General features: G+C 36.4%; 54 protein-coding genes (1 of these 54 running past the window's edge). 20 read left to right on the top strand and 34 right to left on the bottom strand.

The window, feature by feature from the left end:
- The 28 genes from SOM16_RS21105 to SOM16_RS20975 form a co-directional block, all read right to left on the bottom strand.
- Positions 1-283: the start of an exosortase Y-associated Wzy-like protein gene (locus SOM16_RS21105; RefSeq protein WP_320465978.1), read on the bottom strand. The gene continues 1,130 nt to the left of window position 1, outside the view; only the first 283 of its 1,413 coding nucleotides appear in the window; its start codon is at positions 281-283; the stop codon falls past the left edge of the window.
- Entirely contained in the window at positions 270-1,475 is a 1,206-nt protein-coding gene (locus SOM16_RS21100) for a glycosyltransferase family 4 protein (RefSeq protein WP_320465977.1), read from the bottom strand. Before SOM16_RS21100 ends, SOM16_RS21105 begins: the two co-directional genes overlap by 14 nt.
- A gap of 31 nt (positions 1,476-1,506) precedes the next feature.
- Complete coding sequence (locus SOM16_RS21095; protein ID WP_320465976.1) at positions 1,507-2,385, bottom strand: FkbM family methyltransferase; 879 nt, start codon at positions 2,383-2,385, stop codon at positions 1,507-1,509.
- The gene (locus tag SOM16_RS21090) at positions 2,360-3,607 is read right to left on the bottom strand and encodes a glycosyltransferase (RefSeq protein WP_320465975.1); all 1,248 of its coding nucleotides are present in this window, start codon (positions 3,605-3,607) and stop codon (positions 2,360-2,362) included. Before SOM16_RS21090 ends, SOM16_RS21095 begins: the two co-directional genes overlap by 26 nt.
- A 50-nt stretch (positions 3,608-3,657) precedes the next feature.
- Positions 3,658-4,485 (bottom strand): hypothetical protein, encoded by an 828-nt coding sequence (locus tag SOM16_RS21085; RefSeq protein WP_320465974.1) that lies wholly within the window; start codon positions 4,483-4,485, stop codon positions 3,658-3,660.
- A 378-nt stretch (positions 4,486-4,863) separates the two neighbouring features.
- Positions 4,864-6,114, bottom strand: coding sequence for a glycosyltransferase (locus SOM16_RS21080; RefSeq protein WP_320465973.1), 1,251 nt, complete (start codon positions 6,112-6,114; stop codon positions 4,864-4,866).
- Positions 6,095-7,147 carry a glycosyltransferase family 4 protein gene (locus tag SOM16_RS21075; protein WP_320465972.1) on the bottom strand — a complete coding sequence of 351 codons (1,053 nt, stop codon included), beginning with the start codon at positions 7,145-7,147 and terminating at the stop codon, positions 6,095-6,097. Before SOM16_RS21075 ends, SOM16_RS21080 begins: the two co-directional genes overlap by 20 nt.
- Positions 7,125-8,117, bottom strand: a complete 993-nt coding sequence (locus SOM16_RS23285) for an acyltransferase family protein (protein WP_414692284.1) — start codon at positions 8,115-8,117, stop codon at positions 7,125-7,127. The genes SOM16_RS21075 and SOM16_RS23285 overlap by 23 nt, the downstream gene beginning before the upstream one ends.
- An 88-nt stretch (positions 8,118-8,205) precedes the next feature.
- The gene (locus SOM16_RS21070) at positions 8,206-9,132 is read right to left on the bottom strand and encodes a glycosyltransferase family 2 protein (RefSeq protein WP_320465971.1); all 927 of its coding nucleotides are present in this window, start codon (positions 9,130-9,132) and stop codon (positions 8,206-8,208) included.
- A gap of 11 nt (positions 9,133-9,143) precedes the next feature.
- A complete protein-coding gene (locus SOM16_RS21065) occupies positions 9,144-9,965 on the bottom strand; it encodes a hypothetical protein (protein WP_320465970.1) in 822 nt (273 codons plus the stop codon).
- 103 nt (positions 9,966-10,068) lie between these two features.
- Positions 10,069-10,989, bottom strand: a complete 921-nt coding sequence (locus SOM16_RS21060) for a hypothetical protein (protein WP_320465969.1) — start codon at positions 10,987-10,989, stop codon at positions 10,069-10,071.
- A 22-nt stretch (positions 10,990-11,011) separates the two neighbouring features.
- Positions 11,012-11,944: a glycosyltransferase gene (locus SOM16_RS21055; RefSeq protein WP_320465968.1), complete on the bottom strand. Its 933-nt coding sequence runs from the start codon at positions 11,942-11,944 to the stop codon at positions 11,012-11,014.
- Positions 11,941-12,468: an acyltransferase gene (locus tag SOM16_RS21050; RefSeq protein ID WP_320465967.1), complete on the bottom strand. Its 528-nt coding sequence runs from the start codon at positions 12,466-12,468 to the stop codon at positions 11,941-11,943. Before SOM16_RS21050 ends, SOM16_RS21055 begins: the two co-directional genes overlap by 4 nt.
- The gene (locus tag SOM16_RS21045; RefSeq protein ID WP_320465966.1) at positions 12,468-13,274 is read right to left on the bottom strand and encodes a hypothetical protein; all 807 of its coding nucleotides are present in this window, start codon (positions 13,272-13,274) and stop codon (positions 12,468-12,470) included. Before SOM16_RS21045 ends, SOM16_RS21050 begins: the two co-directional genes overlap by 1 nt.
- Positions 13,261-14,220, bottom strand: a complete 960-nt coding sequence (locus SOM16_RS21040) for a glycosyltransferase family 2 protein (RefSeq protein ID WP_320465965.1) — start codon at positions 14,218-14,220, stop codon at positions 13,261-13,263. The genes SOM16_RS21045 and SOM16_RS21040 overlap by 14 nt, the downstream gene beginning before the upstream one ends.
- Positions 14,217-15,356, bottom strand: a complete 1,140-nt coding sequence (locus SOM16_RS21035; RefSeq protein ID WP_320465964.1) for a glycosyltransferase family 61 protein — start codon at positions 15,354-15,356, stop codon at positions 14,217-14,219. The genes SOM16_RS21040 and SOM16_RS21035 overlap by 4 nt, the downstream gene beginning before the upstream one ends.
- Before the next feature lie 12 nt (positions 15,357-15,368).
- Positions 15,369-16,211, bottom strand: a complete 843-nt coding sequence (locus SOM16_RS21030) for an alpha-1,2-fucosyltransferase (protein WP_320465963.1) — start codon at positions 16,209-16,211, stop codon at positions 15,369-15,371.
- Positions 16,208-17,035 carry a DUF5672 family protein gene (locus SOM16_RS21025; protein ID WP_320465962.1) on the bottom strand — a complete coding sequence of 276 codons (828 nt, stop codon included), beginning with the start codon at positions 17,033-17,035 and terminating at the stop codon, positions 16,208-16,210. The genes SOM16_RS21030 and SOM16_RS21025 overlap by 4 nt, the downstream gene beginning before the upstream one ends.
- Positions 17,028-17,819: a glycosyltransferase family 2 protein gene (locus SOM16_RS21020; protein ID WP_320465961.1), complete on the bottom strand. Its 792-nt coding sequence runs from the start codon at positions 17,817-17,819 to the stop codon at positions 17,028-17,030. Before SOM16_RS21020 ends, SOM16_RS21025 begins: the two co-directional genes overlap by 8 nt.
- Positions 17,816-18,535 (bottom strand): class I SAM-dependent methyltransferase, encoded by a 720-nt coding sequence (locus tag SOM16_RS21015; RefSeq protein ID WP_320465960.1) that lies wholly within the window; start codon positions 18,533-18,535, stop codon positions 17,816-17,818. Before SOM16_RS21015 ends, SOM16_RS21020 begins: the two co-directional genes overlap by 4 nt.
- Positions 18,536-18,538: 3 nt before the next feature.
- Positions 18,539-19,798: a polysaccharide ABC transporter ATP-binding protein gene (locus SOM16_RS21010; RefSeq protein WP_320465959.1), complete on the bottom strand. Its 1,260-nt coding sequence runs from the start codon at positions 19,796-19,798 to the stop codon at positions 18,539-18,541.
- Between the two features lie 41 nt (positions 19,799-19,839).
- The gene (locus tag SOM16_RS21005; RefSeq protein WP_320465958.1) at positions 19,840-20,208 is read right to left on the bottom strand and encodes a four helix bundle protein; all 369 of its coding nucleotides are present in this window, start codon (positions 20,206-20,208) and stop codon (positions 19,840-19,842) included.
- Between the two features lie 120 nt (positions 20,209-20,328).
- Positions 20,329-21,186, bottom strand: coding sequence for an ABC transporter permease (locus SOM16_RS21000; protein ID WP_320465957.1), 858 nt, complete (start codon positions 21,184-21,186; stop codon positions 20,329-20,331).
- 91 nt (positions 21,187-21,277) lie between these two features.
- Positions 21,278-22,384 (bottom strand): glycosyltransferase family 4 protein, encoded by a 1,107-nt coding sequence (locus SOM16_RS20995; RefSeq protein WP_320465956.1) that lies wholly within the window; start codon positions 22,382-22,384, stop codon positions 21,278-21,280.
- 46 nt (positions 22,385-22,430) lie between these two features.
- Complete coding sequence (gene asnB / locus SOM16_RS20990) at positions 22,431-24,221, bottom strand: asparagine synthase (glutamine-hydrolyzing) (RefSeq protein ID WP_320465955.1); 1,791 nt, start codon at positions 24,219-24,221, stop codon at positions 22,431-22,433.
- 328 nt (positions 24,222-24,549) lie between these two features.
- A complete protein-coding gene (locus tag SOM16_RS20985) occupies positions 24,550-25,053 on the bottom strand; it encodes a UpxY family transcription antiterminator (protein ID WP_320465954.1) in 504 nt (167 codons plus the stop codon).
- A 399-nt stretch (positions 25,054-25,452) separates the two neighbouring features.
- A complete protein-coding gene (locus SOM16_RS20980) occupies positions 25,453-27,855 on the bottom strand; it encodes a GumC family protein (RefSeq protein ID WP_320465953.1) in 2,403 nt (800 codons plus the stop codon).
- 314 nt (positions 27,856-28,169) lie between these two features.
- Positions 28,170-28,988 (bottom strand): polysaccharide biosynthesis/export family protein, encoded by an 819-nt coding sequence (locus tag SOM16_RS20975; RefSeq protein ID WP_320465952.1) that lies wholly within the window; start codon positions 28,986-28,988, stop codon positions 28,170-28,172.
- 810 nt (positions 28,989-29,798) lie between these two features.
- Between SOM16_RS20975 and SOM16_RS20970 the strand changes: the two genes are divergently transcribed.
- The 3 genes from SOM16_RS20970 (at position 29,799) to SOM16_RS20960 (ending at position 31,847) form a co-directional block, all read left to right on the top strand.
- Positions 29,799-30,239, top strand: coding sequence for a hypothetical protein (locus SOM16_RS20970; RefSeq protein WP_320465951.1), 441 nt, complete (start codon positions 29,799-29,801; stop codon positions 30,237-30,239).
- A 544-nt stretch (positions 30,240-30,783) separates the two neighbouring features.
- Positions 30,784-31,311 carry a hypothetical protein gene (locus tag SOM16_RS20965; protein WP_320465950.1) on the top strand — a complete coding sequence of 176 codons (528 nt, stop codon included), beginning with the start codon at positions 30,784-30,786 and terminating at the stop codon, positions 31,309-31,311.
- 119 nt (positions 31,312-31,430) lie between these two features.
- Complete coding sequence (locus tag SOM16_RS20960) at positions 31,431-31,847, top strand: hypothetical protein (RefSeq protein ID WP_320465949.1); 417 nt, start codon at positions 31,431-31,433, stop codon at positions 31,845-31,847.
- A gap of 24 nt (positions 31,848-31,871) precedes the next feature.
- On the opposite strand, the gene SOM16_RS20955 is transcribed toward SOM16_RS20960, so the two are convergent.
- On the bottom strand, positions 31,872-32,702 hold the full coding sequence (locus SOM16_RS20955) for a HEPN domain-containing protein (RefSeq protein WP_320465948.1): 831 nt from the start codon (positions 32,700-32,702) through the stop codon (positions 31,872-31,874).
- Between the two features lie 345 nt (positions 32,703-33,047).
- Here SOM16_RS20955 and SOM16_RS20950 point away from each other — a divergent pair, with 345 nt between their 5' ends.
- The 7 genes from SOM16_RS20950 (at position 33,048) to gap (ending at position 38,300) form a co-directional block, all read left to right on the top strand.
- Positions 33,048-33,695, top strand: a complete 648-nt coding sequence (locus SOM16_RS20950; RefSeq protein WP_320465947.1) for a LexA family transcriptional regulator — start codon at positions 33,048-33,050, stop codon at positions 33,693-33,695.
- 160 nt (positions 33,696-33,855) lie between these two features.
- Positions 33,856-34,098: a hypothetical protein gene (locus SOM16_RS20945; protein ID WP_320465946.1), complete on the top strand. Its 243-nt coding sequence runs from the start codon at positions 33,856-33,858 to the stop codon at positions 34,096-34,098.
- 62 nt (positions 34,099-34,160) lie between these two features.
- Positions 34,161-34,610, top strand: coding sequence for a hypothetical protein (locus SOM16_RS20940; RefSeq protein WP_320465945.1), 450 nt, complete (start codon positions 34,161-34,163; stop codon positions 34,608-34,610).
- 201 nt (positions 34,611-34,811) lie between these two features.
- Positions 34,812-35,186, top strand: a complete 375-nt coding sequence (locus SOM16_RS20935) for a hypothetical protein (RefSeq protein WP_320465944.1) — start codon at positions 34,812-34,814, stop codon at positions 35,184-35,186.
- The gene (locus SOM16_RS20930) at positions 35,155-35,898 is read left to right on the top strand and encodes a glycosyltransferase family 2 protein (RefSeq protein WP_320465943.1); all 744 of its coding nucleotides are present in this window, start codon (positions 35,155-35,157) and stop codon (positions 35,896-35,898) included. Before SOM16_RS20935 ends, SOM16_RS20930 begins: the two co-directional genes overlap by 32 nt.
- A gap of 289 nt (positions 35,899-36,187) precedes the next feature.
- A complete protein-coding gene (locus tag SOM16_RS20925) occupies positions 36,188-37,210 on the top strand; it encodes an MraY family glycosyltransferase (RefSeq protein ID WP_320465942.1) in 1,023 nt (340 codons plus the stop codon).
- A gap of 82 nt (positions 37,211-37,292) precedes the next feature.
- Positions 37,293-38,300, top strand: a complete 1,008-nt coding sequence (gap, locus tag SOM16_RS20920) for a type I glyceraldehyde-3-phosphate dehydrogenase (protein ID WP_320465941.1) — start codon at positions 37,293-37,295, stop codon at positions 38,298-38,300.
- 39 nt (positions 38,301-38,339) lie between these two features.
- On the opposite strand, the gene SOM16_RS20915 is transcribed toward gap, so the two are convergent.
- Positions 38,340-39,074 (bottom strand): NUDIX hydrolase, encoded by a 735-nt coding sequence (locus SOM16_RS20915; RefSeq protein ID WP_320465940.1) that lies wholly within the window; start codon positions 39,072-39,074, stop codon positions 38,340-38,342.
- A 187-nt stretch (positions 39,075-39,261) separates the two neighbouring features.
- On the opposite strand from SOM16_RS20915, the gene SOM16_RS20910 reads away from it, so the two are divergent.
- The 4 genes from SOM16_RS20910 (at position 39,262) to SOM16_RS20895 (ending at position 47,265) form a co-directional block, all read left to right on the top strand.
- Positions 39,262-41,499, top strand: a complete 2,238-nt coding sequence (locus SOM16_RS20910) for a hypothetical protein (RefSeq protein ID WP_320465939.1) — start codon at positions 39,262-39,264, stop codon at positions 41,497-41,499.
- Between the two features lie 4 nt (positions 41,500-41,503).
- Positions 41,504-43,807, top strand: coding sequence for a glycoside hydrolase family 3 protein (locus tag SOM16_RS20905; RefSeq protein WP_320465938.1), 2,304 nt, complete (start codon positions 41,504-41,506; stop codon positions 43,805-43,807).
- Between the two features lie 95 nt (positions 43,808-43,902).
- A complete protein-coding gene (locus tag SOM16_RS20900) occupies positions 43,903-44,790 on the top strand; it encodes an alpha/beta hydrolase (protein WP_320465937.1) in 888 nt (295 codons plus the stop codon).
- A 21-nt stretch (positions 44,791-44,811) separates the two neighbouring features.
- On the top strand, positions 44,812-47,265 hold the full coding sequence (locus SOM16_RS20895) for a glycoside hydrolase family 3 N-terminal domain-containing protein (RefSeq protein WP_320465936.1): 2,454 nt from the start codon (positions 44,812-44,814) through the stop codon (positions 47,263-47,265).
- Positions 47,266-47,404: 139 nt separating this feature from the next.
- Here the strand turns inward: SOM16_RS20895 and SOM16_RS20890 are convergent, their stop codons facing one another.
- Both SOM16_RS20890 and SOM16_RS20885 read right to left on the bottom strand, forming a co-directional pair.
- Positions 47,405-48,652, bottom strand: coding sequence for a type II toxin-antitoxin system HipA family toxin (locus SOM16_RS20890; RefSeq protein WP_320465935.1), 1,248 nt, complete (start codon positions 48,650-48,652; stop codon positions 47,405-47,407).
- Between the two features lies 1 nt (position 48,653).
- Positions 48,654-48,947: a helix-turn-helix domain-containing protein gene (locus SOM16_RS20885; protein WP_320465934.1), complete on the bottom strand. Its 294-nt coding sequence runs from the start codon at positions 48,945-48,947 to the stop codon at positions 48,654-48,656.
- A gap of 296 nt (positions 48,948-49,243) precedes the next feature.
- On the opposite strand from SOM16_RS20885, the gene SOM16_RS20880 reads away from it, so the two are divergent.
- Positions 49,244-49,675 carry a GNAT family N-acetyltransferase gene (locus SOM16_RS20880; RefSeq protein ID WP_320465933.1) on the top strand — a complete coding sequence of 144 codons (432 nt, stop codon included), beginning with the start codon at positions 49,244-49,246 and terminating at the stop codon, positions 49,673-49,675.
- Positions 49,676-49,684: 9 nt separating this feature from the next.
- A complete protein-coding gene (locus tag SOM16_RS20875) occupies positions 49,685-50,878 on the top strand; it encodes a phosphoglycerate kinase (RefSeq protein WP_320465932.1) in 1,194 nt (397 codons plus the stop codon).
- A gap of 129 nt (positions 50,879-51,007) precedes the next feature.
- Here the strand turns inward: SOM16_RS20875 and SOM16_RS20870 are convergent, their stop codons facing one another.
- Both SOM16_RS20870 and SOM16_RS20865 read right to left on the bottom strand, forming a co-directional pair.
- Positions 51,008-51,814: a PKD domain-containing protein gene (locus SOM16_RS20870; protein ID WP_320465931.1), complete on the bottom strand. Its 807-nt coding sequence runs from the start codon at positions 51,812-51,814 to the stop codon at positions 51,008-51,010.
- 440 nt (positions 51,815-52,254) lie between these two features.
- A complete protein-coding gene (locus SOM16_RS20865; RefSeq protein WP_320465930.1) occupies positions 52,255-52,821 on the bottom strand; it encodes a hypothetical protein in 567 nt (188 codons plus the stop codon).
- A 403-nt stretch (positions 52,822-53,224) separates the two neighbouring features.
- On the opposite strand from SOM16_RS20865, the gene mraZ reads away from it, so the two are divergent.
- From mraZ to SOM16_RS20845, 4 genes are read left to right on the top strand one after another with little or no spacing between them, the layout of a single operon-like run.
- Complete coding sequence (mraZ, locus tag SOM16_RS20860) at positions 53,225-53,692, top strand: division/cell wall cluster transcriptional repressor MraZ (RefSeq protein WP_320465929.1); 468 nt, start codon at positions 53,225-53,227, stop codon at positions 53,690-53,692.
- Positions 53,682-54,587: a 16S rRNA (cytosine(1402)-N(4))-methyltransferase RsmH gene (gene rsmH, locus SOM16_RS20855; protein ID WP_320465928.1), complete on the top strand. Its 906-nt coding sequence runs from the start codon at positions 53,682-53,684 to the stop codon at positions 54,585-54,587. Before mraZ ends, rsmH begins: the two co-directional genes overlap by 11 nt.
- The gene (locus SOM16_RS20850; RefSeq protein ID WP_029282973.1) at positions 54,584-55,006 is read left to right on the top strand and encodes an FtsL-like putative cell division protein; all 423 of its coding nucleotides are present in this window, start codon (positions 54,584-54,586) and stop codon (positions 55,004-55,006) included. Before rsmH ends, SOM16_RS20850 begins: the two co-directional genes overlap by 4 nt.
- The gene (locus SOM16_RS20845) at positions 54,996-57,092 is read left to right on the top strand and encodes a penicillin-binding protein (RefSeq protein ID WP_320465927.1); all 2,097 of its coding nucleotides are present in this window, start codon (positions 54,996-54,998) and stop codon (positions 57,090-57,092) included. The genes SOM16_RS20850 and SOM16_RS20845 overlap by 11 nt, the downstream gene beginning before the upstream one ends.
- The last annotated feature ends 579 nt before the right edge of the window (positions 57,093-57,671 follow it).

Below are 57,671 nucleotides of genomic sequence, written 5' to 3'. Positions count from 1 at the left end.
TGAGGTATTCATAGCCGAGCGCATTGATATAGTAAAATATGGAGGTACAGGCCATATAACCTGCAAATATGATCTGTAGAAAAAATACCGGACGTAAAAGTTGCTCCAGTAGGGGCAAATCGTCCGGTAGCTTTTTAATGATGCCTTTAAAACAGATAAAGAAAATAAAGAATGAACCAAGCCATGCGATTAAATAGGAACTATGAGGTAAAGACCTAAACACGACACTGATTAGGTAAGGTAAATATAAAAGCAGGTAATAGATATGTTTAGTGCCCTTCATTCAATTCTTTTGCAATGGTTTCCACTTGTTGTTTAAAAGACCAGTTTTCGATTATTTTTTTACTTTCCATTCCCATCTGTAACAATTTTTGGGGATTCGCCAATAAAACCCGAAGCTTAATTGATAGGTCTTCCAAATTTCCTGATTTAAAAATCTCTCCATTTTTCCCTTCCTGAATCAAACTCTCTGCGCAACCTACCTTATCGGATACCAGGATTGCTTTGCTTGAGGCCATTGCCTCATTCACGGCCAATCCCCAGGTTTCTCCCGGCCCTTGCGAAGGTAAACAGAATAAATCGCAAGCTTGATAAATCACGGGCATCTGGGTTTGGTTTTGAAAATCGAGGAAATGAATGTTATTGTGCTGTACACTGGTGTGCATTTTGAGCGTTTCTTCGAGTTCGCCGTTTCCTACAAATAAAAGATGTGTAGTGGTTGTTGTTCGTTGTTCGTTTTTCGTTGTTAGTTTATGGTTGTCAGTTTTTCGATCTGGTGCTGTAAAGGCCTGGAGTAATAACGTAGGGTCCTTTTTTTCTTCGAATTTTCCGGCAAACAGGATTAAAGTATCGTTCGCTGAGATGCCTAGTTTTTGGCGCAAGTGTAGTGCTTCAATTGATCGATCTGTCGAAAATCTTTCATTATCTACAGCATGTGGCGCAAATACCAATTGTTTTTCCTTTACTCCGAATGCTTTGAAATAAGCTTTGTTAGCTTTGCCGACATAAAAAGCGATGTCGATATGTTGATATACCCAGATTAAAAACAGCTTTCTAAAAATCTTCTGCAGTGACCCTGTTTGATCCATTAAGGTTGAATCTCCTCTAAACCAAACCGGAATTTTTCCTTTGAAATGGCGCATTACTGCCAGGTGACTTTTGTAAGCCCAGCCGTAAACTAAAATGGCATCTGGGTTAAAGGCTTTGATTTTTTCAATTAATTCCGGGTTTACGATTCCTTTGTAGTGATGTGATCCCGGATCTTTAGCGCTATTTTCTACAAATTCGAATTCATAGCCATCTAATAGTGGAATATCCCAGGAGATGTTTTTTTGAAAATCAGGATCATATTTCGCATTCGCTCCTTTTTCTCCCCAGGTGTAAAACACTTTTAATTGACAAGGCTTTGCGAGTTGCTGATAAACAGGTACGTAATACTGGATGGGGTGGGTGACGATGATGGCGAGCGACTTCAATGAATTAAATGGAGTGGATTTGATATAATTTTTAAATTACCTGATTTAAAATATTAAATGGTTCACTTAATTGAATTCTTTTTTTAATAAATTCGATATCCCTTACATAAATGGTATTATCCTTACCATAGGTATTAAGTTCCTTTAAAATCCTATTAAAAGGATTATAATCATAAGGTTTAAAATGATGCTTCAAGAGTTTAGCATGAATATCATCATCTTTAAAACCATATCTATTTCCGCTTCCGTTTAACTCAATAATAATTGCTTTTAAAGAAGTATCTGATAAATAACTTTGTGATCCATTTAATACTTCAGTTTCAAAGCCCTCTACATCCACTTTCATTAAAATAGGTTTGTGTTCTGCAAAAAAATCATCAAGTAATATCATTTCAACTTCTGTAGTTTGTTCACCAGAATGTCTGACTACATGATTTGTAGTATCTTGATTATTTGTGAAATTTAAAATACCGTATCTACTGCTTACAGCTTTGTTTACTAAAGTCACATCAGATTGAAGACTATTTAGTTGTATGTTTTTTGTGAGAATATCAAAAGTCTCTGGGATTGGCTCAAATGCTATTGTTTTTGCTTTACGATATGATGCCAACAATGTATAGGAGCCTACATTTGCCCCGACATCAAAGAATACGTCACCCTGTTTTAGCAAATGCAATAAAAATCCCATATCGTTAAATTCGTGCAGGCCGGTATAGATATTTCCTGTTATTCCTGTTAATCTTTTTTTTGCTAAAAAGTTAATAGGACCAATAAAATTAACTGATTGCAAATTTTTATTTAGGATAGAATTTAATTGCCATTTAAAAAATCTGTAGTAAGCCAGTATAAGGTTTTTTTTGGTTAACGGATGATTATTAATAAAATTAATTGTTCGGTAGATTGCCTGCATCCAATACGTTATTAAATAATTCACATTGTTTCTTTGTCAGATTTTTAGCACTGTATTGTTCAAATACAGACCAGTTTATGGTTGTTTTTTTCTTTCCTAAAAGCATTAAATATAATTCATGGATAATTTCATCAATTGCTAAATGTTCATTTTTTAGTGAAAATACCTCTCCAGCTTTACATTCTTTAATGATTTTAGCAGCACTGCTTTCTGGATGGAAAAATGCTAATAGTGGCTTTTCTGCCAAAATATACGGATATACTTTTGAAGCCGTATATTGGGCATCGTTTGAGCCAATCACTATTAAACCATCTGCATTTAAGAGCGTAAAAAGACCCTGAAAATAGGGGATGCGATCGGTTTGCTCTTCCACATATGCCGAAATACCCATGGCATTGGCTATGGGCATGATCGTTTGAATGCCCTTTCCCGCCGGGGCATAGCTGGTTCCGATAAAATGGAACCTGATTTTACTGAAAAGTTCATATTGATTAGCCAGCCCTTTTTTAAAGCCCTTAAATAATAAATTTAATGCCTCCTTCATATCGTTACCACCTCTGCCTACATAAACTAAATGCGTTAGACCATCTGTTTTACGAAATGGCAACTCAAACTGATACTTGTTTTTTTGAACTAGCTCGAAGTCTTTTTGGTAAGCACCAAAGGTAATCACTTGCTGGGGCAATGATTTTAATCGTGGATAACGTTTATTCAATGTATCCAGATAAGCCTGTGAAACACTAATTAAACCATCAACATGGTTCATGGCGATAGGTTCCAGATGTTTATCTAAACGAGATGAAAACCAATATTTTGCAGGCCTTTCTGCTTTTGGCTTATCATCATAATAGGTAGAATACCAAGGGTCTTGCATATCCACAACGTATGGAATACTAAATTTTTTCTTCCAATATGCGCCGAGAATTAATACAGGGAATTGTGTAGTGCTAAAATAGATGAGGTCGAATTTTTCTTTCTTTAGCAATTGATTAACTTTTTTTTTATAGAACCATAAAGCACGTAAAGCAATACTGCCCAAACCCACCTTACTCGTCCATTTTTTTTGTAATGCCTTTACGTGATGAATTTTGATGTTTGTAGGAATCTCTTCATTCAGAAGTATATCAGTAGGCAGGTCTGTATATTTGGGATCTATCATTACTGCAGTAGGCTCCCATCCAAATGCTGAAAAATAGGGGAGGCTCATTCTAATCCGCTGCATATCTGCCGCGTTTATAGGAGGAAAATAAGGAGAGATGATCAAAACCTTTTTCAACTGATCAGTGATTTGATAATGGCTAAAAATTTTTTCTGTTCTATTTCCCAGTTATATTTTGATTGTGCCAATTGGTAAGCATTCTTCCTGTAATTATTTAGCAATTCCCTGTCGTTAAATAGTTTGGTAATTATGCCAGCCAAAGCAGTGACATCTCCTATTGAATAAAGTTCACCAATAAGGGTGTTTGAATTCATAAATTCTTTTTGTGCTTGGGTATCAGAAGCGATAATGGCCAGTCCAGAAATTAAATAGGTAAAAATTTTATTTGATAATGCAATTTTATTATTAGTACAAAAACCAGGCTCAAGAGCTAAACCAATATCAAAAGTGTTTGCTAGTTCAAATATTTGATTAGCAGATATTGGTTTATAGTAGATAATACTAAAGTTGGCTAATCCGTTAAAATAGATAGCATTTTGAACTGATAAATTACCCAATAAATGCAATTCAATTAGTGGATTACTGATTAGATTGATGGCTTCAATAACCTCTTCCAAACCACGGTTCTTACCAATAGTTTGAGAAAACCAGAATAGCTTTAAGCATTTGTTTTTAATTAAATTTAACTTCGGCTGATATTTTAACTCAAATACATTATTAATTATAATAGGATTTAAATCTGGATATAAACTTTTATATGCTTTGCAAATTAAAGGGCTTGCTGCAGTAATATAATCTGTCTGTTCTAAATATTTATCTTCAATAAATGTTTTTAATCTAACATCAGGGTGATTAGGGTCGTTACTGACTTCGTTCCTATGAAAATCTTCAGCATCAAAACCGCACCTAGCTTTATTTTTTTTTGATGCGTTAATAGCCACGGGTAGGGTACCTAAATTATGAGCAATATATAGATCTGCATGACTTTTTATCGCAGTTTTAAGCTGCCAATGATAATTCCTATTAATGAGCAGGTTCGAAATGCGAAGTATAGGACTGATCAATTTGGCTAGTCTCTGAACAATAGCTGATTTTAGCCTTAATGTTTTATGAGTTGGTGTCCACAACAGGTGGTCATAGGTCCATTCCGGATGTGCTTTCAAAATCTTTGTATCTTCATAAACCAGATAATCCATATACTGTGTAAAAATAATATGGATGCTCCATCCTGCATGGTGCAATGCAATGGCTTCTTTAACTAACCTTGGGTTAGAGGAGATATGGCCGGGTGTAATTAGACAGATTTTTTTGATGATCATCTAACCTTTAGTCCGATTGTATTCATATAAAGATTCTACTTTTCGACGAAGTTCTTTTCGATAGTCAGACCATTGCCAAAGATGAGCGCTATTTAGCGCAGCTTTACTTAGTTCATCTAAATTACAGCTATTATTTATAATTTGTTGCATTTGATCAACCAATGCATCTACATTACCTGCCTGGATAATCCAGCCATTTTCTTGGTGTTCAATCAAATCCGGACCAGCACTATTTTCTGTGGTGATTACAGGCGTTCCCTGGGACATTGATTCTGTAATCACCATTCCAAACCCATCAGCTAATGTTGGTAATACAAAAACATCAGCCTCTCGGTATAACATTAAAAGTTCTTCATGTGGAATAGTATCTTTAATCACTACTTTCCCCGGCAAATTATCTCTTAAATGCTGCGGAAGTTCCATTTTTCCAATTAACCACAATTCTGCTTCGGAGGGAATAAAACTGCATCTTTTCCAAGCCTCATACAGTAAATGAGCCCCTTTTCTGAGGGATTGATTTCCTGCATATAAAAATTTTATGGGTTCGCTTATATCCCTTGTTTTATGGTGATCAATTGGTTTTGGAAATGCCAAAGGGATTACTGTTATTTTTTCATCTTTAATTCCGGCCAGTATTAATGTTTTTTTTGTGAATGAAGAATTACATAAAATTGTATCAGCAAGATTAAGTTCCTCATCTCTTCTTCTATTTCTTTTTGAAGCTTTGTCATTAATCAATAAATTAGTGTCTTTGTTTTGAAGTTCAGGGTATTTTAAAAACTGCTGCTGCGCCACACTGGTAAAAAAAGTATGGTGCTGACTCAACTGTTCGTAAATAACGTATATGTCATGTTCTTTAGCCTTTTTTAAAGAGGCTAATGAACAATGTTCATAGGTATGAATGACATCTATTTTTGCGTTAATTTTTCTGGCTACCCATCGGTCAAATGACAGTTCAGCGTAATACCAGATGGCATCTGTTATTCTCGCATTTAATTTTCTGGCAGCGATGCTTCTGATGATCTCCAAAAGGGGTTTACTTTCAAAATATTTTATGGGAATAAGATCAAAAGCTCTTTTTTTTATTTCTTTTTTTAGCGGTGGAAAAGCAGAAAGCCAAACAGAAAAGATATAATCTGGATGAGAAAAAAAGGTGGTATAAAATTTATTTAAATGCTTCCCTTCATAATAAGCTAGCACATTTTGTTTAACATGTGGTGCTACCGTGGGGTTAGCGATGGAAATCTTCATTATGAATAATTTTGTTATAAAGATTTAGATATTGTTGAATAATAACTTCAGAAGAGAATCTTTTTTCTGCATCTTGACGAACCATTTTCCTGTCAATTGATCCTATTGTATGAACAGCCTGAATCATTTCCTCCTGTGTATCACATCTGAATCCATTTATGCCGTTGATAATAACTTCTGGCACTGAACCCTTATTAAAACCAATTACGGGTGTTCCACAAGCCATGGCTTCTGCCATTACAATACCAAAGGGTTCATTCCATTCAATTGGCATTAAGAATGCTAAGGCATTGCCTAAAAGTGTGTTTTTCTGTTCATCATTTACCGGGCCTATGTAGGTGATGCTATCAGATAAATGGGGTTTAATTTCCTCTTCAAAATAATAAGTATATTCTGGAGGAATATTTCCTGCAATGACTAATCTCTTTTTAGCGGCCTGTGCCACCTGGATTGCAATATGCGTTCCTTTGATAGGTTCTATTCTCCCTAAAAAAACAAGTGGGGCATTTTTCTGTATGTTGAGATTAAAATCATAAATCCTCAAATCTACACCATTAAAAATAGGATAGGCAGGAGCAAGGGGTACAATTTGATTGCTGATATAAGCACTACATCCTGTAAAAGTCAATGAATTTACTTTAGCTAATCTTCTTGCCTTCCTAACTTGGCTAATAGTTGGTTCCCTTTGATAACTCATCAGTTTAGGGATGCCTAAAGGCAATTGTGGTAGAATATAAATTAGCCTGCCAAAGCTGTGGATTGCATCATAGCGATGGCTGAACAACTCTTTATTAATTAAAAATGAGTTTCTTAAAACGTCTGATCGCTTTGTACTGGTTTTACCTTTATACGCAAAAAGCTTAGCAGCTGTTACAGAATCTGGATGCGCAAATAAACTTACCTTATGGCCTAAATTTACATAGCCTTCTACAAGCATGGCTACAATGCGTTCAATTCCGCCATAAAATAAGGGAGGAACTGGTAATTCCGGATCGGCTATGATGGCTATTTTAAGCGGCTTGGTTTGGGGCATATTTAATTTTTTTTGAAAACTTGATCGCTGGCTTTTCAAAAATAAGGTAGAAAAAATGTGCAAATAATATTGAAACTGTAAACGCAATTAAAAACAAAAAGTATCGACTTAATTCCGTGTGAAAGAATCTTAAACCCAAATTGATTATTTTGCCTCCAATTGTAACATGTGTTAAATAAAGCGAAAAAGAAATCTTTGATAAGTACCCGATTATTTTATTTTCTGATCTCCAGAAATTAAGAATGAGAAGAGTAAATATACTAACAAGTAAATACTGAGTATTAAAAGAGTAATAAATCTGAATTAATAGGATGGTAGTGAAGACTATATAATGATTACTATTAATCAATTGTGAATTTTGGTAATAGTAAAATAAGATACCTAATCCAAATAGCGAAGCATAAGGTATGATTGTAATGTAGCCAGCTGATAGGTAGGTATTTAAATATGGAACTGCTAATGATAACAGTATAAATATTATAACATGCTTCGTTTTTTTTATCAATGGAAAAAAGAGTGCTATCAATATATAAAATTGAAATTCTATCCCTAAAGTCCAATATACGGGATTCAAATAGGTACCTAAGTTGAAGTTATTCAAATAGGCTAGATGTAAGAAGACGTTGATCCAGCTAATTTTGTTATCTAGGCCGGTTAATTGATGAGACAAATAGTTTAAGGTAAACACCAAGACTATCGAAGCTATGTATGGTGGTTCTATTCTAAGTAACCTTCTTTTTAGAAAAGGGCTAATATCCTCAATATTGAAATTTTTAGGTAACACATAGCAGATGATAAAACCAGATAAGATAAAGAACATTTCTACTCCTAAATATCCGTATGAAAAAGTTTTCTTAAAAAAGTTATTGCTGTCGAATAAACGATTGTTTCCGCAAAATAGGTGAAAAATGCATACTGCGGTGGAAGCTATCGCCCTAATAAGATGAACACTTTTTATCTCTTGCTGCAATCGATCGTCTTAATTAGTGCCATATTTGAAATATTAAAGTTTGTTTTAGCATACAATCATTGTATTGAGATTTAATTAGCCCTATATTTTAGATACTCTTTTTTAAATAATATTTAATAAGGTTAGTCTGCTTCCAGCCTATTAAAACGTTCATAACTTTTGTTATTCCTCCAGCATTCATTTTTACGTCGGGTTTTCCTAGCTTTTTTATTTCGGAAGCACATAGCCTAAAAAGTGGCAGATTAACTGGATAAAGCTGGAACATTAAATATTGAAATTGATTCGCAGCAAGTTTTCTGGTGATGTAACTATCTTCAAATCTTATCAGGGCTTCCATGCCGAGCTTAGTGGAAATATATGCAGAATTTAATGCATCGTCTGTTTTTTTGCCAGAAAGTGAATTTGAAAGTCCTGATCTGTAATATAGAATTGCATTTTCACAAAACAGTATCTTATTTGATGCTAGTAATATCCTTATGAAAAATTCAAAGTCATTTATCAAATTAAGTTTCTCATTCCATAGTCCTGCAATGGATATGATTTTCCTAGGAATTAGCCATAACGCACATTGCATCATATTATGTCCAGAACGTAACGATTCTTTTAACCAATCAATCGGTGCCATATTTCTCCAAACACTTTCCTGATCTAGTTTGAATGTCTCAATATCATCATTGTAGAAACGCCCCCAAGATGCCGAAGCAATTACATCATCTTTCCCTATCAGTAGTTGTAATTGGGACTTCAAAAAATCCTCAGAAAGTAGATCATCTGCATCAAAAAATTTTATATAGTCTCCTTTTGAATATTTGTAAGCTAGGTTAGCTGCTGCACATTGCCCTCTGTTTGCTGTATGAATTATTCTAATTCTTGAATCAATGTAATCAGCTAATATAGATTTGGTATTATCCGTCGATCCATCATTGACGATTATTAATTCAAATTTTTGGTAGGATTGTCGTAATACAGAATCAATAGACTCTTTAATATACTTCCCTGCGTTATATGCGGGCATGCAAATCGAAATTAAAGGTTCTCTAGTACTCGTTTCCATTCCTGAGAAAAGTAAGGCTTTTTAGCTTTGAATATGTAATGACTAACAGTCTTTAATCCGCTGTTTATGTCTTTTCCATAAAAGATATTGTATTCATCTTTAGATAGGGGTTTAGCATATTGATTAAATAGTATATGGCTCATTAACGTTTGTTCAACCTCCGCTGGAATTGCTGTTTTATAGTTTTGAAGGATGACCTTAAGCTTTTCTTCTAAATCTATATAATTTACTTGATCGCCATTATATGCTATGATGCCTCCATTTACCTTTTCTATTGTATCTATATCGAACTTTTCTTTCAACACAACCACTGAATCTACAAAATATGAGTCATCCAACTGCTCAAACATAAAAATCGCTTGTTTTCTTTCAAAAGCTTCTATTAATGCCGATGGATACTTGAAGAATAACATATCACTATCCAAATGAAGATTCCATCCCGGGTTAATATGGATATCTATTAATCTTCTAAAGAATGGATGCCAGGCTCTAACTTGATTCAAATAGGGGAAATCTTTAATTGGGATAATCCTTTGAAGTTTAGTCTCAATTTTTTCATTAGAGACTATTTCTATTTCTTTGCAATAGTTTTTAAAAAGGCTTTCTATCTCATCGTTAATTGTCCCGTCGGAATAAATATTTACACTGAAATTGTTTCCGTAATGTTGTATGAAAGATTCAATGCAAAAGATAGTTTGATGCCAATAATTTTTACCTGTTAAAAAGTTTAACTGAATGTTATCTTTAGAATAATTCGAGAGATAATTTCTAAGTTTAAGAGCCTCTCTTTTCATGTTAGCTTCTCCAGTTGACAATTGATACCAGCCCTTTACTCCGAAATGCGTTAAGTTATACCTAAATTTTAAGGTGGGCTTATAATAAAATTTGTAAATTAAACTACCTAATCCCATTTAAAATAACATTGAATGCATTTTTGAAATAACTCGCTTTTGATAAGTCAACATAATGGTGTAAAATCCCTGCACCGTTCAAAACATCTTCGTTTTCAGGGTTGACTATATAGCTGCGTTCGTTTAAGGCTTTTCTCTTAGATGTTGCAAGCAACATCGTTGTCAAAGCTTGTTCAAGAAAATAGGAGCTCCCTTCTTTAGCTTCTAGTTCCATGCACCATCTTTCTAGTTCAGTCCAAATTATTCGAGAAGAATCCATACCAATTATACCAACATTTACTGAATCTGGGATATCTCTTCCTGTTAGAGATTCCATTATTTCTTTTGAATATCCGTAAGACTCTATGCAATCAATCATGTGTAAACTGCCGTTAGGTCTTTGTAACCAGCTAATAACTTCTTTCGGATTCGACCAAAATAACATATCGGAGTCTAACACCAATTTATATGTGTTGTCTGTAAGGGTATGAATGTCAGTGAGTTTCTTGATGTGAGGATAAACTTCTCGTTTTCTATGAAGATAAGGGAATTCAGCAACTGGTAATTTCAATGATAAATTTGCGTCTATTTGTTGTTTAGTTACAATGACAACGCCCGGCATTTGTTTATTTGCCTGAGTTTTTAATTGTTCGTCGAAGCTGCCATCATCAACTAATATAAATTGAAATGAGGTCTTGGAAACTTTGGTCAGCGAAAAAGCGCAGAATAAAGTTTGATAGAGATAATCACTGCCAGTTAAAAAATAAATTTTATATCCATTCTCGTAAGAAATAATAGGAGGAAGATTTCTGCTGGCTCTTATCATTTCTTTTTTACCCCGCAACATCTGCCTATAGCTAATTATCCCTCCAAAACGTTGAATGGTTTTCCATTTGGAGACTGGAAATCGATATAACTGATTGATCAAACTCTGTATCAATGTAAACTATTTAAATTTCTTGTTTTGAATTTAACATCCCCAATGCCTCATAAAGCCCACAAGCCCCCTCAAAACGAATGTAATCTGATTCGCTTCTCCATGGCTTATAAACTAACCAAGCTTTAATTTTTCTTAATGGGATAGACCATTTTGGAATTTTAATCCATGGATTGATGTTATGTTTTTCGAGCAATAATATCCACGATTTTGTTGAGTCTCTATTTAATTTACTCAAATAATATTTGTCTGTTCGCGCTAATGGAATGATGTGAGTTAACGATAACGCTGGAGCGTAGGCAATCTCCCAACCAGCTTTTAGTATATCAATAACTATATCGTTATCACCTCCGGAACTAAGGGAGGTTCCTTGTCTATCTGTAATATTGTTTTTCTCTAAGCCTATTTTTTTTATGTAATTTGCCAACGCTGCCTTTCTTACGCCCATTCCCGCGCCTATAGGCGCAAATTCAGGATAAATATTTTCCCATTTTCCAATTATTATTTCTTCCCCTAGATTTCTCAGTGCTAAACTGGAATGAAATTGATTTAGCCAAGCTGGTGGTTCAAAATCAAATTGAGGAATAGATTTACCACCTACAGCGCCCAGATTTTTATTATTCTTAAAACAGAGATAGGTATTTAATAAATAATCTGGAAAGAGTACATTATCATCATCAACCATAATTATCAAATCGGCTTGGCTCTCCTGAAAACCTTTAATGCGAGCATATGTTAATCCTGGTTTTGGCTCCTTAACTATTCTTGAATTATTATGCCAGGAGATATCAATTAATTCGATAAATGATGTCTGTGAGTTATTGTCAACTAATATCAGTTCCCACTCTATTAGCGGGAAGTTTTGATTTTTTAACCCCATTAGGGTTTGTTTTAGTCGACCAATGTTGGGATTAAATGTTGGAATAAAAACAGAAATTTTTATCATGGGCGATATCTAATAACTCTTGCAGGATTGCCAACCGCTATTGAATATGCTGGTATGTCTTTATTTACGACGCTTCCCGCACCGATAACAGCACCATTACCTATAGAGACTCCTCCTAAAATTGTACAGTTGGCACCTATCCAAACATCTGATCCAATGTTTACTGGTAGCAGTATATCTGGCTTGTTTCTTATCAATTCAGATCTATCTGGAATAGTATGATTTGAAGACACAATACATGTATGCATCGCAATCAACGTGTTGTTCCCTATTGTAACCCCCCCATGACCATATATGATTGTATGCTCTCCTAAAAATGTGTTTTCATCAAGATTGATTGAACCCCCGTATGTTTTCAATATTACCCCTTCAGATAACTCACATTTTTTTGCAATAGTTATGGACTTTTTACTCTTTTTGTCATTACAAAGTTTACTTGATATTGATATAATACAAGACCTATCAATGTTAATTCCACGAGTCCTTAAAATTATGATTTTTAGGAAAATGATAATCTTTCTCATTATAATTTTAAGTATCGTTTTAGATTTCCCAAGATGCTTCTAATGCTAAATCTCAAAAACCTAAGAAGGTCTTCGTTTTTCGGATTTTGATATAGAGTAAAATGTGTTTTATTGTAGGGGTAATACATTCTTCTCCAAGCGTCTTTATGTCGAATATTATTTATGTTGTCCGCTATTGTGATTAAGTCATTAAACGGTCTACCGTGCAATATTTTTACTTTTTGAATAACGAAATTTGGGTAGGATACAATAAAATTATATGCGGAAGAAAATATTGCAAACTTCACCTCAGATTCATATAATGTCTTTCTTAAATGATATTGATCAGTTATTATATTTGAATTCGTTTCGAAAGACGTTTCCCATGCATCGATTAATTTCTCAACATTCGGGGTTAATTTGTAAGCGATTACGCCAGTATTGAATTCTGGCATTGCATTGCTCAGATTTGGCATTTGAAATTCATAGCCTTCGTCTGCTTGGTGAATTGCAAATTCCCTGAAATCAAGTATTCGAAACAGATCGTCTAATTTGTCGCAGACGTATGTGTCAGTATCCATAAAAATAGTTTGTTCAAAAGGTGAATATCTTATCAGGAGCTTATCTCTGTAGCTATAACTTGCCCGCTTAATTATAAGGTGGTCAAACAGACCATTTGGCAAAAGATATTCATCCGAATCGGTAACTAAAGCAATAGGATAATTGTTGTTTTTTTTACAGGATAAAGCTGAGTGGATAACCTCATCTATATACCTTTGACCAGTAGCAACGTATAAGATTCCCTTACTTTTTTTATACTTTTCCATTATTGAACTTTAGATGTGAAAGTCCTTTAAGCGTTAATTTATGAATTCGAAACAGAATTATCCCCCGAATTTTAAATATTTTTAAGAATTTAAGTATTGGATTCTTATTAATTGGTAAATAAATACCAAATGTTTGTGCTGAATTTATTGCTTTAGACAGACCTTGTTTGTCGCCTAATACGAACAGGTTCCATGCACATTTTGAAATTTCGCTAATTATAATTTGGTGATATTTTGAATGGAGATTGTGGTAGTAGTTAATTAAAAAGATAATTCTACAATTCCAACATTTACTTTGATTTTTACTTATTCCTAAATCGTGCCTAATAGAGTATGCAACAGTCATATTTATTACTGAGAATTTGATATGCTCTGCCGAAAGCCTTATATTTAAATCAGCATCTTCCCAACACCTCTGTGTTTGATCAAATCCTTGAACTAACATGAAGCTAGTTTTTCTATATACTGTATTTATGATGCCTAATGGGTGAGTAAGAAAATATGCTAACGCATCTTTTTGTAATTCATCTAAATTATACTCCCACTTAATTATTGTTTTTTTTGACATCTTATCAATCCAGTCAGCATTACCTAAAATAACATCTGCATTTTCTTTAATTATGTTTTGTTTAAATATTGAAACATAATCTTTTATTAAGATATCATCTACATCATGAAAATGAATATATTGACATGTAGATGCCTCTGCAAGCCTATTTCGAGCATAGCCTGGACCATTGTTTAATTTTGATGCAATGTGGTTAACTTTATGCTTTAATAATACTTCGCATGTAGTATCACTACTTCCATCATCGTAGAAAATAACTTCATCGAAGGGCTCAGTTAGTTTGCGAAGGTTAGAAATAAACTCTTCCAGGTAGCTTTCTGCATTATAGCAAGGAACAAGCAGCGCCAAAGTAATTCCGTTTTTAGCATTTGCAATCATCTTAGGAATAATTCTAATTTTGATAGAAGAAATTTTATTCCCTTTTTACTTCTGCTATTTGAAAAATCTAATACTAAAACAAAATGATTAAGCGAACAAAGTGAAGATATTCGAGAATAACAGGGCTGAAATGACTGTGTTTCTGGGTAAAGTTCCATAACATTAGTGTTTTCTCTACAGATGAAGATATTACTTAGTCCTGCGCCATGAGGACTTATAATGTGCGAAGCATTATTCAACAAATTAACTGTATCTATTATTGAATAATGTTTCAGATCTACAAACTCAATCTTTGGATAATACCTAAGTATTTCTTTTTCCCAAAAAATATTTCGCATTGGTTCAGTATCCCTAGTAATCCATATAATTTTTTTTTGCAATTGTTTTACGTCAGTCTCCAGGGGATTTAGAAAACTCCTAAGCGCTAAAATTGAATATTTCGTAGGCTGTTGGTCATTAATTACGGGACTAGTAAATATCAATTGATCACATTTAAAGTGTGATTGATGATCAATCCATGTCACCTTTTGTAAATCTATCCCAGTCAAAATGAGCCATTTAATTTTCCATTCCGTTGAGGGGCCATTTATAAGAAAATGATCGAACTGGCTTAGTTCTGCTTTCAAAAGATATAATTTTGGCAGCAGTTCATGCAAAAAATGATAAAAGCCTCCATCAGCGCCTAAAGTTGCAATATTTAAAACTACCCCCTTTAAAAACAATACTTTTGTCATTCTAAATCTAAGAACTGATTTGAAATTAATTCTCGAATTTTGCCAAATGCGTAAACTCTCTCCTATATAAGTCCTGTTCTTATAAACTAAACCTTGATTCCCAACAATCGATGCGTCTTCTAACGAGTAGAAATAAATATCTGGATTTTTAAATATTCCTGTCGATCTGTATCTTGGTCTTCGTTTTATCTCTCTTGTGTTTAAGTTCTCGTGAAGTATTGTAGGGTATTTATAAATATTTAGTTCATTACACACATGCTTCTTTGAAATAAAGGTTGCAGACTCAGCGACGTCTACAATGTATTTCTTTTCTTCTATAAAAGTGTTTATGGATTTAAACCTGTAAGGTTTTTTTGTAAATACAAATATTATGATTTGTCTTAATAAAAAATATAATGTCATATTCTAATTGTTCTAATCAACATCGATTTGAATCCATGTACTAGGGATTATATTTTTTGGATACTCTTCTCTTATCCTGAAGCCAAGCCAATATCTGGGGCAGAAAATTTGTTTATTTATTTGATCATTCAAATATGCTCCCCACCATGAGAATGAACTATTAGATAGTATCAAAATATCTGATTTAAGAAGAATTTGAAAGTCATTAATTAAAGAATCTTCAATAAATTGTGCATTATGAAACATCCTAAACTCTCTTTTAACAAAATCGATATCATCACTTATAAATAATAGATTGTATTTATCTAATTCTGGGATTGTATTTAATGTATTCATGTAATAGTTGATAGGTAATGTTAAATTTTCTGATCCTAAATTTATTTTCCACCAGTGTCCTAATTTCTTGTAATCACCACGACGAACGTGAACAGTTATAATCTTTTTTGTTCCATCAAATAGGAAAGCGTATTTTCTCGAAAAACTGATTTTAAACTTTGGTTTGATAATTATCCAGTCTTTAGTGTTTTTCTCCGACTGGATAAAGAATTTTTCTGATTGAAAATAACCGCTATATAGTTTATTGTTGAGATCAAGCTGAGAGTTCAATAATAACTCGCTTTCATCTATTTTAGAGTATTTTCTTGTCTTAAATTTAAGATTTAATTTGCAAAATAGTAATTTGAAGTAATTAGTCTTTGAATTATAATCTTTAAGTATAAAGTATTTTTGAAGTTGAAATTCATCTATTGAATTATTTATAAAAAAACTTACTCTTAGTTTTTTTGCTAAACCCCTTATGAAAAAATATTGAAACAATTGATTTCCAAATCTACCCTGTATATTTATGCCGATCATTTTGCTATTATATCGTAATTAATAAATTTTTTCCAAAAGTATGGTTCATATTTTAACCAAGCATGACACCCGAATGGTAAATCATCCTCTGTTTTGATGAAAGAAGAAGGGTACATTTCAATTGAAAACTTTAATGCGAGTTCTTTTGGGGCTATTTCAAACCATGGAAAATTTCTCCTAGCGATTATACTCCAAAACATGTCTTCATTTTCTTGGAAGTTATTCAAGAGATAATAAGTATTATTTTTAAATGTAACTCCTATGATGACGTCTATTAGTCTTTTTATTGATGGATTACTTTTTAATAGATAGATCAAGTATCCCGGTTTAGTTATAAAGCTAAATGATTTAAGTACTTTTATGTGTGAAGCAACATTTCTTAGCGATAGGCCTCCGTTACCTACCGCATTAAATACTAACTGATTATCTTCCATTTTGTGAAACCATGGCGCACCAATATAATCATAGTTTTTATTGCACCAATGAACAAGGTCGCTTTTAAAGATCCAAACGTCTAGCTGGCATATTAAGATAAATTTATAATCGATAAATTTTTTAAAAAAGTTTATCGAAATCAACAATTGATTATATCCCATTACACTGGAAAAATATTTGTTGTTAAATCTGATAATCTTCAGGCTAACTTTGAATTTCTTTGCAAGTAATTCGTAAAATGCTACATCTAAATGATATGGGCAAACAATGTAAAAGTGGAAATTACTTAATTTTTTGAATGACTGACTTATTGAACTTAGTTCCGCATTTTCTAATATAGCTTTATAAGTAGGGATAACTATCGCACATACGAAACTTGGCTTAGGCATTTATAAAGCGTTTTATATATTTAAAAATACTTCTAAGTGGATTATTCAAATCATTATTGTAAAATTTGCTGTCTTGACGTAATTTTTCCATTTCTTTAATAAATAATGGGAAATATTTATTCACTAGGTACTTCTGGCAATTTAGATATTTGTCATCCTGGAAAATTTCAACAATCATAGAATTCTCGAGAATTCTATATTCAAATAGAGGTTCGTTAATAAATTCAAATTTACAGTTGTTAAAGTAACTACTAATCCAAAAATCCCAATCTTCAAGACCTGCAAATGGCATATTCTCATCGTAGCCATTATTTTGGCTCCATATTTCTTTTTTAAAGATAGAACATGCATCTATATAATTGCCGAATAACAAATCTGTTCCATCAAAGCTCTTTGTCTCGAATTTTCGATATGAGATGTCGTCACCAAAAAAATCTGGTCTAGCATATACTATATCACACTGGTTCGAATCGAGCAAGGGAAGTGCTTTTCTGATATAGTCAGCTTTAATTTTATTGTCAGCATCAAGTGGCAAGATGTATTTTCCCTTTGCTGCGGCAATACCTGCATTTCTGGCTTTTGCTAATCCAGAATTAGGTTGTTGGATGACATGAAAGCCTTGCTTTCGTAATTCTATCATTTTCTCAACAGTAAAATTATCTGTTGATCCATCGTCGACGATAATAATCTCTACAGGTTGATCAGTGTATGTTAGCACACTATCAATTGCCTCTTGTAAGTATTTTCCGTGATTGTAACAAGGAATTATTACCGATAATATCATTTTGTTTTTTTCGCTACAATAACGTAATTCATAGTATTTGAGTAGTCTATGGTTCCTTGATTGTCCATAAATACAAAAAACTTATTTAAAGATTTAATACCACCAATCATTTTTAATATTGTTCTCATTAATTTTCCCTTGAATCCAGAAATCGAATAAATCTGAGGGAAAAGTGCATGGAGTAATGCTTGGCCGGCCACGGACCATTTACCGCCATTTGATTTGATTTCTAAAACTTCAAAGCCTGCTTTCTCTAAGATATATTGAAAACCGTGTTTAGTGAATCTGAAAAAGTCATATGGTTCTTCATGTAGCGGCCAATACAAAGGCCCGCTTAAAATAAATAACCCTTCCGTTTTCAGTAATCTATAAGCTTCATTCACTAAGCCTTGGTGATCTTCAACATGTTCGATTGTTTGAGTAGATATTACGGTGTCAAATGAATTGTTTTCTAAAGGGATATTATTAGCTGGACATAGGTAATCAACTTTATTTTCACTTGACTGAATGATATCTACTCCGGTATAATTTATAATCTTATCTGCTAACTTATCTTGATATGGTTTGTTGCCGCACCCAATATCTAATAAACTACCACATGCATACTTATCAAAGGCACTAAATAAATCCGCATGATAGTATTTATAATGAAGATAATATAAATTATCAATTTTAATATCTGTACTGTTTAAGCGATTAAGGTTTTCGGTTCTCATCAATTATAAATTTACCCAAGAGAAATTTTCTGTATATACACAGACATTTTTCTGCCATCCCCATTCGATTATTTTGTTGGGCATAATCACTTCAAATTCACAGATTCTATGAATTTCTTCAAATTTGGTTCTGCCTTTACTTTCTGCTAAATGCAGAACTAAATAGTACTTATCAGCATAAAGCTTGCAATTTGGAATAGTACAGCGAACTTTGTTAATACCTACTTTACGTAATATGTTGGTTTCTGTATCAAATACGTATGTGTAAATAATAGGTAATTCTTTTGGATTACTAATTTGTAATGATATTGCCATTCCTTCAATAATTTCTGGCATGTTGATTTCAAGATCTATCAGTAAATCTTTACCATTCATATGAAAACCATTGAGCTCTGAAGTTCCTACCTGAGCTCGTGTAATTGAAGGACGATCAACTTTAGGTTCTTTAATATAAATACCAACTTCATTAACATCAGTTTGTAGATAGGTTTGAATAACTGTTTCTGTGTTTGAATAGGATTTTAATTTTCCATTTTTTAAATAGATTGATTTATCTGTAAGCGTAGCAATAGCATCCATATTATGGCTTACAAACAACACCGTCCGTCCTTCGCCTTTACTTACTTCGCCCATTTTGCCCAAACATTTCTTTTGGAATTCTGTATCGCCTACGGCTAAAACCTCATCCACAATTAAGATTTCGGATTCTAAATGTGCAGCAACAGCGAAAGCAAGGCGAACGTACATTCCAGATGAATAGCGTTTAACTGGCGTATCCAGGTATCGCTCGATTCCGGCGAAGTCTACAATTTCTTCCAGTTTACGCTGGATTTCCTTTTTGCGCATGCCAAGAATGGTTCCATTCAGGAATATATTTTCGCGACCGCTTAATTCCGGGTGGAAACCAGTTCCTACTTCCAGTAAACTGGCGATCCGGCCTTTGCCCGAAATCCTGCCGGTAGTAGGGGCGGTAACTTTACTTAATATTTTTAAGAGTGTACTCTTACCAGCACCATTCCGACCAATAATCCCCACGGCATCTCCTTGTTCGATCTCAAAATTGATATCCTTTAAACTCCAGACCACATCACTCGCACTCCGCGTGTTTTGATGATTATTTTCACCAATTCGCAAAAACGGATCTTCTTTTCCCCGCATCCGTGCATACCAACGCTCCAAATCCCGACTGATTGTTCCGGTTCCGATTTGACCTAACTGGTAGGCTTTGCTGAGGTTTTCTACTTTGATGGCTATTTGTGACAAGGAGAAGGAGAGTTGGTAAGTTGGTTTTTGGTGAGTTGAAGCTAAGATGTACGCCCAAATTGAGCCTTATGTAAGCTATTTATTTTATTCGTGATTTCTTCTAACTTAATTCTTAAAGATAAATATTCTTCTTCCTTAATATACATCAGATCATGTGCGCCAATTAAATGATTAATTGTTTCAACAGCACTTGAATAAGCGATAACAAGAAAATGTGCACGATCTTTGGAGGTGATTCTAGCTGAACCTTCAGAAATATTATCTCCAATACTACTTGCCGAACGCTTGAGCTGACTTGTTAAACCAAATAATTCCTCACGAGGAAATTGATTAACCATGGCATAAATTTCTTTTCTAAATTTTCTAGCCAATTGCCAGACTTCTAATTTTTCAAATGGGTAAATATACATATGCTTTAATTTAGGTTACAATAAACTTAAATTAAGGATGATTAATTAAATATATAATTTTTTTAGTCAAAACCCTGACCATCTCTCTAACCACCTAACCATCTCTCCAACTCCCCCTTTTTACACCGTATCTACAAAAGTTCGTTCTACTTTATTAAAAACTACTATTCCTGAAATTAACAAAGCCAATGTTACGCAACCTGCATAACCCAAACTTGCCCAGCTAAAGCTTCCTTCGCCCAGGAATCCGAATCTGAAGGTTTCGATAATTGGTGTCATGGGGTTATATTTGATGATCCACGCATAAGCCGGGTATTTCTTGATGGCTTCCGATAGGGGATAAATTACGGTGGTGGCATACATGAGCAACTGTACGCCGAACGACACTAAGAAGGCCAGGTCACGGTACTTTGTAGTCATGGCGGAGATGATCATTCCCGTGCCTAAGCCAAGTAATGCCATTAAAATCACGATTACAGGGAAGAGAGAAATGGCCCAGGTGAAGTTGAATTGTGCACCAGCAAAATAGTAATAAGCCATCATCAGCATAAACAACAGCATTTGCACGCCAAAGCGAACGAGGTTACTCGCCACAATACTAAGTGGCATGATGAGCCTTGGGAAGTATACCTTTCCGAAAATACCTGCATTATCTTTAAATACCGTTGAGGTTTTGGTTAAACAATCTGCAAAGTAATTCCATGCGGTAATGCCCGCCATGTAGAATAATGGTTTTGGCAATCCATCGGTAGAAATGCCGGCAAGATTTCCAAAAATAAAGGTGAAAATGATGGTGGTAAATAAGGGCTGAATAAAAAACCAAAGCGGCCCTAAAATGGTCTGCTTGTAGAAGGAAACAAAATCACGACGAACAAGGAGCCACAATAGATCCCGATAGGCCCAGATTTCATTCAATTTTAAATCGAATAGGGAAGCCTTTGCCTCAATGGTCCAGTTATATTCTTCTTTATGCTCCATAAATAATTGAAGAATGTGCGGCTGCTTTTATCAAAAAGGAGGGAAGTAAAGCTGATTTTTGTTTAAAAGATGTTTGGTAAGGATACTTCATCTAATTTGATAACAGATTTAGAAAGTTCATTTTATATTGTTCAAAACCGAAGGCATTTAAACATAGATTTTGAAGTTGCAATGCATTAACCTGATCTTTAGGAAGCGCCAGGTGTTTTGCAATTGTGCGGGTAATTTCCGCTATATTATCCGGGTCGACAAAATCTCCTAGTTTTCCATCGAGAAGTGCATCCCGACTTCCATCGGTATGGCCTGCAATGGAAGCAAGGCCACATGCTGCGGCCTCGATAAAGGCTATTCCAAAACCTTCTCCTTTACTTGGCATCACAAATAAATCGGCCAGAAGGAAATGGTTTTGAACTTCATCTTCTGCTAAATAACCGGTCAGGATTACACGATGTGCCAGGTTATGCGTTGCGATCAGGTGCAACACCCTTACCTTTTCTTGTTCATCAGCCTTGCCTGCTAAGATGTAGATGATATCTTTCGGCAAGTTTTTGAGCGCTAAAATGACCTGATCATATCCTTTATATTGTTCTTGCGATGAAAGCCGGGTTAAGGTGAAAAGTACTTTTGTAGCGCTTGAAATCTCATATCTGTGCAGAAGCGTTTCGGGTTTCGCGAAATTTGTAGGAATGGAAAAGAATGGATCCAGACTATTGTTCAGCGTTTTAATTTGCGAGGGAAGCAGATGATGTATTTTTTCGATCTGTTGTGCAGTGTAATGACTTACAGCCCATATTTCGGTATTTCTCCGCAGGAAAATGGTTTTCCATCTTGGGAGTGTTTTCCAGATCTCTATGCCATGGGCTAGCAGAATGATTCGCTTTTTAGGTTGAATCTTTTTCAAGATCCATGCAAACAGTAACAGGTTGATGTGACTTAAAATAAGAATATTCGCACTTAAGCCCGTTTTGATTGCTGTAAATAAGAAGATTAGGCGATTCCCCTGAAAGCCCTTGAAATGTGCAACATCGATGTACTTAAGATCTGGCTGATCATCATAAAGGCTCAGGTGCTGATGGTTAGTATTTGTTGCGCCGTTTAAATCTGAAAGGATTTTACTCACACACCTGCACACTTTTTCTATGCCGCCCGTTAAGCTGAAACTGTGTAAACTTAGAAATAAAATCTTTTCGTTTTTCAATGTTTGGTGGCCGTCCTTCGTTTATTGTCTATTATTGGTCGGCGGGTTAATTTTTTCTGAATACCTGGTAGAGTGCAAAGGCTTTTGACCAATGCATTTTGCCTGCTTTAAACTTTTGTATCTGCTGTATCGCAAATTGATTATCAGCATAAACTTCTTCATTAGAGATTTGACCGCCTTTGATAAACCATTGCTGAAGTGGGAAACTAAATCCCATTTTTGGGCGATTCCAAACAGCTTCGGGAAGTATGTTTTTAAATGCTTCAATTAGTAATCCTTTTTTTTCGGCGGGGAATCTTTGTTGAGGTGCAATACCATCAATGGTTTCCAAAAAGTTTTGATCAAGAAAGGGTACGCGAACTTCTATCCCATGACTCATACTCATGAAATCAGTATCTTTTAGCAATTGGTTTTGCATAAAAATATGAGTCTCGAACCAAGAGGCTCTTTCTGCACCATTTAACTGGCTCACTTTTTTATCAATGGGAAAAGCTTCGAACAGTTCGTCTATTTCTTTGTTGTTAATGTTTAAAATTTTGGCTATCGTTTCCGGGATATAAAATCCACGAAGGAAAAGGTACTCGCCGATGGGATTTTGGTAACTGAGGTAATAAATTCTTTTCAGTTTTTCTGAAGGTAATTTTCCACAGTATTTCAAGATAAAGGCAGGTAGTTTTTTAAGAACCCTGATTATTCCCATTCGGTTAAAAGAGGGATAACCACCTAAAAGTTCATCTGCCCCAATTCCGGATAAAACGGCCTTCAAACCATTCTCTTTCGCATATTTATTTACAAACCAGGAGTTAATGCCATCATTGGTAGGTTGATCCATCGCATTCAAAATCGTTTCGAAGTTTACCTTTAAATCTTGCTCTTCTACTAAATAAGTCTGATGTACGCCACTCGTTTTTGCGGTAATCAATCGCTGGTACTCTTCTTCTGAAAATGCTTTTTCGCCAAAATGGATTGATAAACTATTAAGATGCCGTCCGGTTTTTTTATCGGCCAGGAGGGTGATGATGCTGGAATCTATCCCCCCACTTAAAAATACACCGATTGGTGCATCAGCAACCATGTGGCAATTTACGGCATCTTCAAGTTTTATACGCACCTGGTCTGCTGCCTGTAATGCGGAGCCAACTACTTTTGGTGGTGAAATTGGTTCAAAAGAAGTGATTTGATTGGTTTGATGTTCATGGTTCCAGGTAAGAAAATTCCCTGGTTTTAATGAAAATACATCTTGAAGTGTAGTGAAAGGCTGAGGAATATGGCCGAAAGCCAGAAAATAGATCTTCCATTCTTGTTTTTCAGGAAATTGATAGCTGGTTTTTTCGAAGGCTTTTACCTCGGATGAAAATACCAGGCGATTCTGTTGGGTGGAATAGTATAAAGGCTTGATTCCAGATGGATCGCGAACAAGATAAGTAAGGTTTTTGAAATGATCATGTAGTGCAAAAGCGAACATTCCATTAAATTTCCGAAAGCTTTCGGTTCCCCAAATCTGGTAAGCGGCAAGGATGACTTCAGTGTCACTTTGCGTTTGGAATGGGTAGCCTAGTGCTAACAATTCTGTTTTTAATTCTTTAAAATTATAGATTTCGCCATTAAAAGTGATGACTAACTTTTCTTCCCGGGTCTGCATAGGCTGGTGCCCGAGAGAGGAAAGATCGATCAGGGCTAACCTCCGGTGTCCAAAACTTAAGCCAATGGATTCGTCGGTATAAAAGCCTTCATCATCCGGACCTCCGTGCTGCATGGAATCGCACATTAGTTTAACATCTTTCTCCAATTGTTTTAAGGGAGCACTTTTGTCTATAATTCCAGCTATTCTACACATGATTAAACTGGGCAATAGCCCTGAACAACAGTCTTGCTGATACCTTGTTTTCTAAATATTTTGGATTTTGATTACAAATTTGCATGGAGTCTGGGCACAGCTTCGCCCCTTCAGTCACATTTTTATTTTAAAAAAATGAACTGATTAATGACTTCGATTTGTTCGTTTTCCTAGCGAAAACTTAACCTATTTTATTGTTAACAAAGCTAAATGGTTTAATGTAACTGTTCAACTTGTGCATTTTAACAATATGTTTTGCTCAAAGGCTTCTTTTCTTTGAGTTGTTCTTTTACTATGATGATCTTCCTTCCTTGGCTTATGTGCCGAATCAAATCGGCTCTACAAATGCAAGCGAAGTATTGATGTCGATCGAATAACCTATATTTTCAAGGCGCAATATAATGCGTTCCTTATTTTGTACGGATACCATTTCTGCTATCATATCTTTAAAAGGACCTGCTTTTACAAGTACTTTTTGTCCGGGTTTAATGTCGTAATCAAAAATGGTCAGCTCTTGCTCTGTGGCCAATAATAATTTTAACTGTTCAATCTGTTGCTCCGGCATTGATGCGATCTTTCCTGAAAAATATAAAAATCTGGCAATGCCGTTTGTCATGAGTACTTCTGCATATTCTTTGGTGGAAATATACACAAAGAGATAGGATTTAAGGAGTGGTTCTTCGATAAATTTCTTGCGGTCGCTCCACTGTTTGAGGGTTTTATGCAGGGGAAGATAAGTGGTGATCCCTTTCCTGTTTAGTTCATCAAAAGCCTTTTTCTCTGCCCGCGAGCGTGTATAAACGGGATACCAACGATAACTACTGTCGATCATATGCTCAAATTAATTTTCCAGGAGTTGATTCAGGGACTGTTATATTAATTATCTTATCGATCTCTTGAGCAAAATAAAGGGCATAGCTTTTAAGGCAAGTCATCTTAATAATATAGTTAGCAGCTTCGGGTACCCCCAAAAATACTTAATTATCGTTGTTGTGGTATATTTTTATGTAGTTTTTTGTTGCGATAAATCAATAGCCAGGGTTGTTAGGCCCTAATCCGCCTATCGTCACCTTTCCCAGGAAGGAGAATAAGTGTGTAATAAGGATTTCTCTATGCAAGTAGATTAAAAAAAAGGAAAATTTATGGCAAATGATAAAACAATCCTATTGGATTTCTTTTGACTAAAGACTAAAGACTAAAGACTAAAGACTAAAGACTAAAGAGCAGCACCTTATTTTTTCTTCCAAAACATCCACCATTTTCTGTTTTCATCCTCGTAATAACCAGATCCTGAGTAACCGCTGTAATCAGAATAGTAATAAGTGCTATTGCCACCTCCTCGTGAATAATCTGTGGTGTAATAATTAGCATGCAATGCATCATCGCCGAATGCATTTAAAATAATGGCCATATTACTCAAGCTGTATTCTCTGGATAAACGTTCCGGGATGTTGGCAGATCTGTGTTGCGAAACACCAGATCGGATAACAAATAAGTTGATGTCTGCAGATCTGATTAGTGGAATCGCATCTGAAACCAGTCCTACCGGCGCGGTATCAATTAAAACATAATCATACTCCAGTTCGAGTTTCGCTAACAAACTTTTCATTGCTTGTGTGTGAAGTAATTCTGATGGGTTAGGTGGTATTGGGCCTGAGGGGATAAAATCGAGGTGGTGAACATCATCATGAATCATTACTTCTTCTAAAGTGGCTTGGCCGGAAAGTAATGAACTAAGGCCTTTTTTATTGTCGTTGCCAAAAGCCTTATGTAATTTAGACCTTCTTAAATCTGCCGCTATTAATATTATTTTCTTTTCGATCAAAGCCAGGGTGCTGGCCAGATTAATCGTTACAAATGATTTTCCTTCGCCAGATACTTCAGAAGTTATACAGATGACTTTACTTTCCTTATGACTGGCCAGGAAGCTTAGGTTTGTTCGCACGGAACGTACAGATTCGGCGAAAACAGATTTTGGCTTCGATAATGAAAGTGCTTGTTTGCTATCCTGATCAATAAAATCAGGGAATTTCCGGATCACGCCGATAATTGGGGTGTGGGTTAAACCTTCAACAGTTTCCTTGTCGTAGATGTATGGATTTAGAAAACGAACCAGTAAAATCAGGCCAAAGCCAGATGCTAAACCCAACATTAAGGCCGTACTGTATGCTTTGCTTCCATTGGGAGAAATGGCATAATAAGATGGATAAGCCGGGTTAACAATAGCGGCGCCAGGTACAATAGCGGCAGCATTCATTTCTGCTTCGAGCTTTTTCTCCGATAGGTAGGAGCGGACCTTATTATTGACTTCGAAATTGGTTTGTAACTTCACAAAGTTTTGTTCCTTCTGTGGAATTGAACTCATGCGCTGTGTAACGCCTGCAATTTGGCTATCAATATAACGAATGGTTTGCTCATTTTTTCTGAGCATGCCTGCTACGGCATTTCTAATACTGGCTTTGACGTTAGAAATTTGTTGCTCAATTTGTTTTATGGGTTGCGAATCGCTGTTGAACTGGCCAAGCTTGGCTTCTCTGTTTGCCAGCAGGTTATTGAGTTGAGTAACCAACGCGCCGATTCCGGAATTGATATCTCCATCCAGATCCAGGCCAATTTCTACTTTCGCCTTATTGCTATTTGCTTGTTCCTGAAGCTGTTTTATGCCCAGTTGTTTCAGGTTAAGCTCAGTTTTTTGTTTTTCAAAATCAGAAAGCTTGCCAACAGTCATGGAGGTAGAAGAACTTATGTCTACCATATTATTGCGGGTTTTATAATTGGCTAATGTACTGCCTGATTTCCCTGCTTCAGTATCAATAAATCCCAGCTGGTTGTTAATAAAGTCTACCGTTTGATTGGCTGACCGCCTTCTTTGAATCACATCATATTTTACATATTCTTTCATGATGGCATTCAGAATGTCTGCAGCGAAAACGGCGTTTCCATCCGTTTGGCTAAGCCCCATTACGTTGGTAAACCTTGCGGCTTCACCAATGCTTAAACCGCCCATTGCTCTGCCGATAAAATCGTCCTGACTGTTAAATTTAAATTGATAAGTAGTGCCTACCGGAATTTTATTTTTAATCCGGAACGACATATTGCCGGCATTAATTACCTGTCCGTATTGATAAGTAACTTTTTCACCTTCGTTATCAGCGGGCGCGAGTGCAAAATGTTTTTCATCTTTTCCGGTTACAGCGTAGAGCGAACGGCCGAAGTTAACACTGTCTTGCTTAATAATTTCGATTACAAAAGGTATATTAGGGTAAAGCTCGGTTGTGCGGACACGGCCTTTTAAATAGTAGCTAATTTTGTAATCCAGCGTTTTTACTGCATTGGCAATCACCTCATTGCTGCGGATGGTGAAACTTTCTGCCTGAATTTTATCTGTGTAGTTATAGTTTTGCATAGCCACCTGGCTACCGCCGGTTCCGATAGCGGGATTACTTTCCTCTAATTTGAGTGAAGCTCCTGTTTGATAAATCGGTGGGGTGTACCAAAGGTAAAGCCAGGCTCCACAAAGCGCAATGGCTACCGTAGCTGCTACCCAGTACCATCGGCTTAAGAATACCCTGAATATTTTATAAAAATCAATACTCTGGCTAACGGCCTTTTTCTCTTGCACAAGCTCTGTCAATGTGTGATGTTTTGAATTTGGGGGAACAATCAGTTAAAAACATAAAGATAAAGGCAATTTTTTAAAAGCAATTATTTTATTCCAATTGTTTTATACTTAGTGAGATTAGTCAATAGAAAAAGGAAATGGGGAAAAGGAAATGGGAATGAAAATAGTTTTTTAAGCAGGGTGATGAAAACAGTGATTTAAGATAAAATAGTGAAACATTCAGTTTGAAAATTGGTTTCCGTAAAGACTAAAGACTAAAGACTAAAGACTAAAGACTAAAGACTAAAGACTAAAGACTAAAGACTAAAGACTAAAGACTAACCAAACTACCTCGTTACCGTAAAAATCAGCACCGCTAAATTGACCACGACCAATAAAGGCTGCAAAATGTTATTCAGGCTTTGCAGTTTATCACTTGTTGCAGCGCTTTTGGTGGGTTGCAGGACGATAATATCATGGTTCTGGAGGATTAGTTTTTTACTGGCTAAACTATTGATGTCATTCAGGTTAACATAAATTAATTCAGGATTGGTACGATCTCCGCGAATAATTTTTAGCGTTTTTGGATCTGCAGTTTTACTAATGCCGCCAGCTTCTCCGATAATGTCTATCAAAGTGGTATTGTCGCGTTCCAGAAGGAAGTTACCCTGTTTCCCAAACTCGCCCAGTAAGGTAACTTTTAAATTAACCACACTAAGTTCGATGATCGGTTCTTTTAATAACCTTGTTTTATAAATTTCCTGAATTTTAATGGCTGCTTCCCTTCGGCTTAAACCCACTACCTCTACTTTTCCAATAGCAGGGAGATTTACTTTTCCGTCAAGATCTACCGGATAAGAGAGTATATTCTGGATACTACCGCTTGCTGCATTTTGTGCGATGTTAGTTGAGCTACCTGCATTTCCCGTTGCGCCAAATTCGAAATTTTGAACATTGCGAATGGCTAACTGATCGTTCACCTTAATTTTGTAATAGGCATCACTAATGCCCTGATCGTTTACCACATAAACCTGCTTAATAGTATCGGTTACCATATCTGATGGGGCATTAAACAGCGTACGTTCTTTGCGTACGCCACAACCAAAAATAGAGGTGATAACGATACTTAATAATAAAAATTTAAAAAATGCTTTCTGATGTGGCATGTCTCTAACTGGGGGCGTTTAGTGTGGGGTAAAGTATTGTACTGCAAAAATACAATTTAAAATTTCTTTAGCGCAAGTGGTAAGTTAACTTATCTCACTTAGTGTAATTATATTTACAATGGTAAAGTGAATTATTAAACACTCTTTTTTTAAAAGACAATAGCCATCTTAAAACTGATGAAACATGTTTTTGTTGAAAATTTAATCTTTAATTAGCTGATTGTATGGGTAGTATTCTTGTTTTTAGCTTCTTATTGCTTCCGTGTAATATTTCAGAAATGGCATAAGCATTGGCCCTTGTTAACTGTTCTTTGTTTAGTTCTACAATTGGATAGGTTTGCCGTCACTGGATTATGGTTGTAATTTAATTCGATTGACATTTATCAAAGCCTCATTTTATTGTAGTATATATCAGTCTTTAATTCGTTTATTTGGTCTTTAATTTTAAATGGATGTTGCCAATCTGTCTTTGCTGTATCTAAAATATAGGCCGCTAATACTTTGTGGAAGCCTATAAATTTGGCTAATAAGTAAAGGTTAAGTACAACAGCATATATCTTAAAATTAAATTTTGCCGAAGTCGGCTAGTTCAATGCGCTAGAAGGCTTTGGATCATCCCTAATTACTTATTAGTTTCTGTCGAACGGTTTGTTATGAATAATAACTGTATCGGCAATCCACAGGTGTTTGTTTAATCAACGCTTGTTTTCTAACTGAGGTAATAAGTAAACCCCGATTTATTTTTTTAAAGGATTCTTTGTGTACTGCTCATCCGGCAGGTTTCGCAATTAATCAGTTTACTAATGCGCAATGTTTTTACTGAGTCAAACAAAAAAACTCATTTTCAGCACACTCGTTTGTTTGTGTGCAATCATTTTAATCAATGAAACAGCTGCAGCTGCACCTGGTTGCCAATACATGGGGCGGGTTTATTATAACCGGATGGGCAATCCTCCCAACAGTAATTATGAATATTATACAAATGAGTATTGGATTCAGTTTAGTTCAAAAACAAGTTGTAATGCTCCGGCTAATGCGAGTGCTACCTATGTGCTATCTGGTGAAATATCTTCCAGATCGGCTACAGGTGGCAGGTGTTACGTAGACTACGCCAATGCTAATACCCGAGGTACGGCAGTAAATTTCACCAGAACCTATCAATGCCCGATAGATGATTATCTTCCTTTTGTTTTGCTCTTAATGCTGCCGATTTCATTTGCATTTTCAAGGCGAAGAATTACATCTGCATAATTAATGTTGATATAAGCTATCATTGAAACCTAATTTTTAAAGGTTGGTGTCTCCATAATATCTTAAGTTTTATCTCGTAATTCCACTAATTTGGAATTATGGGGATTGGCTTCAGTCGGTAAGCCACCAGACCGATAAATGAAGGGCATACTTAAAACTAAAATGGTGTTTAGCAATCTGCTTAAATTATACTTGAAATTTTTACTAAGCTAAAGCCTTTTAGCAACAAATCAAATCAGGTAAATCCAGAAGTATTGTTAAAATTCATATGAGGTTTGTTCCTGAATGAAATAAGTATGATAAATTGTTTGTAAGAATAATGTGATTGACTTATGTCAATCTTCTAATAAGCGAAAGTTATTCTTAAAATTCTGATAGAGCTTGTCTAAAGTCATTTAAAGCAGGTTTTTTTAAAAGTTGCGGTCTCTTTTTGAAATCGCTTTTTGCCACTTGTGCTGATTGTTCATTTTGTTCATGATCCAAATTTTGATAATTTTGTAGCGTAAATAATACATTAAGCTCCTCTCATAACTTATAATCATTCATGAATTCCTTTTTCAAGATTTTATTATTATTCGCTATTACCACGGCTTTTAATAATGTCTACGCTCGAACATCTGGATTTGGTTGCCGTGATGGCAATCGAATTTATGTAAATTATTTAGGAACATCTGAATGGTATGGTACCACCTTCAAAGTTTATGATATTAATGGTCCCAGTTATGAAATTTATTATAACAGTGATCCGGCAAATAACTATGATTGCCACAAAATTAATAGTAACCAAGCGTACAATCAAGTCAACAATGCAACATACGTTACTTCAAATAACGCTAATCAAGGTACTTGTTGGATTGATAATATTGCTAATAAATCAAACACTTCGCAGGGTGGGTATGCAACCTATGTTTCTTATACCATAGATTGTCCTGCTAACAAAACTGCAAATTTGCCTTTAGATGATTATACACCTTTCTTAATAATTCCTTTTGGAATATTCGCCATCTTTTTTATCCAAAACGGCCTACATCCTGGTATCAAAATTTTTAAACAAATGACGTTAGTATCCTAAATACCAGGTTCTAGAAAAGAAAATAGTATTAACGGCTGCTGTTCATTGTATAGTATTCGTAAACAGGTAGATGTTGAATGAAATGAATGTAGGTTAAGGGGCTGTATACCTGTAGTTTAGTGTCAAATCTAAAATTGATGCTAATCAGGCCGGCTTTCACTCTTTTATTTCTGCTATTCTCAATAGCTTCTGAAGCTGCTGTTGGCTGTAGGATCGGAAATGTCGTTTATACAAGTCAATATCAGGGTGCAAATGCAACAGTTATAATAACTGCTATTACATACGGTAACTTCTATAATACGACAACCCTGTCTACACAGGCTCCCGCATGTCCGAGAGCAGGTAATGTCAGTCCCTCAACTGGTTTAATCAATCTTTGCGTTTTAAATGGATCACTGCTTAGTGCCGGTACGCTAGTAAACTATGATCGATTAGATCCACCTGTTCAATGCGACCTTGACGATTATACCTTACCATTTGCGGCTGCGGCAGGCACTTTGGGTTTATTAGTCATCAGGAGGCGAAGACATAATTGAATTTTTTATTGAACGGCCTTCAGTTTAATCCGCAAATAGCAAACCTTTTGAATTAATTTTATTAAGCATCAAAGCAATTTTTTCCTGTAAAAAAAATAAATGTTGAGGTTCGATTTTATAATCATCATCATAACGGGCACCAACATAAGCCTGTTGCAGTAATTCGATCCATTTTGATTCTTTATTTTCCTTTGCATCGAAAATATTTTTAATTTCCGGGTAATAGAAACCTGCGTTTCTTTGGAGCAAAGGCAATTGATGGCTTTTAAAATCTGTTCCATTAAACAATTTAATAATTAGCTTCAATACCTGTTCGCAGGTTTGATGGAGCATGAAAGCTGAAAGGTGAAATTTTCCCATCCCAAGATATGCTGTTGCACCATCGAAAAAGTTACCGACTTTTTCCAAACCAGTTTTTAAAATTGCAGTTGAAGATGATTTCATTGCTGCCAAGGTAATTTCTGAGGATTCGATAAATCCGTAATCTGGCGTATATTGATAAACACAATTAACACGCCTGCAATAGGTGGCAAAGAATAGATTGCCACGTTGAAGACTATCATTTAATGTTCCATACGAATAATAAATCAGTTCTACGTTAATTTGACTTAATGCTAGAAATTCCATTATATTTTTAGTCTCCTCGCTGCGCTGAAATCGATATTGATCAAGGATAATGATTAACCTGGTGCTTGTTTCGTTTGAGGAACATTGAAAAATGTAGGCAATTGGAATAATGCCCGTAATAAGTTCTATGAATGGTTTCAGCGGTTTCCTGGTGGTATAAGATGCTGTGCTTATGGCTTGTGTTGCGTTTAGATTCATTTCCGTGGCGGTTATAAATTCGTACTCCATTTAAAGTTGGTGAAAATGGCAAGTCTGCGCACCAGCCGGGCTAAGAATTTCGCGTTTCGATTCATTAATGCTAACTTGAGTTAGCTACCGAGTTACGGAATAAGAAATTATTTGGTGTGATAAATTAGTAATATTGCACTGGTTTAATTTGCAATTGATTACCTGATTAATCACTAATATTATATTAAATTTGATCAGCTCATTTAGGCTGACAAATTGTATATTTAGTTTATTTCATTACGTTTCAGAACCAAGCTTATTTTATTACCTTGCCGCCTACCATTCAAATTTACATTAATTTTTACGGAAATCTTAATTTAATTAGCAAACTTACTAACATTATATATGACTGAACTAGATCGTTTAAAATCGTTAATGAATATATTAGGTTTTAGAACTCAACGAGACTTTGCGGCGGCATTAAATATCAAAGATGGTTCGCTTTCTGATATTTTTAGAGGGCGGGTTGGAATTTCTAATGGTTTTAAAGACAGGCTTAGCTTTAAGTTTGATGTTAATTTGGCTTGGCTGGGTAATGGAGTAGGAGAACCGCTACTGAACAAAGGACCTGTAATTTCTGAAATTAAAGAAGGTGTGCCATATTATGATGTTAGCTTATCAGACGCGGATACTTTTATTTTAATGGAAGAAAAGGCGGAGTATTTTGTAAACTATAAACCCTTTAATGATTGTACTGCCTATCTTCCCGTATATGGTGACAGTATGTATCCACGTTATGCCGCCGGTGAAATTATAGCTGTTCGGGAAGTGACCAATTTTGAAGTATTGCAATGGGGCGAGGCTTATGTGATCATGGCAAATGAAAAGGCAAATCACTTACGTAGTATCAAAATGATTTATGAGCATGCTGATCGGAATAAATTGATCCTGCGTTCATCTAACCCAAATTTTAAAGGTGATACCATTATGGATAAATCAAATATTACTGCGCTTTATATTATTAAAGGAAAAATTACCAGGAATTTGATTTAGAGGCCAGTAGATAAATTCGCAAATCATTTTACAATATAATTTTTAACGGAAGCACTTGAAATAGATATCTTTACTATGGTAAGCTATTACTTGATGTCGTGATATAATAGACCAAAATGTATTATAATCACTATGTTTATAGTAATTAGAGTTGTTGCTCATGGGCGTGGATATAATTGATTTTTTCAAAATGAACCTTGCCTTGTTGCAAAACCAGCCGTTATCTGGCGGTATTGTAGCAAAAAATCTGCGCATTAGCGATGACGGAAGCGGGGAACTTACTTTATATGGCGATTTCACCATCACCCTAAAAGTGCTGGATCTTACCACCGATGTTGCGCCCAATTTAAACAGCCTGATGACTTTTACCCAGCAGGTGATAACTTCAAACTGGAACATTTAGAGCATCCAGAATGGACACTTTAAGCGATTGTGAAATAAAAAGTGCAATTAGGTATATAAGAGATGCAGGAAGAAGCATTGCTATTCCCAGCCAATAATTTTATGGTTTCAAATACAATAAAGCTAAGTTTAGGTAGTTTGCTGTTCTTTTTATTTGTTGCCTGCCTAAATAAGAATAAAATTGATATAAAGGTTTCTAAAAAAAGTAGCTTACCAGATTCATGTAAGTATTATGCTGAGGATGCGAGACAGTTCGTGTCTAATCTCAGTTGCTATTCTTGCCATATTAAGGGAGGTGAAAGATTGAATGATATCCCATCTTTTGATGAGCTTGCGGCTATGGATAGTTTAAAACTTGTCAATTTTGTTTTTGTTAAAAAACATAATGGTAACTATAATATGAAAGGAGCATTCAAAACATCCAGAATGGACACTTTATGTGATTGTGAATTAAAAAGTGCGATTAGGTATATAAAAGATGCAGGAAGATACATTGCTATTCCCAGCCAATAATAAAACTTAACCTCTCATCGCTTTCTTAATATAAAGTCTACGCTAATTCAGCAAACGATTTCTTCTTTGCTGTTCATTATTTTATTCTCTATTTCCTGTTAGCTATTCCCCCATTTCCCGCTAATCCATTCCTTATTTCTTCCAATTTTCCAAAAAAACAAAAATAATTACTACATTAGTGTATGATTAATCTATTAGCTTATGAAAAAGTTATGCTTAATCATCCCGATCTGTCTTATCCCAATTTTTGCTTTTGCAGAGTATGGTTGCCTGGTAGCTGGATACCCGGAACTACTTACCTATCAAACAAATCCTCCCGGTGGTACTTTTTCAAACACGCCTGGCGATCTTTACCCGGCCGATGGTTGCGCCTGGATATTAGATAGATCATTCGCCAGTAGTGGCTGTATTGGACATGGAAAAACAGGGACTAAAGGCACCTATTACCAGGAATGCCCTATTGATGATTTTATCCCGCTATTATTTATCTTTACCACGGGCGTAGCGGTTTCCACGTTAAATAGAAGGCTATCGCGATTAGAAAATGAAGATATCCATCATCACGGTAATTTATAATGGCGAAGCTTATTTAAGGGAATGTATCTTATCAATCATTAACCAGTCGTATCAAAATATCGAGTATATCATCATTGATGGTGGCTCTACAGATGGCACACTGCTGATTATTGATGAATATAGAAAGCATATCCATCATTTAATTTCTGAACGCGATCAGGGTTTGTATGATGCCATAAATAAAGGGATTGCCTTGGCATCGGGTGAAATTCTTGGTATTTTAAACGCCGATGACATGCTTGCTGATAAATATGTAATTGAGGAGATTGCAAAAGGATTTATGGAACATCCTGCAGTTGATGCTGTTTATGGAGATTTAAATTACATCAGTCCAGTCAATCATAAAGTTTTAAGAAACTGGAGATCAAAACAAGCAAGCGAAAAAGATATTAAGCAAGGATGGATGCCCGCTCACCCCACGCTCTATCTCAGAAAACCATTATTTAGTAAGTATGGTAATTATGCGCTTGATCTAGGTACAGCTGCAGATTACGATCTTATTTTAAGGTACTTTTATATCCATAAGCTAAAGGCCATTTATTTGCCACTCCTAGTAGTAAAAATGAGAACTGGTGGCGTCAGCAATAAAGACTTGGCTAGTCTGCTGGGCGCTTTTAGAAATGATTATAAAGCCCTAAAGCTTAATGGTATTCCGTATCCGGTTTTTGTACTCCTGAGAAAAAAGCTATCAAAATTAACGCAGTATTGGTAGCTGGTATTATTTCTTAATGGACGGGTGAGCCCATAGCTCATTTTGTTCATTTGGGTTAAAAAACGGCTTAATTTCATTTGTAATTATTTTTCATCGGGGTATGCCGTAGTATTTATAATGCCTTTAAACCTGATAGGAGTAAATCGAAATTGATATTTATCATGGTAAAGAATAAAAAGAACAGAGAAAACGGCGCTGCATTAGCTATCTTTGCAGAAATAGTTCCCCCGTTTTGTTCGAAAATTTGCTAAAAACTACTCCAGAAGTGTTCTATGGGGCGATATTTATATTGTCACTTACACTTGTGATCTTTAGTATTCCTTCGGTAATTCATGCATCATTGAAATACAAGCTTTTTGATGTTAATGATTTGCACAGAAAAAACCATGCAGCAAACATATCCAGATTAGGTGGCTTATCCATTGTGGCAAGTTTTACCATTTGTATCCTGCTATTTTCTACATTAATTAGTTTCAAAGAGGCAAATTTTTTAATCGTTTCCTGTATCATTCTCGCTGGCCTGGGTTTAAAAGATGATGTTTATGGCACCAACACCAGCACTAAATTTTTATTACAACTCATTGTTGCGGCCATACTCGTTTTTTTTGGAGGCTTTCGCCTCACCAGTCTTTATGGCGTGCTGGGCATTAACGATATTAATTACCTTGGCGGAGGTATATTCTCTATTATTCTTATTATTTTTTTAAATAATGCCTTCAATTTAATTGATGGGATAGACGGCCTTGCAGGTACCATTGGCATTTTGGCCAGCCTATGTTTTGGAATCTGTTTCGCCCTGATGGGGCAGGTGCCATATGCTTTTATTGCGTTTGCACTTACTGGTGCAATTGCTGGATTCTTAAAATACAACTGGTTCCCGGCGAATATTTTTATGGGTGATACTGGTGCTTTAATTATCGGTTTAACTACGGCAGCTCTCGCCATCAAGTTTATCGAACTCAATAAATTTACCGGCGCTAACACTCCTGCTTTTTATTCCGCACCTGCTATTGCGGTTTCTATCCTGATCGTGCCCATATTCGACTCCCTCCGTATATTTACCGTCAGGATCTTGACCAGAAAATCTCCCTTTCTGGGCGATAGAAACCATATTCACCATCGATTAGAAATAATTGGATACAAACCGAATAAAATTGTATTTATAACCGTAATCTTAAATTTTATCATTATTCTTGCTACCATAACCTTGCAAACATTTGGTAATTTTCTTCTTATTTTCCTGCTGATTGGGATCTGTATGATATTCAACCTTCTGATCTCCTGGCAGCTTTCAAAACAATCTCGTAAGTAAGATGTAAATAAATGCATACAGAATTTACGATAAAGCTATAATCTGGAAATAAACATTAATTTTGCGCTCTAATTTTAACATCATGAGGCTGGCGATTAATGGTTTCGGTAGAATAGGCAGAACTTTTTTGCGCTTAGCATTAGCTGAGGGTTTTGAAGTGGTTGCAATTAATGATCTAGCTGATGCAAGCGCCATGGCCCATCTTTTTAAATACGATTCTGTACATGGTGTTTTTAAAGGTGAGGTTGCCGCTAAGCCCGATGCCCTGGTAATTGATAAACTTTCTATTCCGGTTTTTTCTATTAAAGAGGCAGACGAATTACCATGGTCTGCTTTAAGGGTTGATTTAGTGATTGATTGTACCGGGAAAAACCTAACGGTTGATACTGCCGGGAAACACATTACCGCAGGAGCAAAACAGGTATTAATTTCGGCACCTGCTGCAGATGATATTCCAATGGTTGTGCTGGGCGTTAATGATAATCGAATAGATTTGAACAGTGAAATCCTATCTAACGCAAGTTGCACAACGAATAATATCGCCCCAATGATTAAGATTTTAAACGATAATTGGGGAGTTGAAGAGGGGTATATTACCACTATTCACTCTATGACAGGTGATCAAAATCTACATGATTCAAACCATAAAGATTTACGCAGGGCAAGGGCTGCATCGTCATCAATTATTCCAACAACCACAGGCGCTGCAAAAGCCATTACCCATATCTTTCCAGAATTAGATGGCCGCCTGGGTGGTGCAGGAATCAGGGTGCCGGTGTTGAATGGATCATTAACGGATTTTACCTGCCTTCTGAAAAAGAGAACCACTATTTCAGAAATTAACGAAGCGTTTAAAGTTGCCGCCGCCACAGATTTGGCTGGCATTATTGAGTATACCGAAGATCCTATTGTATCAGTAGATATTATTGATAATCCACATTCATGTATTTTTGATTCGCTGCTTACCTCAATTGTTTGTGATATGGTAAAGGTTGTGGGTTGGTATGACAATGAATTTGGATATAGCTCAAGGCTAATTGATATCATAAAAAAAATAGATACAGGAAGAATAGCAGATCAAACAATATAGTAGCACAATACTTGCTCGATGTATTATTTAGTATCTGCTTTACCAGTTTAGCCCACTCAACGCGATTTTATATTTTTCTTCATCAAATTTATATAAGTTAGGTGCTTTATAAGCTCCACCTTTTCGTTGCTCATCCAGCTTAATCAGGATATCGTAGCGCATCATTTTTCTATAAAAATTTCCCCTGTTGAGCTTTTCTCCAAGAATAGCCTCATAGAGACCCTGTAACTCTGGAAGTGTAAATGTTTCAGGGAGTAAGTTATAACCAATTGGCTTGTGGCTAATGTGCTCGCGTAAGGTGTCTAGCGCTTTTTTAAGAATAATTTCGTGATCCATCACCATTTTAGGATTAGATTCTACAGGTACCCATTCACAGCAATCTGAAAACATATCCGTTACCGGATTCACCCGGGTTTGATCAACCAATGCATAATACCCAATGGTAATAAAACGCTGTTTATGCCATAAATCATCCGGGTAATCTGCAAAGAAGCTTTCTGAACGATTAAGGTTACCGAATACGCCAAAATTATTCAGAAATATTTTGTCTGCCCCGCTTCTTTCAAACAAAATCCGTTTTGCAGCATCATCAATTGCCTCATCCTTTTGTAAATATCCACCAGGTAAAATCCAATCTTCTTCATTCTTTATTTTCAATAAAAGCACGTTTAACTGGTTGTTTGCAAAGCCAAAAACCACGCTATCTATCGAAATATGGGGGATTGAACTCTGCCAAAATTTTACACTTGCATCTTTTATATCCTGATTGATCATAGGTTGAAGATAGTTTATTTAAGGACTTCTAAAATTAATAATTTGTTTTTCTTAATTAAACATATTAATATTGCTTCATAAAGAAGCAATGAGAAATCGCCTTCTTATATACTAACCAATCTACCGTACTTCTGAAATTTGTTGCGGAGAATATATAATAAAATTACATACTTAATCCTAGTTGGCTATGAGCACCCTTAAGAGCATTTTACTGTTGATGTTGTCTGCGTTTTGTATTTCATCCTATGCGCAGGAGAAAATAAAAAGAGATTCTATTCCCCAAAAAAAAGTAGCAGAAAAAAAAGAAGAAGATAATAGAAACGTGATGCTGAATGCGGCAAATAATACAGGCCCGCGTGATGTAAATATTGGTTTGCCAACAACCGTTGGTGGCATTACCATTCAGGAAAACAATTTGCCCGTGGTGTATTTCTTCTGGCCGGAATTGCCAAATAGAACTTGGCGGCAGAGTGTAAGTTTACAGAAGACCGGGTTATTAAAAATTGGCGAATCGGTAATTACTACCGGCGATCTGGGTTTTGCTGTTAATTCATATACTAAGCTCGGAACGCCCAAATTCGAATTAGTCGGTAATTTATCTGGCAGTCATTTCGGATGGCTAAAAGGTGATGTAAATGTTTCGGGACCAATTTCCAATGGATGGTCTTACGTGGCTGGCATTTACCAGAACTATGATCCCAATTCCTTCGATGTTCAGTTTTCAGATTACTCTGACAAAACACAGATTTATCGTGCGGGCTTAACCAAACGCTTCAAGCGAGATAAAGGCGAAATCAGTTTCCTGTATAAATATGCCAATTCCATTTCGCTCACCAATTACGCCGTTTTTAAATATAAAGAAAATGGACAGGTACAGGAACTGGATAATTTTAGAATTGGTAGAGATTCTTACATCATCAATGATGGAATAATGAAATTTAAAGATATTCGTACAGGCGAATTTTCTTTTAAAAATGAGGGTGGAAATGATGCTGCCTCCAGTTCACATAGTTTTGATGTACTGGGGAATTACAAGCTTAAAAACGGATGGAACTTTAATTTTAATACCCGCTTAAGATTTGCAAAGGCAACTACGTTAACCAATATTCCATTAGGTATTCTTCAGGCAGGATCAAATGATGGTTTCTCTTATGTAAGCAACGGACAGGCCTACACCGGAAACGTTAATTCAATGCTGGGTTTATCTACCCCTAAAACACCTACACAAACCGTATTATCCAGGTTTGAAGTTACAAAAAAAGTAAACAACCACGATCTTCGATTGGGTTTAACGGAGTATTATTATAATGTTGATCAATATACTTCGAGCAGGGCCTTTTACTATCAAACCGTTGCTGCCAACCCCGAAAAGTTGATCAGGAATGTACCCGGGGGAAGTTCTAATACCGATGCTGATGGGTTTTACAATTACAATTTAGGCGGAGAATATCATGATGGTTATGAAAACAAACTTTCAACTTATTTTTCTGATCACTGGAACGTTTCTGACAAGTTCTCTCTGAATTATGGAATCAATTTAAGGTACCATAGAATAGATGGAAATTACGATCAAACCCCACGGACGGTAGGTTTTGTTTTTGATCCAAACCAAAGAACCGCCATTACCAATAACTGGTTCCACCTCGGTGGATCGGTTAATGCAGTTTACAAAATTACCAATCGGTTGGGCTTGCTGGCCGATTTCACTTATGCAGAAAATAACGGCAGGTTAGAAAGCTATTCTGGTGCAGTAGTACCAAATATGTCGAAAACAAAAAGTCCGCTTGGTGCTTTTGGCGTGTACTATAATCATGATAAATTCAGTGTGGTTTCACAGGCAACTTACTTAACCAGAAACAATTATTTCTCTCGTTTAAACCTGGTTAATCCGGCTAACGCCAGCGATTCTCAGGTGGCTACCGTTAATTACGATATTCAAACTTTGGGTTGGACGACTGATATTGTTGCAAATCCTTTCAAAGGCTTTAATATTCATTATCTCATTACTTTCCAGGATCCGATTTATAAAAACTACAACTTCTCTGCATTTGGCAACAGTTATTCTTACGACAATAAAAATGTACTGGAAATTTCTAAAATGCTCATGGAAATTGATCCGAGTTACACCTATAAAGATTTTAAAATTTGGGCCAGCTTTCGGTATTTCAGCAAGCAATTTGCTAATTTAACCAATGCACTTTACTTCGCCGCCCGATGGGAAACTTTTGGTGGCGTAAACTATAAGGTGAATAAACATTTCGATTTCGGTGTAACTGCTGTTAACTTCTTAAACCAGACTGGTGCAAAAGGTACCATTAATGGTGCAGAGTTAATTACAGATGCATCTGCTTATTATAACCAGCTGCTGGTTGGTTCATATATCCGTCCGTTTACCGTTGAGGCGTCACTAAATTTCAGATTCTAACCAAATGAAAAAAAATACCGTAACTTTTATCATCGCACTGATGGGGAGTTTATCCTTAAGTGCCCAACAATTTTTCATTGTTAAAAACAACAATGGAGCCACCCTTGGATATTCGGCAAATTCGGGAGTGAAAATTTTATCCGCGGGCGGTTTAAAGTTTAAAGATCTTAACCGTAACGGCAAGCTTGATCGATATGAAGATTGGCGTTTATCTGTAGAGGAGCGGGCAAAAGATCTGGCCTCGAAAATGACGGTTGAGCAGATTGCTGGCTTAATGCTATATAGCAGGCATCAGGCCTTACCAGCTGGTGTGGCAGGTTACAATATGGGTACCTACAATGGTAAAGTGTTTCCAGATAGTAAAGCGAAAGCATCAGATTTAAATGATCAGCAAAAACTTTTCTTAAAGGATGATAACCTGCGTCATGTGCTGCTTACAAGTGTTCAATCGCCAGAAATTGCAGCCATCTGGAATAATAACGCACAGGCTTTTGTGGAAGGTATTGGTTTAGGCATCCCAGCTAATAATAGTTCAGATCCACGGCACACGGCTTTAGCCACGAGCGAATTTAACGCAGGTGCCGGAGGAAAAATTTCCATGTGGCCTGATGGCTTGGGTATGGCTGCTACCTTTGATCCTAAAATTGTAGAACAGTTTGGACAGATTGCAGCTCAGGAATACCGGGCTTTAGGAATTGCTACCGCACTCTCTCCACAAATAGATTTAGGAACCGAACCGCGATGGTACCGCATCTCAATGACTTTTGGTGAAAGTCCGCTTTTAACAACCGACATGGGACGTGCTTATATTGATGGTTTTCAAACTTCTTATGGCAATGCGGAAATTAAAGATGGCTGGGGCTATAAAAGTGTAAATGCCATGGTTAAACATTGGCCAAGTGGCGGTGCAGAAGAAGGTGGGCGGGATGGGCATTGGGCCTATGGAAAATTTACGGTTTACCCAGGCAACAATCTTCAGCAACACATAGACCCTTTTGTAAACGGCGCTTTTAAACTGAATGGAAAAACCAGTAAAGCATCGGCTGTAATGCCTTATTATACCATCACTTTTAACCAGGATAAAAAATATAAAGAAAACGTAGCCAATGGGTTTAGTAAATATATTATTACTGATTTATTGCGGGATAAATATGGTTATGATGGCGTGGTGTGTACTGACTGGCTGGTGACTGGCGATGAAGGAAAAACACCCAATCTATTTGCAGGTAAGCCATGGGGAGCAGAGGCTTTAAGCATTGCAGAAAGACACTACAAGGTTTTAATGGCAGGTGTAGACCAGTTTGGCGGAAATAATGATAAAAAACCAGTACTCGAAGCCTACCAAATGGGCGTAAAAGAATATGGCGAGAAATTTATGAGGGCTCGTTTTGAAAGATCTGCAGTTCGTTTACTAAAGAATATTTTCCGTGTTGGTTTGTTCGAAAACCCTTATTTAAATGTTGATGAAACGAAAGCCATTGTTGGCAATGCCGAATTTATGAAAGCTGGTTACGATGCACAGCTGAAATCTATTGTATTGCTTAAAAACAAAGGAAATGTTCTCCCACAGAAAGAGAGACAAACTGTTTATATCCCTAAAATTTATACTGCACCTACTAAAGACTGGTGGGGGATTTATACTGCGGCAAAGCTGGATTATCCGGTGAATATGGATTTGGTTAAAAAATATTACAACGTAACTGATGTGCCAGAGCAAGCAGATTTTGCGATTGTGTTTGTTTCAAGTCCGCAAAGTGCAGAAGGTGGGTACGATATTAACGATCGCAATGGCGGAAGCAATGGCTATGTTCCAATTTCTTTACAGTATGGTACTTACACCGCTGAATATGCCCGATCGAAAAGTATTGCTGCAGGCGATCCGGTAATAGACCCCTCCATAAAAGACAGGGCTTATAAAGGCAAAACGGTTACGGCATCAAACGTGATGGATTTAAGAACCATTTTGGATACCAAAGAAATGATGAAAGGTAAGCCCGTTATTGTTTCCATTACCGCATCTAAACCGATGATTTTTAGTGAGTTTGAGAAAGAAGTGAATGGCATAGTGCTCAATTTCGGTGTTTCTACACAAGCTGTATTGGATATTATTTCCGGTAAAACTGAACCCTCTGGTTTATTGCCTGTGCAAATGCCTGCAAATATGAAAACGGTAGAAGAGCAAAAAGAAGATGTTCCTTTTGATTTGATTCCGCATAAAGATACCGAAGGTAATCGTTACGATTTTGCTTATGGCTTAAACTGGAAAGGTGTAATTAAAGATGTGAGAACCGAAAGATATCATAAATAACGGTGTAAGTCTATTCCAGCTATAGGGTATTCCCTGAGCATAATTCATTTTAAATGGATCTACGAAAACGTCAATAAATAATAAAATAAAATCCCATGAAATATAAAATTCCCTTACTCATGTTAACTGCGCTCAGCTGCTCTTTTTCATTGCAAGCGCAGGAAATCATTAAATTATATAAAGGCAAAGCGCCAGGATCTGAAAACTGGAAGCAAAAGGAAGCGCAGGTTTATGCTGAACTGTTTAAAACAGAAGTGGTGTACAACGTAACCGACCCATCCGTTTTGGTTTATAAAGTTCCTGAAGGAGTAGAAAACACGGGTACAGCCATTGTGATTGCGCCGGGTGGTGGCTTCCAGAGTTTATCCATCAATAGAGAAGGTATTGATTTAGCCCAGCGGTTAAGTAAAAAAGGAATAACTGCCTTTGTGCTTAAATACCGCTTGCTGGAAACCATTTCCAATGATCCTGCAACAGAAATGATGGAGAAGTTAAAAGACCGTGCGGCATTTGAAAAAAGTACGGTGCCAATAATCGAAATGGCAGCTCAGGATGGTAGAAAAGCCCTTCAGTTCGTTTATGAAAATGCTGCTAAATATGGGGTAAAAACCAATCAGATTGGCATCATTGGGTTTTCTGCTGGTAGTACAGTCGCCATGCAAACGGTATTGAATAATGGTAGCGCTTTTACGCCAGGTTTCGTAGCCGCTATTTACGGAGGAGTCTCAGCAGCACTTTTGCAAAAGCCATTGCCGAAACAAGTTACGCCCCTGTTCATCTGTGCTGCAAGTGATGATCAGCTAAAGTTGGCGCCACGAAGTATTCAGGTATATAATAAATGGCTCGAAGGCGGATATCCTGTCGAGTTGCATATGTACGAAAAAGGCGGTCATGGTTTTGGTATGGGTAAACAAAACCTGCCGGTAGATAGCTGGGCTGATCGGTTTGAAGATTGGTTGCAAAACCACAAATTAATGAATTAAGATAACTAAATAAATAACGATATGAAAAAGTACAATGTAAATCAAGCCTTAAAGCTTTCGCTAATGGCTGCATTGGTATGTTCCAATATTTCCTGGAAAAACCCAACCATAAATAGAATTAAAAAACCAACTAAAATCACGATCAATGGTTTTACTTTCGATGATTTAAATGGAAATGGAAAATTGGATAAATACGAAGATTACAGATTGAAAATAGAAGAGCGGATTGATGACCTGATCAGTAAAATGACCGATGAAGAAAAGGCTTCGATGTTAATCGGAACAGGCATGCCTGGTTTTGACGGTCTAACACCAGTGGTTGGTGCTATTGAAGGTCGCGTTCCGGGTGCTGCGGGAGGTACCTACGCTATTAAACGTTTAGGTATTCCAGAGATCATTGTCGCTGATGGTCCCGCAGGATTGCGCATCAAACCCATTCGTGAGAACAACAAAAATACATATTACTGCACTGCATTTCCTGTTGGAACGGCATTGGCCTCTACCTGGAATCCGGAACTGATTCAAAGTGTGGGTAAAGCCATGGGGAATGAGGTTAAAGAATATGGTGTGGATGTACTTTTAGCACCAGCATTGAATATTCATAGAAATCCATTAAACGGCCGTAACTTTGAATACTATTCTGAAGACCCTTTGGTTTCTGGAAAAATTGCTGCAGCTATGGTAAATGGCATTCAATCTAATGGTGTGGGTACGTCAGTAAAACACTTCGCCGCCAATAACCAGGAAACCAATCGACTTTCGATTAATGAACACATTACCGAAAGAACCATGCGTGAGCTCTACCTGAAAGGCTTTGAGATTACGGTGAAAGAATCTAACCCATGGACGGTTATGTCGTCTTACAATCTGATTAACGGAACTTATACTTCAGCAAGAAAAGACTTGCTTACCGATATCCTTCGGGAGGAGTGGGGTTTTAAAGGGATTGTAATGACCGATTGGTTTGGTGGTTATGCAGGCTTTAGCTCTTTACAAGGCGGTACGAGTAATGTGGTGGCTCAGTTGGAAGCTGGTAATGACTTGCTTATGCCTGGTCTTCCTGCGCAGAAAAAAGCAATTTTGGAAAACATGAAAAATGGCAAGCTTTCCAAAGCGGTGGTAGATACCAACATCAAAAGGATTTTAGAACTGGTATTTAAATCGCCAACCATGGCAAAATACAAGTATACCGATAAGCCAAACTTAAAGGGGAATGCCGAGGTTACGCGAAATGCAGCCGCAGAAGGCATGATCTTGTTAAAGAATAATGATAATTTGTTGCCTTATCAAGCCAAAGAAAAGCAAATTTCAGCTTTCGGCGTAACCTCTTATGATTTTATTGCTGGTGGAACAGGAAGCGGAGATGTGAATGAAGCTTATACGGTTTCCTTAATTGAAGGACTGGAAAAAGGCGGATATAAATTGGATACAGAACTTAAAACTTTATACACACCGTTTGCCGCAAAAGAAAAGGCTGCAGAGCTGGAAAGTCGTAAGAAACGAGGCATTCTGGCCTTGCCAGAAAGATTGCCTGAACTTGATTTAAGTAAAGAATTGATTGCGAAAAAGGCAGCATCAACGGAATTGGCGGTAATTACCATCGGAAGAAATTCTGGTGAAGGAGGCGACAGAACCGTAGACAACGATTTTAATTTAGCTGCGGATGAAGTAAGCTTGATTAATAACGTAACGGAAGCCTTCCATGCAAAGGGTAAAAAAGTTGTGGTGATTTTGAATATTGGCGGCGTGATTGAAACGGCAAGTTGGAAAGATAAAGTGGATGCGATTTTACTCTCCTGGCAGCCAGGCCAGGAAGGTGGTAACTCTGTAGCAGATATTTTTAGTGGAAAAGTTACGCCTTCAGGAAAATTAACCATGACTTTTCCCGTAAAATATGAAGATACGCCTTCAGCGAAAAACTGGTTAGGTACGCCAGCTGCAAACCCTGAAAATGTAACCTATGAAGAAGGAATTTATGTAGGTTACCGTTATTTTAATACCTTCAAAGTGAAACCATCTTTCGAATTTGGCTACGGATTATCTTATACCCACTTCGAATATTCAGATCTAAAACTGAGTGGAAAAACCTTTAACGGGAAGTTAACCGCATCGGTAACCGTAAAAAATACAGGAAAAGTAGCCGGGAAAGAAATTGTTCAGCTGTATCTTTCTGCCCCTCACCAGAATATTGATAAACCTGTTGCAGAACTAAAGGCGTTTGCAAAAACAAAATTGTTAAAACCTGGTCAGTCAGAAACGGTGCAACTCACCTTATCTCCTAAAGATTTGGCCTCATTTATAGAAAGTAAAAGTGCCTGGGTTGCGGAAGCAGGAAACTACAAAGTAGCCATTGGCGCTTCATCATTAGCGATCAAACAATCTGCAGAATTTTCTTTAGCCAAAGAACTGGAAGTAGAAAAAGTGCATAAAGCCTTTGCCTTAACTGCTCCGGTAAACGAGCTCAAAAGCAAATAATTTTATAAGCAGCCATAGAATCGGAATAAGTGTGATTCTATGGTTGCCTTTTTTTTGAGAATATAGAATGGCTTCCCTTCTGCGCAAAGGTTTAGGTTAGTTCTCCATTCTTAATTACCACCTTTAGCGTAATCAGACTTTAGCCAAACTTAAATGCTTTAGCCATCAGTTCTATTTCACTTCGTTTAATTTTAATGGAATTTGCTACTGCTCTCCATGATTGAACAGCATCTTTTACCTGAGAAAGTATTTCTTCCATTTCTTTTTTATTCAGTCTGAAATATTCGCCAACGCTGAAAGCGATCTCAAAATTCAGCTCTCCGGTATTGCTATCAATGGTAATTGCCAATGCATCTTTATCAATAGATGGATTTAAATCGTATGCTGGTGAAAGTCGCCAGCCTTTATCGGTGAGTAGAAATCCATGGTTTCTAAGGTGATCATCTGTGTTAGAAATCGCAATATTGAAAATAATCCGCCGCCATAACTGATGCAGGTCGTTATCTACAGCGGCACCATTCGATTGAATAAATTCGGCAATATCCAGATATCCGGTTTCCTCCTCCACATTTCCATCAACATTTCCTGTCATGGTCATCGCAGAAGAAAAATGTATCCGATGGTTTTTATCTCTATCGAAACGTTTAGTTAAAAAAGTGCTGTATTCTCCTGAAATATGTTTCAAAATACAATCAGACATTTCTACTCCAGCCTTTAATGCTAATTTATAAGCCAGGTACTCCCATGCAGCCTTATCTATTGTATCATTTTTTGAGGGAAATTTTGCAATCCATAGCTGCATTTTTTCATCTATTATATTTGCTTTTGGCCTGGCGCCGCCTAAGGAAGATCCTGGCGCCATTAGCATTTTTATATCCTCCCGAACGTCATCGCTATCTTCGTTTTTCTCAAACTTGTCTGCACTATTTTGCAAATCAATAAGGTGTGCCCATGGTGGGGTGGGGTGATTTTGATCATTGTTTAGAAATGGGCCATTCCTATCTAATTTAAACCGTAAAGCCCCCATTCTGCTCTCATCATTCACACCAAGCAAATAGTCGATATCATAGAGCGTTGGTACAAGCGTTCCTTGTCTTTTTGCATGGTCTGTAGCATGCCTTTTTAATAGTGTTCTACCCCATGTGTCAGGCATGGAGTCCATAAATATGCCAAAGTTTTCTTTTCCTCTTGGGTATTGAGGGCCACTAAAGCGCTCCAAATCCGGATCCAGTAAAAAGAAATTGGGATGTTTAATCCAGGCTTTATTGTATTCAAAGCTGAATGTTTTTTTTCCTTTTCCCTGCGAAGCAGCTAATTTCCCAATCTCTATTGGCCCATCAATTCCTTTCCAGTCTGCATAGATGTAAATCTCCGTCTTGCCAGTCATTTTATTTAGTTAATAGATCTAAATCCTGGAGCTTTCGGCCAAATTCATCATCTGCTGCAATTTTAATGAAATCGTCTTGTAAGTTCAACGTCCGAAGCACATTAAAATAAGCCCCTATAGAGATATTGGGGCTACCTTTTTCGATACCGGTAATTGTATTTCGGCTTAATCCTGCCCGTTCAGCTACTTGAAGAATAGTTAAAGCTCGCCGCTTCCTGGCTAATTTAATATTCTCTCCAAATGCTTCTAATATTTTTTTATGCTTCGGAAACAGTATTGGCCTCTTAATCTTCATCACCTATTATTTTTTGATTACAAAGATGCACAAAATACGGTGCATAGCAAAACCCCAATATCAATTATGCATCTTATTATGTGCATTTTATTAATAAATGCACATAATAAGGTGCATTTTTATAAATCCTGGCTTTTTTATTTAATGTGATAGATTACTTATTGCCATTAATCCGGCAAAATTCTTATCTCAATTTTAATTAGGTTTCAAATGCTTTGTTAACTTTGCCAAAGCGCTCGCAAAACATCCTTATCTCTCTCTTGTTAGTAGGTATAAAACTTTTTAAAAAGTAATATATGGTTAAATTCATTCTTCCAGAAGAAGTTCTTCCGCTCAGAAGCCTGATGCTTAGGAATGGTAAACCTTTTGAAGCGTGTATTTTCGAGGGAGATAACTCTTACGATACTTTCCATCTGGGCTATTTAGCAGATAACAGAATCAGATCTGTCGCTACTTTTATGCGAAACGATTTTTTCCCTGAAGATGGTGAAGGTTATCAGCTTCGTGGCATGGCCACGCATCCCGATTTCGGCGGTAGGGGTTATGGCGCAGCATTAATTAACTTCGCAATTGATTACCTGAAAGAATATAACACCGATTACCTTTGGTGCAATGCTCGATCTACGGCCGCCCCCTTTTACAAAAAAATTGGATTTATCAGTGAATCACCGGAGTTTGATATTCCTGGCATTGGTTTCCATTACGAAATGCGACTAAAACTAAAATAATATATAAACATGAAAACAATTGATCAGTTAAATTTTAAAGATAAAAAAGCACTTATCCGGGTAGATTTTAATGTGCCTTTGGATGATGAATTTAAAATTACCGATGATAAAAGAATGCGTGCTGCGCTTCCTACCATTACTAAAATTTTAAACGATGGTGGTTCTGTAGTCTTAATGTCTCACTTAGGTAGACCAAAAGATGGTCCGACTGATAAATATTCTTTAAAACATATTTTAGGTGATTTATCGAGAATGCTCGATCTTGAAGTAAAATTTGCGGATGATTGTATTGGTGAAGATGCTGTTAAACAGGCAAAAAATCTTTTCCCAGGCGAAGTTCTATTGTTAGAAAACCTTCGTTTTTATAAAGAAGAAGAAAAAGGTGACGTGGCTTTCGCTGAGAAATTAGCAAAATTAGGCGATGTTTATGTGAATGATGCCTTTGGTACGGCGCACCGTGCACACGCTTCTACCTCAATTATTGCTCAGTTTTTTCCAGATGCAAAATACTTCGGTTATTTAATGGCTTCAGAAGTAGAGAATGCAGAGAAAATCCTGAATCATGCTGAGCGTCCTTTCACTGCGATTATGGGAGGAGCAAAAGTTTCTGATAAAATCTTACTGATTGAAAAGTTATTAGACAAGGTTGATAACCTGATTATTGGCGGTGGTATGGCTTATACTTTTGCGAAAGCACAAGGTGGTGAAATCGGTACTTCGCTTTTAGAAGCAGATAAACAAGCCCTTTCATTAGAATTAATTGAAAAAGCAAAAGCAAAAGGTGTAAATCTAATTTTACCTGTTGATACAGTGATTGCAGATAAATTTGCAAATGATGCTGATAAAAAAGATGTAGATTCAGGACAGATCCCAGCAGATTGGATGGGATTGGATATCGGTCCGAAATCCGTTGATTTATTCCAAGAGGTAATTAAAAACTCAAAAACTTTATTGTGGAATGGTCCGATGGGTGTTTTCGAGATGGAAAATTTCCAGGTTGGAACAAAGGCAGTTGCTGAGGCTGTTGTGGCTGCAACTACTGAAAACGGTGCCTTCTCCCTAATTGGTGGTGGAGATTCTGCTGCTGCAATTGCGAAATTTGGTATGGAAGATAAAGTGAGCTACGTATCTACAGGTGGTGGCGCTTTATTAGAATATATGGAAGGTAAAGAATTGCCTGGCGTTAAAGCGATTAATGGGTAATAGTTCGCCAACGGATGAATAATAGGCAACATGCTGATGTTCATCCGATGGCTTCTTGATTTCATTTTTAGTCATCGGATGAATAATAGGCTATAGTTTATATTCATCCGATGACTATTTTTTTGCTTTTTATTCAAATACGCAAACCAGTTCGATACTGTTGCCGATAAATCCACTTTTTACGACAAAATTTCTGCTGATAATGTTGCCATCATAAGAAAAGCCAACACCAGAGCCCCAACTTGAGGTAAGAATATACTTATTCTGACTATCTGAAGCATATAAGTTTATGCCGTACTTTCCATTTCTTAGCATATTGAGATCAACTACAATTTTTTCTACAACAGGGATCTCAACGGTTTCGGATAGGTTACTTTTTAATGCCTTCGGAGCAGATTGATAAATGATTTCTCCTAAATAATCATTATTAGCGAAAGCCGGGAACTTATCAGCATCAATTTTTTTAATAACAGCCTCCACATTAGCTATTTTCTGATCAGGCCAGTTTGGAGACTTATCAAAATTAGAATTAAAATTAAGCCGTGTTATTTTAACTTGTTTCAGCACCCGGTCTAGCACCATAAATTTCTTCGACCGCTGAATCAGTTGCCCATTTGCAGCAGTTGCAGTGAGTGTTACATTATATTCCCCAGATTTTGGATAGGATAATAAAGGCGATTCTTCCTTTGACGTCGTTCCATCACCCAGATCCCACCTAAAATCTGATGCGTTATCAGATAAGTTTTTTAATGAAATTTGATCGTAAGTGCCAATTGTAATGACAGCAGAGGTGTCTAAACCTATCTTGTTCTGTACATTGATTACGGTTTGTGCGCCAAAATTAAGTGTTTGCTGAATAGATTGCTTTTCATCTTTTTTGCAGGCAAAGAGTCCGAGCGCCAGCATGATTGAAGTTGTTAGATAGATTTTTCTCATAAGGTTCATAGGTATTTTAACTAAAGTAGTCAAATCAATAAGATTCTGAATAAGAGTATGATAAAAAGCTTTTGGCATCGGGTAAAAAGTTTGTTACTCTTTTTTGGTTTGACCGTAGAATGAATAACAGACGACAGCCCATGGTTATCCGTCGGCTATTTACTGTTGACTACCTTTTAGTCATCGGATGAATAATAGGCAATAGTTTATATTCATCCGATGACTATTTAAGAAGCATTTCGTTTAAAATCTAACATCGCTTCACGCTCTAGCGATTTAGTCATCGGATGAATAATAGGCTATAGTTTATATTCATCCGATGACTATTTAAGAAAGCCAGCCCTGACTGGATTTAAGTATTATTTCCTCTGTTGTAAATAAAGCGATTAGGTCTCTTTAGTCATCGGATGAATAATAGTTTATATTCATCCGATGACTATTTAAGAAACATTTCGTTTAAAATCTAACATCGCTTCACTCTCTTTGATAAACTCATCTTTTCTTATTTCGCTTAGCATAAAAAATAATTCCTTATTACATAAAGTCCCATTTCTCAGGCCGGCTAAATCCAGGTAAGATGAAAATCGCCATTGGTTTAAGTGCTGTGCCAGGCCAGCCTTGACTGGATTTAAATGAATGTAATGAGCGCAAGTTGCCAAGTAATTTACAGCATTATTATTGTTTTTATCGATCAGCTCTTTTGCTTTTGTTTTTTGCTGAAACAAGGAACCACTTCTACCTTCCTGAAGATTAATTGCCCGTGTATAAGACCTGAGCAAAATTCCAATGGCATTATTTAAATCATTAGATTTGAAATCTTTAGGAGTTAGGATCATTAAATGAAAATGGTTGGGCATTAAGCAATAACACAGTATATCACCATGTGGAATTAATTCTTTCCTGATCTTGTCTAGAAAAAACAAATAATTTGCTTCTGTGAAGAATATTTTTTGGCTATTATTTCCTCTATTATAAATATGATAAACAGAATGGGTGTCGAATTTCATTTCTAAATATAATAATTTTGACACTGGAGGTGGAGTATAGCTATAATTTAGTAATGACCTCCAATTTAAATTCCATTTTAAAAAATTTGTGCAATTAACTCACTATTGATCAGGATTGTGGAGCCAGTTTGTGGCTTTTGTAATGCAATTACCTGAAAATTGGCTTAGATTTACGAATGCTTATGGATTTTGGGCTAGTCTCCCACTTTTCTATTTTATCATCCATAAGTAACTGATTTTTAAATGTAATTGAATTTATTTGTTATTTGGTTAAACGCCGAAAGATGGCTTCAAGCCACATTATTGTAACAAAAAAGATGTTGAAAACTTTTTTGTGGTAAAAAGTGGTAAAAAGTGGTAGAACTATTTACTTTTACACTAGATAAAAAGTGTAGATACCACTATGACCCAACTTTTAGGAGAATTCGATTGTAAACTTGACGCAAAGGGACGCCTTATGGTACCTGCTGCGCTTAAGAAACAATTGCCTAATGCTGAAAATGAGGGGCTCATTATTAACCGTGGTTTTGAGAAAAACCTGGTTATTTATCCTAAAAATGTTTGGGATGCAGTGGTAGCCGATCTGGCCAAGCTGAATATCTATGATCAGGAAAACCGTGCATTTGTAAGGGCTTTCACCCGTGGCGCAACTGAGCTTTCGCTTGATGCTGCTGGTCGTGTATTGCTTCCCAAATCTTTGGTTGAGTATGCTGGGATCGGAAGCGATTTAGTTTTGGCTTGTCAGTTAGACCGGATTGAGGTTTGGGATAAAAAATCTTACGAGGATATTTTTGATGATGTGCCTGCAAACTTTGCAGATCTCGCCCAAAAGGTAATGGGTAATAAGAAAGGAGGCGTTGATGGAGAATAGTTACCATGTTCCGGTAATGTTGCAGCCATGTATTGATGGACTCAATATTAATCCTGATGGGGTTTATGTTGATGTAACCTTCGGTGGTGGCGGGCATTCGAGAGAAATTTTAAAACACTTAAGTGCTAAAGGTAAGTTGATCGCTTTTGATCAGGATCCTGATGCGCAACAAAATATTCTGGATGACAACAGGCTGGTTTTCATCGACCAGAATTTCGGGTTTTTGAAAAATAACCTTCGTTTAAACGGTGTTAGAGAAGTTGATGGGATTCTGGCCGATTTAGGCGTTTCTTCTCATCAGTTTGATGTTCCGCAACGTGGCTTTTCTATCCGTCATAATGCAGATTTAGATATGCGGATGGATCAGCACCGCAATTTAACCGCTGCAGAAGTGCTGAATACCTATTCGGAAGATAAATTACATAAGCTTTTTGGTATATATGGTGAGGTAAAAAACGCGAAATCACTTGCCCGTGCAATTGCTACTTCGCGTTTGGAAACACCTTTTACAGATATCGATAGTTTGAAAATTGCTATCGCATCTTACATCCCGAAAGGTAAAGAGAATAAATACCTGGCTCAGGTTTTTCAAGCTTTGCGTATTGAGGTAAATGCTGAAATACAAGTATTGGAAGATTTTTTACAGCAGGCAGCTGATGTGCTAAAACCTGGAGGCCGTTTGGTGGTAATGTCTTATCACTCATTGGAAGACAGGCCGGTTAAAAATTTCCTGGCTAAGGGGAAATTTCAGGGTGAGGTAGAAAAAGACTTTTTTGGCAATCAACAAAAGCCTTTTAATGTAATTACCAGAAAAGCCATTGTGGCTGATGAAAATGAAATTGCTCAAAATAATCGTGCCCGTAGTGCGAAATTAAGAATTGCGGAGAAGATATGAACAAGTTCAGGGAAGATATAGAAGAGGAGGAGATTGGTCCTGAACCAGAGTTAAAGGCTGCACCGAAAAAGCCAAAAACTGCTGAAGAGAAAATGGATAGTAATTCATTTATCAGTAAGCTTTTTAATGATGGATTAGTATCGAAAGAGGCGGCAACAGATGCTTTGCCTTATTTGTGTTTTTTGGCCTTTTTGGGGATGATATATATTGCCAATAGCCACTTTGCGGTAAACAATGTTCGCCGGATTGATAAATTAAATAAAGAAGTAAAAGAATTAAGATGGGAGTATAAATCTTTAAAAGCCGACCTGATGTTCAAAAGTAAATTGACAGAAGTAGCCAAAAAGGTAGATACCCTTGGAATAAAAGAACTCATTGAACCACCAAAAAAAATAATTGTTAAAAGCGATGAATATTAGGGCAAACATCTTGCTTCGTGTATATCTGGCATTTGGCTTAATTGTGCTTTTTGCTTTCGCGGTGTTTTTGCGCCTCGGTCAGGTACAGTTTGTGCAAGGAAAAAAATGGAAAGCAATGGCAGATAGCCTGTCAACACGTTACGTGAGTGTAGAAGCTACCCGTGGGAATATTTATTCTAACGACGGGAGTTTACTTGCTACCTCAGTTCCTGAGTATGAGTTGCGGATGGATATGTTTGCGGGAGGTATTGCAGAAGATAAAGTATTCAATTTAAAGGTAGATTCTCTGGGAATTAAATTATCACAGATTTTTAATGATAAAACCGCTAAAGAATACGCCAGGATGTTGCGTAAGGGCCGGCAGGATAGTGCCCGGTATCTGTTAATTCACCGGAAGGTAGGTTATGCAGATCTGAAAACCATCCGGACTTTCCCGCTTTATAACATTGGTAAATTTAGTGGTGGTTTAATCGCTGTTCAACAGAACAAGCGAATTCTTCCGTTTCAAGCCCTTGCTGCGCGTACCATTGGTTATAAAAATGAAAATGTAGCAAATGGTGTAGGCTTGGAAGGTGCTTATAATGAATATATTAACGGCGAAACAGGCAAGCGGTTAATGCAGCGTATTGCCGGGGGTGTTTATATTCCGGTGAATGAGGAAGCCGAAATTGCCCCGAAAGATGGTGCCGATATTATTTCAACCATCGATGTGAACATGCAGGATTTAGCACAAAGTGCGCTAGAGAAACAATTAATCAAGTATGATGCCGATCATGGAGCGGTTATCGTGATGGAGGTAGCCACTGGCGAGATTAGAGCAGTAGCCAATTTTTCAAAAGTAGAGGAAGGCATTTACAAAGAAAAATTCAACTATGCTATTGCCGGTAATCAGGATCCTGGATCTACCTTCAAGCTGGCCTCTTATATGGCTTTGCTAGAAGATAAATTAGTAGATACGAGTATGATGGTAGGGACAGGGAATTACAAAATTCCTGGTCACATGATTAAGGATTCGCACGGAAGTATCGGGGTAGTTACGGTTAAAAAAGCTTTTGAGCAGTCATCCAATGCGGCAATTGCTTATTTAATTAATAGCAAGTACGGAGACAATCCTAAAAAATTTACAGATCATTTATACGATTGGCATCTAAATGAGAAGCTCCAATTGCAAATTCCTGGAGAAGCGAAACCCGTGATCAAAAATCCATCTAACAAAAGTTGGGGAAAAATGACTTTACCACAGATGGCTTACGGTTATGAGATGCAGTTAACACCACTTAAAATGTTGTCGTTTTATAATGCGGTTGCGAACGATGGAAAATACGTGGCGCCCATATTTGTTAAGGAAATCAGAAGATTAGGTAATCCGGTTGAGCAATTTAAAGCCAGGGTAATTAATGATAAAATCTGTTCTGATGTAACGCTGAGTAAAATTAAAAGCATGCTGGAAGGTGTGGTTACAGAAGGTAGCGGAAGGCAGTATGTTCATAATCCTCTTTATAAAATAGCCGGTAAAACAGGGACAGCCCAGGTAGCTGATGCGAATAAAGGATATAAAGCCAAGAAACAGTATCAGGCATCTTTTGTGGGCTATTTTCCTGCTGATAAGCCTAAATATTCTATGATCGTGGTAATCAACGATCCAAAGGGAGGTTATTATGGTGCTTTGGTTTCAGGGCCGGTTTTCAGAGAGGTTGCCGATCGGATTTATGCGAGCGATATGCAAATGTATAATGATATGCCAACCAGATTGGTAGGCAATACAGGCAATCCGCCCACAAAAGCTGGTCAGAGCAAGGCTACTCAAAAAGTATATAAAGCATTTGGTTACAAGCCACTTTTCGCTTCCAAATCTGAATACTATAACATTATAGATACCAGTGCGGGTGCCGTTTTCCAGGAAAATACGGAGCGAAGAGGAGTAATGCCAAATGTGGCCGGAATGGGCCTGAAAGATGCGCTTTACCTTTTAGGAAATGCAGGATTAAAAACAAAGGTGTATGGATCGGGTAAGGTGATCGCGCAATCCATAGCCGCTGGTACCAAAGTTGGAAAAGGTTTGGGTGTACAAATAGAATTGAATTAAATAAAATGATAAAGTGAGAGAATTTTGAATGAGTGAATGTTAGAGGCGATAGCCACATTCTTTAATTCAATCCTTCTCTAATTAAATAAAATGATAAAGTGAGAGAATTTTGAGTGAATGAATGCTAAAGACGATAGCCACACTCTTTAATTCACTCCTTCTCTAATTAAATAAAATGATAAAGTGAGAGAATTTTGAGTGAGTGAATGTTAAAGGCGATTGTTTCATTCTCTAATTCAATCCTTCTCTAATTAAATAAAATGATAAAGTGAGGAGAATTTTGAGTGAGTGAATGTTAGAGGCGATAGCCACATTCTTTAATTCAATCCTTCTCTAATTAAATAAAATGATAAAGTGAGAGAATTTTGAGTGAGTGAATGTTAAAGGCGATTGTTTCATTCTCTAATTCAATCCTTCTCTAATTAAATAAAATGATAAAGTGAGAGAATTTTGAATGAGTGAATGTTAGAGGCGATAGCCACATTCTCTAATTCAATCCTTCTCTAATTAAATAAAATGATAAAGTGAGAGAATTTTGAGTGAGTGAATGTTAAAGGCGATTGTTTCATTCTCTAATTC

The organism is Pedobacter sp. CFBP9032, assembly GCF_034045265.1.
Classification (GTDB): Bacteria; Bacteroidota; Bacteroidia; order Sphingobacteriales; family Sphingobacteriaceae; genus Pedobacter.
This window is presented reverse-complemented; position numbering and strand designations above follow the sequence as displayed.

Bases quoted from the DNA above. Each gene is read 5' to 3' on its own strand.
- SOM16_RS21095 (WP_320465976.1), bottom strand. From the start codon at position 2,385: ATGCAGGCAATCTACCGAACAATTAATTTTATTAATAATCATCCGTTA.
- SOM16_RS21090 (WP_320465975.1), bottom strand. From the start codon at position 3,607: ATGCAGCGGATTAGAATGAGCCTCCCCTATTTTTCAGCATTTGGATGG.
- SOM16_RS21080 (WP_320465973.1), bottom strand. From the start codon at position 6,114: ATGAAGATTTCCATCGCTAACCCCACGGTAGCACCACATGTTAAACAA.
- SOM16_RS21075 (WP_320465972.1), bottom strand. From the start codon at position 7,147: ATGCCCCAAACCAAGCCGCTTAAAATAGCCATCATAGCCGATCCGGAA.
- SOM16_RS21070 (WP_320465971.1), bottom strand. From the start codon at position 9,132: ATGCCCGCATATAACGCAGGGAAGTATATTAAAGAGTCTATTGATTCT.
- SOM16_RS21065 (WP_320465970.1), bottom strand. From the start codon at position 9,965: ATGAAAAGAGAGGCTCTTAAACTTAGAAATTATCTCTCGAATTATTCT.
- SOM16_RS21055 (WP_320465968.1), bottom strand. From the start codon at position 11,944: ATGATAAAAATTTCTGTTTTTATTCCAACATTTAATCCCAACATTGGT.
- SOM16_RS21050 (WP_320465967.1), bottom strand. From the start codon at position 12,468: ATGAGAAAGATTATCATTTTCCTAAAAATCATAATTTTAAGGACTCGT.
- SOM16_RS21045 (WP_320465966.1), bottom strand. From the start codon at position 13,274: ATGGAAAAGTATAAAAAAAGTAAGGGAATCTTATACGTTGCTACTGGT.
- SOM16_RS21040 (WP_320465965.1), bottom strand. From the start codon at position 14,220: ATGATTGCAAATGCTAAAAACGGAATTACTTTGGCGCTGCTTGTTCCT.
- SOM16_RS21035 (WP_320465964.1), bottom strand. From the start codon at position 15,356: ATGACATTATATTTTTTATTAAGACAAATCATAATATTTGTATTTACA.
- SOM16_RS21030 (WP_320465963.1), bottom strand. From the start codon at position 16,211: ATGATCGGCATAAATATACAGGGTAGATTTGGAAATCAATTGTTTCAA.
- SOM16_RS21025 (WP_320465962.1), bottom strand. From the start codon at position 17,035: ATGCCTAAGCCAAGTTTCGTATGTGCGATAGTTATCCCTACTTATAAA.
- SOM16_RS21020 (WP_320465961.1), bottom strand. From the start codon at position 17,819: ATGATATTATCGGTAATAATTCCTTGTTACAATCACGGAAAATACTTA.
- SOM16_RS21015 (WP_320465960.1), bottom strand. From the start codon at position 18,535: ATGAGAACCGAAAACCTTAATCGCTTAAACAGTACAGATATTAAAATT.
- SOM16_RS21005 (WP_320465958.1), bottom strand. From the start codon at position 20,208: ATGTATATTTACCCATTTGAAAAATTAGAAGTCTGGCAATTGGCTAGA.
- SOM16_RS21000 (WP_320465957.1), bottom strand. From the start codon at position 21,186: ATGGAGCATAAAGAAGAATATAACTGGACCATTGAGGCAAAGGCTTCC.
- asnB (WP_320465955.1), bottom strand. From the start codon at position 24,221: ATGTGTAGAATAGCTGGAATTATAGACAAAAGTGCTCCCTTAAAACAA.
- SOM16_RS20985 (WP_320465954.1), bottom strand. From the start codon at position 25,053: ATGATCGACAGTAGTTATCGTTGGTATCCCGTTTATACACGCTCGCGG.
- SOM16_RS20975 (WP_320465952.1), bottom strand. From the start codon at position 28,988: ATGCCACATCAGAAAGCATTTTTTAAATTTTTATTATTAAGTATCGTT.
- SOM16_RS20970 (WP_320465951.1), top strand. From the start codon at position 29,799: ATGTTTTTACTGAGTCAAACAAAAAAACTCATTTTCAGCACACTCGTT.
- SOM16_RS20965 (WP_320465950.1), top strand. From the start codon at position 30,784: ATGAATTCCTTTTTCAAGATTTTATTATTATTCGCTATTACCACGGCT.
- SOM16_RS20955 (WP_320465948.1), bottom strand. From the start codon at position 32,702: ATGGAGTACGAATTTATAACCGCCACGGAAATGAATCTAAACGCAACA.
- SOM16_RS20950 (WP_320465947.1), top strand. From the start codon at position 33,048: ATGACTGAACTAGATCGTTTAAAATCGTTAATGAATATATTAGGTTTT.
- SOM16_RS20945 (WP_320465946.1), top strand. From the start codon at position 33,856: ATGGGCGTGGATATAATTGATTTTTTCAAAATGAACCTTGCCTTGTTG.
- SOM16_RS20940 (WP_320465945.1), top strand. From the start codon at position 34,161: ATGCAGGAAGAAGCATTGCTATTCCCAGCCAATAATTTTATGGTTTCA.
- SOM16_RS20935 (WP_320465944.1), top strand. From the start codon at position 34,812: ATGAAAAAGTTATGCTTAATCATCCCGATCTGTCTTATCCCAATTTTT.
- SOM16_RS20930 (WP_320465943.1), top strand. From the start codon at position 35,155: ATGAAGATATCCATCATCACGGTAATTTATAATGGCGAAGCTTATTTA.
- gap (WP_320465941.1), top strand. From the start codon at position 37,293: ATGAGGCTGGCGATTAATGGTTTCGGTAGAATAGGCAGAACTTTTTTG.
- SOM16_RS20915 (WP_320465940.1), bottom strand. From the start codon at position 39,074: ATGATCAATCAGGATATAAAAGATGCAAGTGTAAAATTTTGGCAGAGT.
- SOM16_RS20910 (WP_320465939.1), top strand. From the start codon at position 39,262: ATGAGCACCCTTAAGAGCATTTTACTGTTGATGTTGTCTGCGTTTTGT.
- SOM16_RS20905 (WP_320465938.1), top strand. From the start codon at position 41,504: ATGAAAAAAAATACCGTAACTTTTATCATCGCACTGATGGGGAGTTTA.
- SOM16_RS20900 (WP_320465937.1), top strand. From the start codon at position 43,903: ATGAAATATAAAATTCCCTTACTCATGTTAACTGCGCTCAGCTGCTCT.
- SOM16_RS20895 (WP_320465936.1), top strand. From the start codon at position 44,812: ATGAAAAAGTACAATGTAAATCAAGCCTTAAAGCTTTCGCTAATGGCT.
- SOM16_RS20890 (WP_320465935.1), bottom strand. From the start codon at position 48,652: ATGACTGGCAAGACGGAGATTTACATCTATGCAGACTGGAAAGGAATT.
- SOM16_RS20885 (WP_320465934.1), bottom strand. From the start codon at position 48,947: ATGAAGATTAAGAGGCCAATACTGTTTCCGAAGCATAAAAAAATATTA.
- SOM16_RS20880 (WP_320465933.1), top strand. From the start codon at position 49,244: ATGGTTAAATTCATTCTTCCAGAAGAAGTTCTTCCGCTCAGAAGCCTG.
- SOM16_RS20875 (WP_320465932.1), top strand. From the start codon at position 49,685: ATGAAAACAATTGATCAGTTAAATTTTAAAGATAAAAAAGCACTTATC.
- SOM16_RS20870 (WP_320465931.1), bottom strand. From the start codon at position 51,814: ATGAGAAAAATCTATCTAACAACTTCAATCATGCTGGCGCTCGGACTC.
- SOM16_RS20865 (WP_320465930.1), bottom strand. From the start codon at position 52,821: ATGAAATTCGACACCCATTCTGTTTATCATATTTATAATAGAGGAAAT.
- mraZ (WP_320465929.1), top strand. From the start codon at position 53,225: ATGACCCAACTTTTAGGAGAATTCGATTGTAAACTTGACGCAAAGGGA.
- rsmH (WP_320465928.1), top strand. From the start codon at position 53,682: ATGGAGAATAGTTACCATGTTCCGGTAATGTTGCAGCCATGTATTGAT.
- SOM16_RS20850 (WP_029282973.1), top strand. From the start codon at position 54,584: ATGAACAAGTTCAGGGAAGATATAGAAGAGGAGGAGATTGGTCCTGAA.
- SOM16_RS20845 (WP_320465927.1), top strand. From the start codon at position 54,996: ATGAATATTAGGGCAAACATCTTGCTTCGTGTATATCTGGCATTTGGC.